Genomic DNA, 57,671 nt, shown 5'->3' with positions numbered 1-57,671 from the left:
TTCTTTGGCAGCCGCAATTTTGGTTTCGGTTATATATTCCACATAATTGATCTTAGCAATTTTGGAGAAAAGATGGCTTAAATAGTTCGGACTGAAGTTAAATACGTCAGCAACCTGATTTAGAGAAAGCTTCTGATTCAGATTTCTCTTAATGTAATCCTGTACGTTTTTGACCAGCTGTTCCTTGTAGCTTTGCTTTCTGGAGGATAGCAAATCACAGCAGCCATCGCGAAACTCGATCAGCCAGTCTACGATTCCGTCAATGGTATGCTTTCGGTAGAGAGCGCGATAGCCCTCCGGCTCCTTCTCAAAGATCTGCTCTACCATATTTTCTCCATCCGCAAGCAAAGAAGTAGCCATATATAAAACGTTGCAGGCTGCATCGGTTGCAGGCACAAGCAAGTCCGAGCGGCCCTCAAAGGTTTCGATTAACTTCGTTATAATAGCATGCAGCGTAGCGGTATCGATTTCTTCAAAGGCACGCCGTATTTCGGAGCGAGATTCGGAAAAATCGAACAGCACCGGTGTCTGACTGGCAATCTCAGCTTGGGAGAAAAAGACGAATCCATTTGCTTGCAGGGCAGCAGGTAGCACCTTTCGGGCAGCCACATAGCTTTCCCGAATGAAGTAAGGATCTTCAACCGCAAATCCGATCGCTCCTATGATGACAACATTGAAGTAACTATGCAGAACCATGGCCATACTGGCAAGCAGCTGTTGAATTTCCGGCATCCACTGCTGAGGATCTGTTGCGGTAACAGGCAGTGTAATGGCAAAGTTGCGCAGGTCGAGACTCGTTACATGGCAAGGCCTTACAGCCGACAAGGTATCTTTGGCCATTTGTACCGTACTGGAGCATAAGGCGACCAGCTTATCTCCCCGGGGAGGCACGGTATCTGGGCCTAATATGCGGCAGGTGCAAACGACATAGGCTGCTTCGGATAAATCGACAGCGAGATCTTCTTTTTGCAGAAGATACTGGTTTTTATTTTCAAACAAATTATTGTATAAACGGATAAAAAATTTATCCCGCTGCTCTTGCAAGGTGCTGCGATGAATCATCGCCGGATGAACGTCAGAGCTTTTGTAGTCTCCAATGATAGCAGTAACCTTCTTGATGGAGTTCTCCAGCGTCTGCGGTGTCAGGTCCAGCTTGACCAAATAATCTACAGCCTGTACCTTTATGGCGGCGTGTGCGTATTCAAACTCCTCATAGCTGGTCAGGATGATGAAAAGTGGAAGCCTGCCATGCTTTTCTCGCACGGATTCGGCAACCTCCAAGCCGCTTTTCACTGGCATTTTGATATCGGTTATCACAATGTCCGGCTGCAAGGATTCAATCATTTCTTCTTCCTGGGCGCCGTTATGTGCAATCCCGACAATTTCAATATTATACTTCTCCCATTTCAGCATGGACTGCAAACCGATACAGACCAAAGCTTCATCATCAGCGATCAGCAGCTTAATCATAGCCTTCACTCCCTGCCTATTTGGCTAAACTATTCCTTCGTAGGGAAGGGGACCAAAATGCTCATCCTCGTATAAACCCCCAGCTTGCTTTCAATAGACAGACCGTATTTGTCGCCAAAAGCGAGACGCAAACGCTCATTTACGCTTCGAAGCCCTATATTTTTCAATAAACCGTTCCCTTCAACTGCCTCGTCGGAGAGGATAGAGGAGATTTGCTCGTCAGGCATCCCGACTCCGTTATCTTCAATCGTTATTAAAATGTCTTTGCTTTCGCATTGGACAACCGAAACGGTGATATGTCCTCTGCCTTTGGGCTCAACCCCGTGAAAAATCGCATTTTCAACCAAAGGCTGCAAAGAAAAACGGGGAATAGGGGCCATAAGCAAGGCTTCGTCAGGAACCTTCATCTCCATGGTAATCGTGCTGCCGTAGCGGTATTTTTGAATGATAAAATAGTCGCCCAGCAAATCGAGTTCATCCTTCAGCTGCACTACTTTTCGAATATCCTTGGAAATGCTTCGCAAAAGTCTGGATAGGGAGGTAACCATTTCCGCAATGCCTGTGGCATTTTGAATAGTAGCCATCCATTTGACGGAATTTAAAGTGTTGTAGAGAAAATGAGGGCTAATTTGGTTTTGCAGCATACGGTATTCCAATTCCTGCTTCTGCTTCACGTCAGCCACCCGACTTTCCATTAAAACAACAATGTCCTGCGAGAGACGATTGATCCCTCTGCCCACATCTCCGAGCTCGCTGTTCCATTCAATATTTCGGTCCACGGTGAAGTAGCCTTGGGCAATTTTATCCATCCTTTTTTTCAGCTTTTCGACTGGAAGGCTGATCGTACGAGTCAGGTAAAGGGTAATAATGCCGCTTAGGATAATCACGAGAAAGCAGACTGAGATCGCAATAAATATCCAGATGTTAAATATTTTAGCAAGCTGCTTGTCGGATAAGGTCTGGGTAAGAATAACCCCTTCGCGAACCGGGTAGGACACTGCAATTTTCTCTTCTGCACCAGACTCAATGACACTCAAGACGGTTTGGGCTCCCGTGGGACTATCCTTTTGGTAGGCCCTCTCTTTGAAATCGGTCGATACCGGCGCAACCTTGCCATCCATAATTTCATAAGGCGTGTCGCCAAGCCTGAGCAATAACCGGGAATTTGCCGGCAAAGCGTAGCCTTTCAGCTTGTCGGTAACGACAGACGTGTTGGCAAGCAGATAGACCGTACCGATGCGGGAAGCTCCCGTGCCGTAAATCGGCCAAACGATAGGAATGCCGTCTGAACTCGAAAGGGGGTCGCGAACGACACGTCCCCATGCTTCCGCCGCATCCTGAGTAAGTCCGGTGAGCTTATCGATGTTATGGACATTTAACGAAGAAGAAAGACCGCCGGCATTGTCTACCTGAATAAATTTCCCTTTATGATCCGTAACGATCAGGCGACGGGCGTAGGCGTTGGAGGGATTAACCCGGAAAGCCTCCTGCATCGCAGTAAATACATCAACAGCATCCTTAGCGCTTGCCTGAGGTGATTCGAAATAATTGGCCAGCAGGGTATTGGTGCTTGAATTGGTACTGCAAACCATGGCTAAGGCGTAAAGGTTGAGCAAATCCTGATCTATAATGTGGGAAATGAGCTGTAAATTGAACTCGGTTGCCTGAATCGCTGTTTTGCGCTGAAAATAAGAAATCATCTCATAGCTGAAAAACGATAATAAGATGGCGATCAGCAAAGCAAAGATAGTCATAATGAGTATGATTCGGCTTTTTATGGTAGACTTTCTGTTCGTGTTAAACACTCCTTGTCAACAAACCCGATGATTAAAGCGTTTACAATTTATGATAGCATATCCTTCCAAGAGTTTGCAGAAGAGTTGATGTATAGGAGGAGAAAACAACCAATATTACATGTTTTGTGTATGATTTTACAGGTTTCATGTTGAGGGCCGACATAAACTAAACCAAATAATACATGATATGAGTTGGAAAATACATCCCATTTGGCTTCAAAAGCGATTAGAATTTGTCATAGGGTTCGGCAATCCCGAATCAACTGCAATATTATATGATGGAAAAGGGGAGTTATAAAATGAAGTTGAAAAGAGTGTTCAGCATCAGCTTGGCAACAATGTTTTCCCTGAGCATGATAGCCGCTTGCTCCGGTAATAACGGCAACAATAGCACTGCGCCGACTGCGGCTCCAACGACGGAAAGCACTGCAAGCGCTTCCGAAAAGCCTGCTGACAAACCTATCACGTTAAAATGGGCTTTATGGGATTGGGAAGCAACCGCGTACTATAAGCCTCTAATTGATGCTTACAAGGTGGAGCATCCAAACGTAACCATTGAATATGTTGACCTTGGCTCTACCGATTATATGACTATGCTGAGCACGCAGCTCTCCGGTGGTGCAGATCTGGATGTTCTAACGATCAAGGATATTCCTGGCTATGCCAATCTTGTGAAGCAAAATCATTTGGAGCCTCTGAAAGGGTTTATTTCTGAAAGTGGTATCGACACCTCTGCGTATGGCGGCACAGTAGAACAGATACAGGTAAATGATGAGGTTTATGCGCTTCCTTTCCGCAGCGATTTCTGGCTTATCTATTACAATAAGGATTTGTTTGACAAAGCAGGTGTCGCTTATCCTACAAATGATATGACACTTAACCAATATGATGAGATTGCCAGACAAATGACGGCAGGCAGCGGCGTAAACAAGGTTTATGGAGCTCACTACCATACTTGGCGCAGCGCAGTCCAACTGTTCGGTATTTTGGATGGTCAACATACGGTCGTTGAAGGAGACTATGATTTCCTAAAGCCTACTTATGAACGAATTCTGAAAGAACAGGATGACGGCATAGTCATGGATTATGCTACTCTGAAAACCTCCAGCACTCATTACTCAGGCGTGTTCTACAATAACTCGATTGCCATGATGAACATGGGAAGCTGGTTTATAGCGACGCAGATTGATAAAGTGAAAACTGGCGAGTCGGCAGCCACCAATTGGGGCATTGTGAAATACCCGCATCCGGATGGCGTAGAGGCTGGAACGACCCTCGGAACGATTACTTCGTTGGCGGTTAACAAAAAATCAGCTAACAAAGAAGCAGCGCTTGATTTTCTGGAATTTGTAACAGGTTCGGAAGGAGCAGCTGCAATTGCTGCAACAGGCACGATCCCTGCAATCAAAAACGATGAAGTTATCAGCTCTATTACGTCCATTGAAGGCTTCCCTTCCGATGAAAACAGCAAAGCGGCTCTTGGCACGGTGAAGACGTATCTGGAAATGCCGATGCATGAGAAAAGCGCGGATATCGAAGTGATTTTGAACGAAGCTCATGATAACATCATGACCAAAAACACAACGATTGACAAAGGCTTGGCAGATATGAAAACTCGCGTAGAGCAGGTCTTGAACAATTAGATTGTAAACAGACGATGAATCGAAGGGGCGGGCGAAGGCTCGCCTTTCTTTGAAATCCCTTTTGAGCTGGAAGGTATGGAGGAGACATCATGCAAAATGAGACTAGATTAGAAGCTGGAAAACCCGAAAAGGTTTTTCTGTCAAAAGGCGTCAGGGAGCATCTGGTGGCATACAGCTTTATTGCGCCTAACTTTATCGGCTTTGCCGTGTTTACACTGCTTCCCATGTTTTTTGCCTTTGTCCTCGCCTTTGTAAAATGGGATGGGGCAAACCCTATGGCATTTATCGGAATTAATAATTTCACCCGCCTTATCCATGATACTACGTTTCATAAGGCATTATGGAATACGGTTGTTTATACGGTCGGCGTCGTACCGGTCACGATGATTTGTGCTCTGGGACTGGCTATTTTGCTTAATCAGAAAATATTTGCCCGAAACTTTCTTAGAACGGTAGTTTTCTTTCCTTATGTGGCTTCGCTCGTAGCGGTTGCGGCGGTATGGAATTTTATCTTTAGTCCTACCTTGGGGCCGCTTAACAACATTTTGCATGCTATTACAGGGGTACCGATTGAGGAGCTTCCCCGCTGGGCCGCGGATAAAGATTGGGCGATGTTTACGGTTGTTTTGTTTACTGTCTGGAAAAGCATGGGTTATTACATGGTGATTTACCTGGCGGGACTGCAAGGAATTAATCCGGAATTGTACGAAGCCGCCCAATTGGATGGTGCGAATGCATGGAGAAGATTTCGTAATGTGACCGTACCGCAGCTCGCGCCTACGACCTTCTTTGTGTTGATGATTCTGGTCATTAACTCGTTTAAGGTATACGACATCTTTATTAACCTATTTGCCGGCGCTGATAACCAGCTCAATGATTCGACAAGGGTTATGGTTTATCAAATTTACAATACGGCCTTCCGTTCACTGGACTACGGTTACGCCAGCGCAATGGCCATAGTATTATTCCTGCTTGTCCTGGGCATTACGATCGTTCAGTTCAACGGCGAGAAGAAGTACGGATAATAGGAGGATATAGACATATGGTAGGCACAGATAAAAGACTCAAGATCGTTATGGTGGCATTTGTATATATCCTATTGTTCGTCATTGTATTGTGTATGCTGGTTCCGTACGTATGGATGATTTCGGCTTCATTAAAGCTGAACAAGGATGTTTTTTCTTTCCCGATTCAATGGATTCCTGCATTGCCCCGCTGGCAAAACTATGTGGACATTTGGAACCGGATTCCATTAGGCCTGTTTATTTTCAATACAGCGAAGCTGGCAATCGTGGTCACCTTTTTGCAGCTGCTTACTTCTAGCTTTGCGGCCTATGCGTTTTCGAAGCTGAGATTTAAAGGGAGGAACCTCCTTTTTCTTGGCTATATCGCAACGATCGCGATTCCATGGCAAGCGTATATGGTGCCGCAATTTATAATGATGCGTTCGCTCGGACTGAACAATACCCATTTGGCGATTATCTGTCTGCAGGCTTTTTCAGCATTCGGTGTATTTTTGATGCGTCAGTTTTATCAGGGAATACCGGATGAGCTGTGTGAAGCTGCCCGCATCGACGGCTTAAGCGAATATGGGATTTGGGCAAGAATTATGGTGCCCTTATCGAAGCCAGCGCTTTCAACCTTGACCATCTTCACTTTTGTTTCTACGTGGAATGACTTTTTGGGTCCAATGATTTATTTGACAAAAACGCCGCTCAAAACGATTCAGATTGGACTGCGAATGTTCATTTCGCAATATTCTGCGGAATATGGCTTGATTATGGCGGCCAGCGTCGTGTCGATTATACCGGTTCTGATTGTTTTTCTCGGCTTGCAGAAATACTTTGTGCAGGGCATTGCTTCTTCGGGCATAAAGGGTTGAAACGGATTGTTTTTGAGTTTGGAAAAGAATCGAATCTAGCTTTTATCTATTCCCTTACCCTTTCAATAATTTGTTGACGAAACAAGTGCACCATGTTATCTTTACTGTAATAAAAAGGCAATGTAACCTTTGGGTTCAACCTCGTATAGACGGGGTTGGACCCTTTTTGCGTTGACCTGTGAAAAGGAGAATGATAAGAATATGAATTTAGAAGCTGTTTATCATCGTGCAAAATTAAATTGGTCCTATGCCTATGACGAGCACACTCTGCATATCCGGATTCGGACGAAGAAAGACGATATCAAACGGATTGATCTTTATTACGGCGATAAGTATGGCTGGGACACGACGAACGCCGAAACTCAAATGGTACTATTGGCCTCGGATGCTATGTTCGACTATTGGGAAGCAGCCGCTCAGCCGGTATACCGTAGATTGGTTTATTATTTTGCTTTGAACGATGGAGAACGCACCGTCTATTTCCAGGAGAAAGGTTTTTTCGATGTTCCACCTGTCATTTTCTATGAAGGGCTGTTCGATTTTCCTTTTCTCAATCCCGCGGACGTTCATACGCCTCCAGCATGGGTGAAAAAAGCGGTTTTTTATCAAATATTTCCAGAACGATTTGCAAACGGCGATCCAACGATCAATCCTGAAGGAACGGAGGAATGGGGAGGCAAGCCTACCCCAAGCAATTTCTTCGGCGGCGATTTGCAGGGCATCATCGATCATCTGGATTACCTAACCACACTGGGCATAAATGCGCTTTATTTAAATCCAATTTTCGAAGGAACGACTAACCATAAATACGATACACAGGATTATTTCAAGGTTGATCCGCATTTCGGTACGAATGACAAGTTAAAGGAGCTCGTGAAGGCTTGTCATGAGCGGGGAATACGCGTGTTGCTTGATGCGGTGTTCAATCATAGCGGTCACACGTTCAAACCTTTTGTTGATGTCGTGGAGAATGGTCTTTCCTCTGCTTTTGCCGATTGGTTTCATATACGCGAATGGCCGCTAACGGTGAAGGATGGCGTACCGACCTATGATACATTTGGCTTCGAGCCAATTATGCCGAAATTGAATACGGAAAATGCTGAAGTGAAGGAATATCTGCTTAAGGTGGCAAAGTATTGGATCGAGGAAGTCGAAATCGACGGCTGGAGACTCGATGTGGCTAACGAGGTCGATCATGCTTTCTGGCGGGAGTTTCGCAATACAGTGAAGGCTGTTAATCCGGATGCTTACATTTTGGGTGAAATTATGAATGATGCGCTGCCATGGCTGCTCGGAGACCAATTTGATGCCGTCATGAACTATCCGTTCACGAAGGCATGTCTGGACTTTTTTGCACACGATCGGATTGGTGCCGGGCAGCTTGCTAATAAGCTCAGTGGTCAAATCGTTGGTTATTCGAGACAAGTTAATGAAGCTGCCTTTAATTTACTCGGCAGTCACGATACTTCTCGATTGCTCACCTTGTGTGGAAACAGCACAGAGCGGATGAAGCTTGTCTCTTTGTTTCAGCTTACTTACCCAGGCGCACCTTGTATTTATTACGGTGATGAAATCGGTATGGACGGGAAGCATGATCCCGATAACCGCAAATGTATGGAATGGGACCCGCAGAAACAAAATGGTGAATTATTTGAATTTTTCAAACAGACGATTCGCTTGCGACACCAACATTCCGCGCTGCAAGATGGTGCGCTGACTTTTCTACAGGATCAGGTGAACGACCGGAATTTAATCTATGAGCGCCGAGATGACCGGGATCATTTTGTAATTCTTATTAACAATTCAGAGAATCGCTCTGCATTTCGGTCAACCATTGCGGAAGGTGTCTGGACCGATATGGTGACCAATTCGCTAGTTATAGCAGTAAAGGGTCAATTAAACTGGGAGCTCCCGCCTTTTGGTTATGCGATATTGCATAAACATGGAGACGGGGCGATCGGATAGGCTGGGGGAAGCGCACCCACTAGCCTGTTCTTTTCATAATACCAATGAAGGATATAAATGGAATGAGTGTATCCTATTAATGCTAAGTTTGGTGTTGAAATACGGAGGTTAGCGGTGTAGTAAGGATGCTCATGAGCGTTCATCATTATTAATCTTTATAAAATACACAGCACTCCATACATGTGGAGTGCTTAATATTGGTGGTCGTAAAGAATAGCTGAATGTGATAGTACGGCTCAAAATCAATAGTTTGAAGAAGCATTTAATCTTGAAGAATCCTCCGACCCGAGCTAACATACAACAAACTTGATGACTGAGGAGATTTTACTAGTGAACAATAAGCCATACCTTCCAACCGCAATTCCTTAATTGGACTGAAATTTGACGATGCGACATCGGCACACTTATTAGAAATAGCAGACGTCACTGCAAGCTCGTCTTCGAACATGGCAAAGCAGTTACGAACTTAGTGCGGCGGCGCGAAATCATCGAAGAAATTCGGAGCTTATGTTTGGTGCGGGATGTTCTTATCGATCAATTGAGGGTATCGCAAAAAATCGAGCGTGTTTCGTGAGTATATGATTGAACCAATACTTGATATTGAAAACCATCCCCTTTCAACGAACTTTTACCTTGTGAGGGGATTTTGTTTGTTGATCAAAACTTGTCCAGAGTGGATGAACCCGCATTGGAACAGAGATTTTTTGACATAGAGAGACCGCTGGAAAGCCGGAAGAAATTGAACAATTAAAGCCCGCATCGAGCGAAATAAAGCGTCGCTGACACGTTACATCTGCGGGTCAATGTTTGTCAAGCACTAATTTTGAAGTTGAACCCCCAAAATGATTAATAAACCCTTTGACTTTTTGTATTTAGTACTATAAAGTAAGTAGTAAGTAGTAAGTAGTAAGTAGTAAGTAGTAAGTAGTAAGTAGTAAGTAGTAAGTAGTAAGTAGTAAGTAGTAAGTAGTAAGTAGTAAGTAGTAAGTAGTAAGTAGTAAGTAGTAAGTAGTAAGTAGTAAGTAGTAAGTGAAGAACCTTCGAAAGGATGATATTTCCATGTTGAAAAATTTATCAATTCCCCAAGAGTTTGTCTTACTTGCATTAGATAGTGAAACTAATATGCTAAAGTCTATTTTTCGAATGCATGTTGGCTTGTATACGGTAATGGCTTGTATAGTGGAACTTTCTATAAATGGCAATGTTACATTTGAAGACGATGATACAGTCAGAATTTCTAACTCAGCATCCACAGGTGAAAAATATCTGGACAGATTACTCGAGATTATTACTGCTGAGAAACCAAAGAAACTTAAGGAGTGGGTTTCTTACTTTTACTACTTTAAACAAAAAGAAATTTATAAAATGGTTATAGAAAGCCTTGCGGATAAAGGAGTTCTAGAGATTGAAAATACGGAAGTTTTATTTATTGTTCCAGTTAAAAAATATTTGGATGTAGCCAATACACGGAACCACATCGTAGAGAAAATACGAGCTGAGTTATTAGAACATGGGAATGTAGAAGATCATACATTAGCCTTGGTGTTATTTTTAAACATTAAAAATATGTTAAACGATTATTTTTCTGATTACGAACAAAAAACTTTAAAGCAAAAACTAGAGATATTACGTAAAGAGGACATTTATAAAAAAATTAGAACGATTTATACAGCTCTCATAAATCTTGATTCTGGAATATAGCTCCAAGTATTGCAGCAACATAGGGGTGAAAAATATGGGGAGAAAAAGAAGTTTAGATAAAATTTCATCATCAGAGTATGTGAGTATCAGTGAGTTGGTTGAACTTTCTGGAGTTCGATACAGTACCATTAAATATTACACGGAAGAGGATATGATCTCATTTGAGCAAGAGGATATAAGACTGACAAGAAGATACCCGCGTGAATTAGCACTAAAGCGACTTGAGGAAATTCGTGTAATGAAAGAAGAAGAAGGATTGACTATAAAACAAATTAAAGAAAAATTATAATTGTGAACTCAGGCACGGATATGAATTAATTTCCAGTGCCTACAATTCAGCAGGAAGGGGCGAATCTCCCAGAGATCTATAACGCAGAAAAAAGGCGTTGCTGGGGGCATTGATAAAGGAAATTCATGTGGAAGCAGCGATGCTGAATTTGTGAGTGGGAGCGTAATGTTCAACCCACTTATTAGCAAGAAGAGGGTTGAAATCCAAAGGCGCAAAATTGAAATTCATTATGACTTCAATGATCCAGAGGGGGCTTAAATGCCCCCTTACATTACTATCAATATAAGCATTCAACACATGTGGAGTGCGTAATATTGATGGAAAGAAGGGGCGAACCTAAATAGGCTACGCCCCTTGTTTTAGTGGGTTTTGGAAGTTGTAACTAATTTCGATAGAACCGTCAAATTGAACTTCAATACGATTAATCATCTTGTGAATCATATCTCGTAGGGTTTCTTCATTGCTTACGTCTAGCGCTGCAAACTTCATTAACTCCGCCTTGAATACCGATACACGCGATTCCGTATTGAGTTCGTGAGTGATTTCTGTTTGAAGCCGCGTACTTCGTTCCTCTAGTACTTGGCGTTCATTTTTGACCGCTACAGAACAAGCATTAAACATTTCTTTATCGATGTCGCCGTTCGTCCAACTCCTCGTAAGTTGTACAAGTTCTCTGTCCAATTTACTGATTTCGCGCTGAACATTTTCGAGTTCCTTAACGGCGTTATTCTTTTTGATTCCTGCTCGTTGGATAGTAACTTACGTAAAGGTACATTTATGATAAAATCAGATTAATGATAAATAAATGTAAGGAACGAGAATTATGAGAATAGCTTACGCAAGGGTGTCTACCGCAGACCAGTCTGTTTATTGCATACTAAAAGTGCCGAGTGTTGCAGCGTAAAAATGCTCAAGTAACGGCAAAGAGAAAAGACACTTGCCAGCACCCTATTATCCTCCTATCGTTAGGTTTGCGAGAACTGACGAAGGAGACTGGAAGGAATGCTGAAAATGCCTCAACAAGAGTATATCAAATTTCTACGTGAAGCAGAAGGACTATCGGTGAGCGATATCGCTAGGCAGGTGGGTGTTCATTGGAGAACAGCCAAGCGATATGCGGATCAGAGTGATTGGAACAAAAGACTTGGTAAACGCAAGAGCAACAGCCCAGTGATGGGGCCGTACATGGAGATTGTGGATGCTTGGCTGGAAGAGGATCAATTGCTCCCGCGCAAACAAAGGCACACCGGCGTCCGAATCTTTCAACGCCTGCAAGCAGAGTATGCGTTTACTGGCGGTCAACGGACGGTCCTCTCTTACGTCCAACTGCAGAAGAGCAGAATGCAGTTAGAGCGTGCGAAGACATACGAGCGACTTGAACATCCACCAGGAGAAGCACAAGTGGACTTTACTACAATGCAAGTCAGTCGCGATCAGCAACTCGTGACCTACAAGCTCCTCGTTGTCTCCTTTCCATCCAGCAACACGGCGTTCGTCTACCCAACACCGGCGGAGAACCAGGAATGCTTCCTTGAAGGGATGAAGCAATGTTTTCAGCAGATGGGCGGCGTTCCGCGGCGCGTTTGGTTCGACAATCTTTCGGCCGCTGTCGTCCACATTGAAAAGCATGGTGAGCGTCAGCTCACAGAGGGCTTCCAACGCTTTTGCGCGCACTACCGGATAGAGGCTGTATTTTGTAATCCGTATAGCGGTCACGAGAAAGGGCATGTGGAGAGCAAGTGCGGCTACGCCAAGCGCAACTGGGCGGTACCCATTCCACTTTACGAAGACCATGAGCAATTGGCCGCGTATTTCGCCGAGAAAGCCCGGCAGGACCGCGAGCGATTGCACTTTGCCAAGGGTGTCCGCATCGCCGAACTATGGGAGGCTGACCGCGTACAACTGCTGACATTGCCAGAAGAAACCTACGAACCGTTCCGACTTGGCGCAGCGGTCGTAAACAAGTACGGCGAGATTCGATTTGAAGGCGCCACCATCCCGCTAGTTGGTCTCGTTTCGCCAGGTAGCGAAGTTCTGACCCAGACTTTCTGGGACCGACTCACGATCTTAACGACAGAGCATGAACGGGTGAGGGAGGTGCCGCGTCCATATACCGGCAGTACAGCCGAGGTGCCGTGGGCACAAGTCTTCGCTAACCTGCTCCGAAAGCCGCGCAGCGTGAGCCATTCGCAGTTCATTCGGATGCTGCCGGAGGTGGTACAGGTTTATGCCAGTGTTGCTGACCTTACCTCACGTAAGGAGCGGTTGCAAGCGCTAGCGCATTGGTGCGGCGTCTACTCGATCGCGCAGATCGCCGAGGTGCTGACGACAGCATCGAGCGAAGCTACAGTCACGCAATTAACGGCAGCACTTGGACTCGTGCAAGCAAACCGCGACATACCGGCAGCGTGGAGCGAAACGATCTCTCCGCCAGGCGCCCAAGCAACGGTAACGCTACAGCAATATGATCGACTAATGGGAGTGAGCTGATGATGAAACCGGAACTGGCAGACCTATGCAAGCAGCTTCGTTTGGCCCACGTAGTCGATTATGTAACGCAGCAACAGGATGAGCAAACGCAAGCGTTTGTCGAACAATTGCTACTGGCGGAGCGCGAAGGACGACGACGAGCCCGGCTAGGGAAACTCGTGCAACAGGCTGGATTCCCGCATTTAAAAACCTTTGAGGGGTACGTTCGAGAGCACATTTCATTTCCCGTCGGTTGTACGCTTGAGACGTTGCTCGATATGAGGTGGCTGACGCAGCGTGAAAATTTGCTACTAATGGGGGCGGTTGGGACAGGTAAGACGCATATGGCAACTGCGCTCGACGTAGAGGCATGTAGGAGAGGATATGGCGTTCAATTTTTTCGAGCTTCCGATTTAGTGTCATTGCTGCAAGAGAAGTTTGCGGCGGGCACGCTCAGCCGCTTTCGGGAGAAGCTGAAAAAGATGGATCTCATCATTTTGGATGAAGTGGGCTATGTTCCGTTTAGCCAAACGGGCTCAGAGTTGTTATTTAATGTGATTGCCGATTGCTACGAACAGCAGAGTGTGATTGTCACATCCAATCTAGAGTTCGGTCAATGGACATCGATTTTTGGAGACACGAAACTGACGTCCGCTTTGGTAGATCGCCTTGTGCATCACGCGCATATTCTTTCATACACGGGCGATAGCTTCCGGCTCAAGCAAGCGATGGAACGTATACCGCAGTGACAATTTCACTGGCAAGCGGTCTTGGCATTTTCCGCTGCATATTTAAGCATTTTTCACTTGCAAAAAACAGTCATTTCATGTAAGTGTTCATTTCTAAAAATTGTAAGCAACTATGTCTGGTGAAACAAATAGCATCACAATGGTATTTGTTGAGTTTAAAATAACATTAAAAGGAGTTATATATTGTGACTGGAATATGTAGATTATGTTTAAATAATGTTGAGTTGAAAGAAAGTCATATTATACCGAAAATGTTTTATAAAAATATTATTCGAAATTCTATTACAGGGAAAATGCGTGTTTCAAACAATGTAAATAGAATTGTTCAAGATGGTTTAAAAACTCCATTTCTTTGTGGTAAATGTGAGCAACAATTTAGTAAATATGAGACTTATTTTTCAAATGAAATTTTTCGAAAAATTGATAAAAACCCGGAAACTTTTCAAATAAACAGTAAAGATAACCACCTTAGATATTTCATTCTCTCTGTTTCATGGCGGTATGCTCAATTTGTATATGAAACTGAATTATCCAAATCAGTAGTTGATCCGAGTGACGGTAAAACATTTACTATGGAGGAAATTGAAAAAATAAAAATTATTTTAGAAAACTGGCGTAAATTTTTGTTAGATGAAAACATATTGGAAATTCAAAAAATTCAAATGCATCTTATCCCCTATGTTAATATTGAAGAGATAGAGTGTTATGAAGCGATTAATCAAAATAGTGTTATTCCTGATTTTCGAACTTTAGATAATGAAAATGATTTTATCTACTCCTTTCTCTTTTTTAAAGTACCACACTTGGTGATACTATGTACTCTTTGGGGGAATACGGATTCTTTAAAAGGGTATTTGGTTGGAAAAGTTATTAAATCTAGAAATAGTAAATTGCCAAAACATATCCATGCGGTATTAAATCGTTCGGATAGAGTTTTTAAAGAATCGAAAGAAAAACTATCGGAAAATCAAAAGCAAGCAACTTTTCAAAGAGTACAAAAAGAGCTAAAAGATACCTAAAATTTGTTTGAAAGTCTGTTGAATTTTTTGGAAATCCAAGTTAGTCCCTGATTATAGTTATGACTTTTAGAGCGATTAATGCAACTCTGCCTTCTAGGTAATAAATAAGAAAATTATTTATGCAGTAAGTAACAAACCGCCAATTAGGGCGACTTTTTTAATAAATACTTTCTTCATTATTTTATAATTTTCTATTTTATTTCATTTTTTAACTTACTGGACAGTCAAAAGTTCTACACCTCTAAGAAACCAGCGAATCGCGCTCCACATTAGCGTTATCCTGCTTGGATTTAATTATTTTCGTTATAGATAAATGAGGATTTTGAGCAAACAGGCGAAAAATAGACTTGCGTAAATAAGCAGCGACGCTGGCCTCTGAGACCACGGCATGGGAGGGCGTTCGCAGATAGCGGAAAAACAGCCCCGCTGTCCGGCCTGAAAACTGCAAGGCGACGAGTTGTAGGAGTCCCATCGCAATGCACTGGCACATGACGAATCCCTCGATCGCTTGGATCGTTTTCTGGATGCGCTGCCGGTCTTGCTCGTTCGTTAGGGCTTCGAGCGGGTGCGCTTCCTCTTTTCTCAAAAACCGGTTCAGCTTCGGCATGGACTTGCTCCAGAAGCGGTAACCGAAGGCGTGGGTGACTTGCTTCATTTCCCGAACCGTGCATTCGATCTTGAAGCGATAACCGTACAAGCGGATAATATCCGTGGCTGCCAGGCTCAAATCCGTACTGACCAAAATGGAGCAGCGGCCCTCATGCACCACCAGCACAAAGCGCAATTCCTGATACAAGCCCTGGTCCCAAAGCAGATCCAGGCACAAAAATTGAACGGTCTCTTCTTTGCCGTACAGCGGAAGGGTTGTGGTTTGAAAATCGGTAGCGCGAGTCGTAAACAGCTCCTTCAGTTTGACCGCTTGGCCTTTTTTCGGCGGTCGGCCACGTCCCGGCTTTTTCGCAGGGGGGCGTTCGTAGGCGACCACGTTCGATTTGGCTTTGGTCACCAGGTGCATGCGGGTTTGGGAAGCGAGATGGCACGCATTCAGCCGCTCCAAGGCTGGAACCGACAAGAAGTATCGATCCAAAAGCAGCAGCGCTTGACCGAAACCTTTCGCGGCCTTGAAGCCCTGTCAATCATCTGAACGACATGTGAAGGCGTTTCTACTTCGCCTTTGGACTTCTTCCAGCCCAGAATGGTTTGGACGCCGTCTTGTAGATTCATGAACAAGGGCAAGCAGAACCACTTCCGGGAATCGCCGACCAGGATGCCGATGGCGCCGAACAAATGACCAAAGATATAGTCACCCTTGAAGACATTTTCGGATTCCTGATGAAGCTTTTTAACGCCCGGCATCCGTCGGCCTTCCTTGGCCTGCTTCATGCCGTCGCCGACGAGAACCACGCGGTTCTGAATCACCAAGAGTGAGTGGCGCATGCTGGCGCACGACCTGAAGCCACTTCTGCTGTAGCGTCTGAGTGGACCAGCTGGACGAACGGAAGAAGTGAATGAGTGTCTCATAGCAGCGGCTATTCAGCGAAAGATCCCGAATCACAGAAGTCACACCTAGAGAGTCGGAGCGCAGCATAAAACCGATGACCAGAACAATGAACCACTCAAAAGTGGCTTGTCTGGAAAAGCAGGAACGGAAGGGAAGCAAAAGTTCATTCAGGTATTTTAGCATAGGTATGGTCAATCGCTTCGAAATAGGGTACACTTTTTTCGTAACCCATTCAGCGATTCTATCCTTTTAGAGTGAGATCTTAAGGATACCGTAGATTCGCCGGATTGGGTTATTTTTCTATGTTATGATTTTTTGATAAGAACTTTTGACTGTCCAGTTAACTTACTGGAATCTATTTAGATTGAATATCTATTAATTGGAATAAACGTAAGTGTGACTGGGTTTGAAATGATGAGAGTTTTTTGGAGGGGAATTGGAGAGAGATAAAATCGATTTAAAAGAAATATAGGTTGAGAAAATTGCTTAGATAATAGGTACATCTTTAGCTCTTGGCAACATTTTAAGTAGGGCAAATTAATATTTTAAAAAATGATTCAGTTTTTCATAAATGCATCTATTATTAAAAGTCAATATGACAAGGGGGATATAAAATGTTTGGATTTTTTAAATCTAAAAAAGTTAATATCTATGCAGAATTAAATGAAATTGCTGAAAATATCTATAAAGACTTTGGTTTCAATAGGGAAAATGTGTCATACGAACTATCAAGTCAAAAAAATATAGGAGAAGCTTATGGATGGCGCGAGGGCTACAAACAATTTAAAATAGTAATCGGAATTAAAAATTACATAGACGCAAATGCAATAGATGACATACATAGAGTATATTTTAAAAATACACTTTTTCATGAATTTGTTCATGCAAATACATTTTTAAATACACCTGAAAAGTTATATAAATCATTTCACTAGCATTGCATAAAAATCGTATAGTCTTGTCAAGCGCTTATCCAGGTTACAGTATTAGTAAAAGAAAGGAGACCTATGGTTAGTGAGAATTTTCAGAATATAAAATCATGACAGTTAGTGCCAAAAAGACAAGGGGTGCTGTGATTCAGACAATCCATTATCCACATAATGTTAGATATTTAAATTACCGGATCATATGCCAGTTCGTCCAAGTGATCTTCTTCACCATTCTCGAATTGCTGTAGCGTCTCCGCAAATATGCGCTCATGATCGTAGGTCCGTCGCCCCTTGGATGTTCGGGTGCGGTCCCCGTACCATTTTCGGATCATCGCTATCAAGGGCTCGTCCCAGCAACGTTGCATCAGTTTATAGATGATTAATAAGTTACCCTGGAACGCAATCTTTCGCTTAAGAAGCAGAAGCAGACAATACGTGATGAGTGCAATGCGGATTTGCGTATAGACTGCATTGGCGCTGATACCATAGAACCGCTTAATGTGCAGATGCTGCTTGACCCACTTGAAGAACAACTCGATGTGCCAGCGGCGACGGTAGAGCTCGCCAATCTCGATTGGCTCCATGGTCCTTTCATTCGTGATGATGGTAATGAGATTGCCCTTGCTATCATGTGTTTCGATTAACCGCAGCGTATGCTCCATTTGGTTTACACCAGGCTTGCCTAATCGCACGATGGCTTCTCTTAGAATGGGTCCCTCGGCATTCACAACCTTCTCTTCAAGGACCGTGACGACCGCATTAGCCTTCAAACGAGTGATGAATCGCGTACCATTTTCGCAATACTGGTCGAATAAGTCATAATCGAGATAAGCGCGGTCAAACAGATTCATCGCATCCGGTTCCTGCACGACAAGCTCGTTCATCTCTGTCTTGTCCGAGGCTTTTGCCGGTTTAAGGACGACTTTATCTGGACTTACCATCTGTTCGTGATAGACTACGCGGGTATGCATCTTGATGCCAGCTTTCGTGTTGCGAAATTCTGCCCACCGATGCTTCGTTAGACAGAGAGAGATCGTGGAAGAATCAATCAGATTCAACCGTCCAAGTGCTGCCGTTCCTTTCTGAAAGCCGTATTCCCTGTGAATCTGCTGAATGAGATGGCCAAGTGTCGCATCGAATAGACCTGGATCCAAGTCTCGCAATTTTCGGGAAAGCTGCGAAGCACTGATCGATTCCAATGCCAGTTCTCGTTGCAGCTCTTCACTCATGCGAACGTCCAAACTGATGTCAGCCAAACTCTTGACTTGGCACAACTGTGCAAAGATAAACAACTTACAGAATGTAACGGAATCCAGCTTCTTCGTGTACTTATCCAGTCCAAGTTTTGCAATCTGGTTCAATAAAAATTCTCGATCAAGAGGAATAAGGTATTCCTTAAAAGTGGATTTTGTAGTATCCTTGTCCATGCGATCTCCTTATGAGTAGGGATTTGGACAGGACTGTCTTCTTCCCTAATCATAAGGTTTTTTCTTTGGGTAAAGCCACCTTAATTATTACATATTTAGAACAATTTTCTCATATAGGCTTTTCGGTGATCGCACTTGACAAATCTGATTTTTGTTTATGCAATGCTAGTGAAATCATTTGAAGGAAATGAATTAACTTATGCATATTGGGCATTTAAAGTACTGGATGAAGTTAAAGCTTATGACGAAGCAAATAAGAAGTATAAACAAGATAAAAAATTTTTAAAAACAGACGAAAATGGAATCTTGAAAGTATTTGAACATTATTGCAATGAGCTGAGATTTAGTGGAGCTAAACCACCAGAAGCTGTATTTGCAAATAATTATTATGATTTAGCTTCTGCTTTTATTGCACATAAATTTGTCAATCCTGATTTTCCTTCTATAAACAATAAAAATTATCTTAAGTTTGTTGAATCATATCTAGGACACTTAAATAAAGCAAGTGCAGCTAATTTGTTAGAATATAAAGATTACGAAGAGTTAGGGAAACAATTAATTAAAGATTTTGAATTACTATTTATTTATGTTAAAGGATGGCATCCAAATAATTCATATAAGTACTTTTTGCTTAATTCTCATATGAAATGACCTTTCTCAAATTTTGAAAAATAACTATTTTTAACACAAAATAACCATTTCCTAAGATGAAAAAAAGATTTCCCGAAAAAATTTAATATAATCAATATTCAAGAGTTTGAACTTCACTCCCATAAAGGAAGACAAGATACGAGCCATTGAAGGGCTGTATAAGGGCTGAATACAAGTAGAGCCACCGAAGTTAGGGCGGCTCTTTATTGTGTCTTATACGTCTTGCAAAGTCTTCTGAATATACACTATCTAGTGCCGAATGAATTACTTTTTGTTGTCGCGGCGAAGGTTACCTTTAAATTACCTGCGAGAAATTTCCTGAAAGGTCGAAACTTTAAAAAAAGTGGCGGCTATTCCCCATAAAGTGTCTGTATTGGGTTCCTAATCGTCCGCAAATCTTCTTTAGTAAGGGTTCGTAGAAGTAGAGTTATCTCCGTGAAATCTTATTCTGATTCGGTCAAGGATTCCTGTTTATAGGTGAAGCTAATTAGCTGATAATACACTTGGGAGTTGTTTCTTGCTTAGAACAGAGAAAGGGAAAATTAGATTCAGCGAATACTGCCACATCAAGCCTGTATATTTTACGCACCCCACACATGTGGAGTGCTGTGTGTTGTTGGTTAGGGAGTAGTGATTGGAGCCACATTTACCTATATCAAAAGCCCAATCCTTTGTGAGAGGGCTTTTGTTTTGTAATATGATATTTTAACAACACTGCTACTTCAATCGAGTACCTGTTTTTAGTTCTGATTTTGCTATTTTTGTGGAGGATATTAGGTTCGTATAGTGAAACATCAATGTTATGATTTTTGAAATGAAAAGTATGGAGCTTTGCAATTGCTATAGAGATTACTGAGCAACAAAGTGAACTAGCCGTATACTCCTGAATGTAGAAAAGCTTTAAATCACATTGCAGATTCTAATATAAATAAAATGACTACCAATTTTGATCAAAATAGGTTTAGTAACGGAAGTCTGTACTTGGATAAAACAAATCAATGAAATTCAAAATGAAGTATTATATAAGATTAAGTGAAAATTGGGGCTACATAGGATGTGGAACCCGCAATTTTTTAGACCATGGAGCAAATCTAGATCACGATGAAGAACGTATTCAAGGACGGACTGGAGGCCAAAGTGGAGATTGACACCCAATTGGAGTATGCCTCTATGATCAAAATAAAGAAAACCAAGAACAGTTGAAACGACTATGGTAAGAAAAACCGTGCACACCGAGTACTGCGATCAGGCGATCAAAGTCTCACACGATCGGCTGGTCGTATTCGAAACTGTCGTCGGTTGCAATTGAAAGATTAATTTGTAGAATTTTGCAGGATTTTGTACCGGGTCTATAGAAGTAATTCTAGCATTATGGGTGTTTTATCTTTCAAAATAAATAATTGACTAAACGGAAGGACGGCCGAGACGCCTACATTCGCTTGGTGACCAGCTATCTCATTGAATAGAGTGAAGACGGTGCTTCAGGTTGCTCCTACATCTATCCTAGGTTCATTGAAAAGATTAACCAAAAACCTGCATAAGCCTCTTGGGGGGCTAATGGTTTTTGCAAACTTAGCAGGTCAAAAAATATAAAGCAAAGCAGTACAGTTTAAAGAAATAATAAAACTAAGTGAGGGAAATATGGGGAAAATTAAAAAAAATATTAATCAAAATAACTTTAATGAAAAGATAAATTTTAATGGACCAACACAAATTGCTGCAGGAGATATAATTAACAACATACCAAACACTTATCTTCAAAAGGCAAAATATACGTCTGAACCAACATGGCGAAGCCCATTTACTATGGCTGTTTTATCGTGGATTAGCTGTGCCATTGCAATTGGAGGGTTGCTTCCTATTGGTAGTAAAATAGTAAAAAGTGGTCTCAATGTTTTTAATGGAACTCTGAAGGCAACATTAGGTTTTGAAATCCAGATATATTTAATAATATTTGTAATACTGACTATCTTATTTATGGTTTTTCTTAGTCTTAGGAGAATTGCCAAAAGTCAAACTAGGTACCCTCTGCTTTTTAATTTTGCAATCAGTGGTTATGGTAAAAGATTGACATTAGAGAAAATACATATTGATAAATGTCCTCAATGTGGGGGAAAGATGAAATATTATAATAAACCAGTGGAATGGAGAGAGAGACAGTACGGTGATGGTAGAAGAAAGCGTGAAACTACAAAAAGGGTACCTGCATTAGAGTGTAAGCGAAATTCAGAGCATTGCTATAGAGTTGACCCTGCCGAAGATATGTTATGATAGTTTTCGTTAGGTGAATCAATTTCATAATGCATTGGCTTGAAAAATTACAGACGACTCCAATGCCATCGTATTGCCTTTGTATTTTTATGCTGTTTGCATGTCTTGTTGCTTGCTGACACGATCTACGAAGAGCTTCATGCTGTTGTAAACTAAGGTGACGAGGAACTGTATATCTGGTTCATGCCGATCACTTAACACATGTCGAATGTCTAATATTGATGGTTCGAAAAGAGACGTGACAGTGCCTCACAAATGCATTGATTTTAAGGCTTGTATACACCGGTCCTCAGCTATTAAATGAACGGACAGGACAGTTGGAGGAAGATGCAGGTCTCTTGCACATCCTAATGTTAAATGGTTTGTTATAAATTAAAATAAGGACGGTGATTAATCATGAACTTCATTACCAAGGAGCAGCTTAATAATAATTTGGGCAATAAATCCAAGATAGAATTAGTTGATTTGATTAAAGTCATCGAAGAACAGTTCGGATATAAGGTCTCTATTTCTAGAAAGTTTACAGAAGAACAAAAGAAAAAAATGACAAAGGCTATTTTTTCAAATGAAGATGTTTTGAGACAACTCGATGAGTCGGAACTTGAGCCTGAAGAAAATGATATTGAAAGTTTCGAAGATTATTCCCGTTTTATAAAAGGGGTAGGTAATGAGCAATAAGCCAAACCTCTATCGTGTTCTTTGGACTCAGCCAGCGCTCAAGGCGTTGGCCAAGCTTTTTAATGTCTCTCACAACGATGTATTTAATCGATCTAAGCTGATATTATCTCAAGATCCTCATCAGCAAGCAGACGGTGTAACGGATTATTCTGATTTTAAATACAATGGATATTACTGGGTATTACTACATAACGTTGTCCTAATTTATACGATATCGGAGACAAAAGAGGCTGTTCGTATACGGGCTTGTTATTTTGCAAATACCGAATCATCACACCAGATCTTCTGGGGAATTGAGCCTGAAGAGGAAGAATTACGTTGATGAAGGTTGGCTATATACCAGAAGGCACTTTTAACGAAAAGACAGTCAAAGAATTTATAAAGGAAAACATCGGCGATCAATCCCGAAATTTCCCTGTAGTATTAAAAGGCAGCGGAAATCTTATTGGTCACATTGTTTGTCATAACTATTTTGGTGAGCATACCTATGAAATTGGGTGGGTGTTCAATCCCAGCTTTCACAATCATGGTTACGCTTCAGAAGCGGCAAGAAGGTTGTTTCGAGAATTGTATTCCCTTGAAAATGAATGGTGGATGAATATTTTACGCTATTTTACGATAAGAGTGGGACCGACAGTCATCAACTATTGAGAAACTATAGATTAATTAGCCGCTCTTATCATAGGCGGCTTTCTTTTGTCTAAAAAACGGTAACATGTGTCTGTATGTATAGGAACAATAAGCACCCCACATCTATGGAGTGCTTATTGTTGATGATTAGGGGACTGCTCTCTTCGACAGATTAATCGAAAACGGGACCTTTTCAAAAATAGTTCTCCATCATTTTATTTGAATAATTTGGAAAGCCTTCAACATATGTTTTGGGCTCTGTGATTATTAGATTTGTGCCGAAGCTTGCTAAAAGTTGAAATCCTGTACTGTTTTGAGGGAGGAAAATTAAGGAATAAATATCTTTGAAGTAGCCAAGCAGTCATGAACGACGGTCCCTGTATAGAATGGAATGAAACCGAGTTCATCCATTCCCTGACTCCCACATTTGGAGTGGACACCTAGCAGCGTCCAATCTGCAAATGAGATGGATGATTAATGACCTGGCCTTTCCGTTATGTTAATCTAATCTAAAAAACGTGTAGGAAGGGATAAATGAGGGAGGAAAATAAAGCTGTGTTTGAGTCGATTGATGAATATATAAAGACATTCCCGCCTGAAACGCAGGAAATACTTCGCAAGATAAGAGAAGTCATACAACAGGCAGCGCCAGATGCAACAGAAAAGATCAGCTATCAAATGCCTACCTTTGTATTGCATGGAAATTTAGTGCATTTTGCTGCATACAAAAATCATATCGGATTTTATCCAGCGCCGAGAGCTATTGATGAGTTTAAAGAAGAATTATCACAATACAAAGGAGCGAAAGGCTCTGTTCAATTCCCGATTGACAAGCCAATGCCGTATGAGCTAATTAGCAGGATGGTGAAGTATAGAGTTGCTGAAAATATACAAAAAGCAGCAGCAAAATAAAAAAGAAGAAATAAATTTTAACGGGGAAATAAGCTTCTTCAGTTTATTTGCAGCTACATTGCACTTTGTACAGCAGATTTGCTATTACTGACCTATCCACTCGCGTACACTGCACTTTCTACAATGGATTCTTAGTTACAAGGTAGATATCGTCCATAAGAAGCTAATTCTGCTGCAAAAGTACATTGTAGCTGTGCGAATTAACGCTCATGTGAGGTTTTTATTGTAATAAGTGTAGTGTAGGAATGGAGGCGAGCTAATGCCTTCGGGAAGTGTGCTGTTAATCGACAAATGGCATTATCGCACGCCACTTCTAAGCGCACAGCTCCTATTGTTTAAGTTCAACTGGCAGCAATGAGGTCAGTGTCGAGTAGTGGTGAGCCTTCATACTAAACACATGAAAAAACACGCCAAATGAGGCGTGTTTTTTTGGGGAATATAGGAAAGTATATCATTTCGCCATACTAGCTCTATATTTCTCCGGAATGAAACGCGCCACCGCCAAAGGACGGCGACAGCCGTTTCACCATGTATCCTGGATTCCCGCCAACTCATAACGAGGATGGCGGTTCGATCCCCAAACTGAAGTAGATTTCCTTCTGTTTCTCAAGAATTTCTCCCACACGCAGTTCTTCTCCTGGCGTTTCAAAGCATTCAATGACATCGAGCTTATCCAGAACACCCTGCATCGTATAGGTTTTAAACAGACCGACATCCTGCATTTTCTTTTTGATGTACGAAAGATAGATGAGTGCCACAAATTCAACAAATAGCTTGCCGTCCAGACTTTGTTCGGAAGAAACCAACGTTCGACGCATATTGAGGCGTTCCTTTAAATTGCCGAAGGCTTTCTCGACCACGTCCTTGTTCCGATATAATTCAAGCGCAGTGACGGCATCCATCGTTTCATTGGTCACCAGAGCGAAATAACCGTAGTAACGCTTGGCTTTGGCAACCACTTCCTCCTTGACCGTCACACGAGCTCCACGTTTGGGTGTGGTTTTTACCTCAAAGTATTTCTTGTATTGCGACTCATGCTCCGGAATAGGGCGGCCTGATTCGAGTTCCTTCAGCAACCCGATTAACTTGCGATCAAAGGCTTTTTCATCTTCGGCGGCTTTATCGATGTTGTAGTAATAATGAATGTACAGGCGCCTGGGTTCGGTGATCGTATCGCCTTTGTAAGGACGATGCTCGGTATAGTTCCACTCTGTCTGAACGGTGTGGCAGTAGAGTTCGTATTTCTCATTGTAGTGCTCAAAGCTGCGAAATCGATCATAAATGCCGTCCAATTCATGGCGGATGAAAGACAGTGACATCTTGGCGGAGATCAGAAACTTCAAGTGTGATTTGAACAGCGCATTGATGTTAGCTTCGCTATAAAATCCACGATCCATAACCAGCTTCACTTTAGAAAAACCGAGCGTAGCGAAATCGGCCAGCAGGTTGGTGAGCGTCTTGGCATCCGGGATGTTTCCGGCCAGCTTGCGGTAATAAAACGGCAGATTAGAGGTTTCGCCAAACACAAGCGCCAGATTCAGTTGTGCCAGCGGATCGCCTTCTTTATTCCGACCGTATTGCACCTGGCGCAGCCCTTCGGAATAGCTGGAAATGGACGTAATGTCGTAAGCCCAATATTCCTTGTCCGTGCGGCGTTTTCCTTGCAGTCGGAAGAATCGGCTTTTCGCCTCCTCTGTAATGGAGGCGAAGATGTCACTGCTGCGCTGTGAAGAAATGTTTTTGCCGTAAGGATGCTTATGTAGGAGATCAAATTTCTCGAAGCGGTAAAGCGGATTGTTGTCCTCCAGAATCAGGTAATAGACGATAGATAGAATCTGCTGAGCCAGTTCCGGAAAGCACTGCTTCAGATCTTGAACGATACCGAGATTTTCCCCAATGGCATCGAAAAGATAAGTCGCCCCATAAAACTTTCTGGCCATTTGTGTGGACGGAACGGGACCGCGTTTTGTAGCGGTAGAAATGGATTGTTCCTTCCGCCCTCTACCGTCAGTCGGGACGATTTCCCCCGAATGGGGATCGACACGTCCAATGAGCGTGCGCTTTGCACGAGATTGCTTCTTTTCTTTGTCCCAATACGAAACAGATTCGTAGGCATAAGTAATACCGGAACGGTTGTCCTTTTGGTAGACGATAGTCGCCAATTTCCCTCACCTCGTTATGTATTAGTATAACACATAACGAGGTTTGTGGCAAGAAAAAAACACCAAAAAATCAGTGTTTGTAAGGGTTTCTGTCGTTTTTTATTATGGGATCGTTATGTTTCGGCGGGAATCCAGGATGTATGATTAGGTTTGAAGCTTATGAGTTTATCAAGTAGTAAGACATCCTGATTTATTGGGAATAATTCACATGAGATGGATAGCATGAAATGGAGGAGAGAGCATGAGAGGGAGCCTATTTGCTTTTTTGGCGGGAGCCTTTATTACACTGCAAGGTGTGGCTAATGCTCGTATTAGTCAAGATATCGGTACTTGGCAGGCAGCGACAATAACCCAGTTTACTGGATTCATAGTGGCTTTCTTGATTCTGATGTTCGTCAGAGACGGAAGCTGGAAAGGGTTTAAGCAAGTTAAGCCATTGTATCTTACAGGCGGAGCCTATGGGGCGGTTATCATCTTCAGCAATGTTAAAGCGATTGAAGCAATCGGGGTTACCTTTACGATATCCGCGGTGCTGATTGCACAGCTCTGTCTGACTTTTTTGATTGATAGCAGCGGCTGGTTTGGCGTAGCGAAAAAAAGGATGCGGCTTCCGCAGTTCATCGGAATCGGAATTATGATTGCAGGTGTTGTCATACTTGGATTTTGATTAATGAGAGGTCTCATTGAGCGGAGCATGTATAAACAGAGGATTCGTATGAGTATAGGAGGGTGCTGCGATTATGTTTGTAGGATTGTTGATGGGTCTATTCGCTGGAGCGCTGGTTAGCGTGCAAAATATTTTTAACAGCAAGGTGAACGAGCGGGCAGGATCTTGGTCGACAACGACGCTGGTGCTCGGTTTGGGATTTACAGCTTCATTCATTATTGGTTTGATTTTTGAGGGGAAGCAAATGTTTGTTTTGCAAAATATGCAGCCGTGGTATTGGTTTAGCGGCATTATTGGAGTGGGAGTGGTCACTTGTATGGTACGGGGATTTAAAATTCTTGGACCTACGTATGCGGTATCTATCGCTTTGACCTCACAGCTCGGATTTGCTTTGTTATTTGATTCATTAGGGTGGCTGGGGGTGGATAAGCTTCCATTCAGTTGGAACAAGCTCATCGGTGTACTAGTCATCGTTGGCGGTATTTTGGTATTTAAATTAAGTGAGGAACGCGAACCTGAGAAAGCGAGTGCTCAATAAAATATAATCATTGACACATTTGTTTTTCTATTGGTATACTATGGAACATTACATATATCCGATTAATTCAATCGGAATAATAAAACGGAGGTAATGTTCGTGATCAAAACAAAAGCTTCATACACTAAACTACTTGTAGCACTCCTCTTATCGGTCTCCCTTATTTTCACGCAAGCAACTGCATTTGCTGCAACATCTGCAACAACGATAGCAGCAACGACATCACAGGAGGATGGCGCTGCCCAGTATAAACAGTTTTTACAGCAAAAATTTGATGTCACTCTCTCCGGTACGGTAACGAAAGGTGAGTATATTAAAGCTGTAGCAACTATTTTGGGCTATGAGCCAACGGATGAAAAAGTGGTTTTCTCCGATGTTGAGAAGAGCAGCGAGCTTTATGCGTCGGCAGCTGCTTTATATGAAAAGGGTATCTTGTCTGGTCCTGCCATCCAAGGTGACCAGGTGCTTACGAATTACGTTGCAGTAGCGATCGCACTAAGAGCAGCAGACTTGAAGGAGCTTGCTTATACCTATCCTGCAGCTAAAGCCAACAAGGTGTTGACGAAGCTAAGCGCAGCAAGCAAATCACTGGACGCTAAAGGTGCTCAAGAGGTAGCGGCAGCAGTCGATACAGGCTTGCTGACAGCAGATTTTTATTCCAGCTTTAATCCAAAAGCAGCAGCAAGCGATCAACTCATCTACACGCTGCTTGGCAAAGTGCTCATTACGAAGGGCCTATACAAACAATATCTTGGTTATGTGAACGATGGTGATATTTATGCAAAACTCAGCAGTGCGTATGAAACATCTGATATCATCGACGCGCCTAAGCTGCAAACACTTGTGAACACTGCTTTGAAGCAAGACCTGATCACGGGCTACAATATTAAGGATTCCCGTTTCGACGCTAACTTTATTGATTCCTTATCGCTAATTTATGGTCATTCCAATTTCAAGCATGCTATTCAGCTTATTGGCCTGCTGCGCAGTGAAGGCCTCGATGCAAAGGTGCAATTTGAACCCAAAACGTCCGCCTTTATCTTCCTAGCTGAATGGGGCACTCCAGGACCTAATGTTGTTCAAATTGAAAATGGAAATTATATAAATTACGATAAAGAATATGATCTTGCATTTGAATTTGCAAATGCGGCGGATAAAGCTGCTTTCCAGGATGTTATTTTAACGTATGCGAAGAAAAATGAAGAGGGCCAAGCGGGACTGATTTCTGCATCATGGTGGCAGCCGCTTTACTATTCACAAACGGAACTGAGTGATTATGAAATCATTACAAACAATTTTATAACAGATCCAGACAGTTCTTACACGGTTAATCCTTTCTCATTAAATGAAGATTCCGCTAAGGTGGTTGCTGGCTTGAAAGCTATTGATCCAGATGCTATCGTTACGCCGACTCAGTTCTGGGTTGATAAGCCGTTCTACAGATATTTACATGGCGAGTCGCTCTAATTCGTTCACAACAGCATATGACCGAAAAACAGCCCTGATCATCGTTGATGATCAGGGCTGCTTATGTTATCGTTCAAGGAAAAGGAGGTCGCTTATATGACTAGCATTGCAAGGGAGCTCGAGACTCTATTTAGGGAGAATGCAAATCCTGAGCGGGCTTTGCCGATGGAGGCGTATATGCGCGGTCAATTCGTGTTTTTAGGCATTAAAACGCCAGAGCGGATACAGCTGCTGCGTGAGTTTTGGAAGATAAACGAAAAGCCGAAGGGTGAAGAGCTGCTGCGTACAGCGGAGTATTTATGGGAGCTTAGAGAGCGTGAGTTCCATTATGCAGCGATGAGCTTAATGGACAAATATAGCAAAGAGGCTGCGCCATCGCATATCGATAAGCTGGAGCAGTGGGTGACAACTCATTCGTGGTGGGACACGGTCGATTTTATCGCATCACATTTAGTGGGATTTCATTTGTCTAAATATCCCGAGCTAATAGAGGAGCATACCGAGCGCTGGATCGTATCGGACAATCTGTGGCTGCGGCGCACCGCGCTATTGTTCCAGCTTAAATATAAGCAGGCTACCGACACGGAGCGGTTATTTGCATACATACGTCTTACGATGGGCGAAAATGAATTTTTTATTCGCAAGGCGATTGGCTGGTCGCTCCGAGAATATGCCAAAACCGATGCAGCTAGCATACGCCGCTTTGTTGCTGAGACGCCTCTCGCTCCCTTAAGCAAGAAGGAAGCGCTGAAGCATATCTTGTGAAGCCCATGAGTATGGCTTAGGAAAGCTATATATTTTCTTGAGCATTTGCGCTAAAATAGAGCAGAACTTTCGCAACGAGAGAAGGAACAGCATTGGGTGCACGCAAAGGCTTGAAGCTTCGTTTTGTACTAGGATTTTTAGTCATAGGCTCTGTGCTTTTAACCGCCATAATTGGCGGTTATTTTGCAATGTCGGCTAATAAGTCTTCCTTAACCGCTGGTTATTTGAAGAGCAACTCTCAATACGCGAAGAAGCTGTCCTCGAATACGAGTGAATTAATACAAATTATGATTAAAAACATGGATGCGATTGCTTCAATGGCAGGCAAGGAAAGCTTATCACAGAAGGAACTGGACAATTGGCATTCGGCGAGCGAGCAATATTTTAGTGATATTTTAATTGTAGACTCGAATCGTGTAGTGGAGGCCGTTAGCTTCAAGAGAAATGGAATTGAGATCGGGATGGTTCTAGAATCTATTGCCTCTTTCGAAGCGGTTAAGCAGAAGATTCCGCTCATTTCAGATCCCTTTGTAGGCTCCAAAACAAATCGGCTGCTTGTCATGGTCTCATCGCCTATATTCAACGAGCTTGGTGAGTATGTGGGCTTTGCGGCTGGTAATGTGAGCTTGAACGAGAGCAATGCTCTGAATAAAATGCTAAGTGAGCACTTTTACGGAAATGGCTCCTATGTGTATGTGGCAGACAAGGATGGCCATCTTATCGTTCATCCGGACAAAGCAAGATTGAATGAATTGATTACGGATAATGAGGTCATAAATAAAGCAGTATCCGGGCTGAGCGGATCGCAGAAGATTGTCAATTCCAAGGGCAGCTCGTATTTTGCGGGTTACGCTCATGAACCAATCTTAGGCTGGGCAATCGTAGCACAAACCCCAATCTCGGTACTTGATAAGCCATTGAAGGATCTCATTTTGACCCTTGCTCTGAGATCACTGCCGATATTTATTCTTATATTGTTAATTGCATGGTATGTTTCATATGTCATTTCCAAGCCATTGTTTGACCTTGCAGCTTTCTCGGAGGAGGCTGTTCTGTCAACGAGTGCGACTCGCTCGAAAATGCCCAAAATAAGCTCATGGATTTATGAGGTGAAGCAGCTTAATCAGAGCATCGTCAACCATATTAGCTTGCTCAATAAGGAAATTCGGTTGGACGGTTTAACTGGACTTGCCAATCGAAAAACCTTCGATTTCACTATTCAGGAGTGGCTTGCGGAAGATATTCCTTTTGCGCTAATTTTACTCGATATCGATCATTTCAAAAGTATTAACGATCAATATGGCCATCTTGTTGGAGATGAGGTTCTAATTGTATTGGCCTCTCATATAAAAGGCTTATCCAGAAGCAATGATGTAGGCTTTCGTTACGGCGGCGAGGAGTTTGGGATATTGATGAAATTTGGAACGATTCAAACGGCGACACTATTGGCGGAACGCTTAAGAGAGGCAGTTGCGGCTGAACCAAGCCCGACTAACGGATCAATTTTCGTTTCTATCGGTATATCATTTGCAGACGGGAAAATATCAGATGCAAAGGAAATTATCGAAATGGCGGACAATGCGCTGTATCAATCCAAAACAAATGGCAGAAACCGGACTACGGTTTACGATAGCAAAAACACAGGACAGCGATAACTGCAGCTGTCCTGTGTTTTGTCGTTAAGCGATTTGGCTGTGTCAGAAAAATAAAGGAGCTGGTTGAATGGCAACATCATTTTCATTTCAAGCCTTTCCGCGTATGGAAACACAGCGGTTTATTTTGAGAAAGACGGAGGAGCGGGACATCCCGGACCTGTTCGAGCTTTATTCGAATGAGGAGGTTGTGAGGTATACTCCGCTTCTGCCATTTTCAAAGGTGGAGGAGGCCAGGCATGAATTGAATTGGCATTTGGAAACTTTCGCTCAGCAGCTGGGCATTCGATGGATGATTGAAGAGAAGGGGACCGGAAAAGTAATTGGAACCTGCGGATTTTTGCATTATTTGAAGGAGTATAGCCTAAGCGAGCTTGGTTATGATTTGTCCCCAAGCTACTGGCGCTGCGGAATTATGAGTGAAGTGGTGGTGCCGATATTAGATTTTGGTTTTAAAAGCTTGCAGCTGCGCCGCATTGATGCCAAGGTTGATCCGGAAAATGAAGCATCAATTAAGCTCCTGACGAAGCTGGGCTTCGTGCCACAGGGGGAACCGAAGGAATGCGAGTTTGAGCAGGGGCAGTTTATAGAGCTTTATTTATTTTCACTGCTGCGCAAGAATTTTTTCGAAATATAGGAAAGTAAGTGCTAGTATATGTGCCTTTCACAAAAGCCATTTACAGCGTATAATAGGAGAGGCGAATGCTTACGAAGTAAGTTTTGCTTCACAAAACAGAGCTTATGCTTACGAAGTAAGTTTTGCTTCACAAAACTTTGGAGGAGGACCAAACATGTCCATCAGCAAGGCGAAAAAAGCTAGAATGAAGCTGGAGCAGCAAGGGCGCATAACGCCAGATGTACTGCGAGGCAGCTGGCAAGGCATCAATCCTGTCATTAAACGTACTCCCACTTTACAGGAGAAGCAGGCAAAGCTGAATAGGAAACACCGAAGGAATCACGCGAATTATAGCGATGGTTCCTTTTGCATTTATAGGGGACAGCAGCCAGTTTTCCAACGAATCGATGGAGCTTCGTAAAATTACCAATGCTTAAAGCTTTTCAGGTGACTCAAGCTTAAACGGTAATTTGTGGATAACGGCAAATTAACTTGCATGAAATAGCCGTCTCTCGCTATAATAAGAACATATGTTCTTATTTGGAGGGGTGGTAATGGCCGCTAATGAGGAAGCTGCTCGAGGCAGTGTTAGAATAGCTGCACATCCGCCGATTCAGACGGACGAAGAGCTTGAGCTGGTAAAGCGTTATGAATTGCTCGGAATTGTTATGCGCATATTAGATCATGATATTCGTGTAATTGGAACGACATCGATAAAGCTCCCGAGATTTTATGAATCTATGCTGCGAGGCATACAGGACCGGGTGCTGCTGGAGCTTGCTGCGATTAGAAGACAGTTTCGTTCCATGGGCATAAAAGTGTATGAGGAGAAGCGGGAGAAAGACGGACTGTATGCAAAGTATGTTTGCAGAGGATACGAGCATCAAATTTTTATGCTTTGGGGCATTGTCAAAGCGGAGTCCGAGCAAGTGTTAAAGCAGTATTTGTCCAGTTAATTTTAAATTGTTCATGGATTTGTCAAAATAACAAAAAAACTTTTCTGCTTTATGTAGTTTAAGGTTGAGAACTTCGGACAATCTTATGTAATATAAGAGGTAGACATTATGATCGTAAAGGGGAGCACGTAGCAATGCACAAGTGGATTATGTTTATTTTATTTACAGCGGCGTCGTTGCTGGGCTTATATTTGCTCACATTCGCTTTGCCTTCTAAGCCGGTTGACGAGTCTGCCTCGTTGCCAGAGGGCATGAGTTTGGTCAAGATTGTTGCATCAAACGATTTTGTATTCGATCAAGAAGAGTACAAAGTTAAGGTTGGAGACAAGGTTAGATTGAAGCTTTCTAACAAAAGTGGGATTCATGGGATACATATTGATGAGCTTCAGGTTGCTTTAGATAATGACAATCCGGAAACGGATTTGGAATTTACAGAGCCGGGCACGTACAAAATCTATTGTTCCATTCCATGTGGACAGGGACATACAACGATGGAGTCTACATTAGTTGTGGAAGCTGCCTAACCGTAAACGATTAATCAACGGTAGACAAAGCGAAAGGAGCCGAAAGGCTCCTTTTTGTCGAGTTTAAGCTAACGGGCTGAACGGCGTCTATGCTCATTTTTGCGGCCACGTGAGATGAGGACGTCGGCAATAAAGCCGAGCAGCGCCCAGGTCACAATCGTAAGCACGTACATGAGCACTACGCTTACCTCGTGCACGTCGACAAATAAGTCAACGAACCATGCAGGTATGCTGAACATAAAAAAAATAAAATTGTGCGGGTCATAGCCAGTGTAATTAAACAAGCAAATAGCTATTCCAATCAAAGCAGCAACAATTGTAACCGGATAGCGCATAACGTACCGATCTCCTTCGCGTTAAAGATTGCCGTAATGCGACTGCATAGGTTATTATGTGACAAACGGACGAAATTCATGCGACGAAATTAGAGGAGGAACAATAGATGATTACTCATATCGTATTTTTTAAATTGAAGGATGGCAGTGAAGAAAGTGTAGCTCGTACCGCACAGGTGCTTAGAGATATGGAAGGGAAAATCGAGGTTTTGAAATCGATTGAAGTTGGTGTTGATGTTGTACATTCGGAGCGTTCGTATCATATCGCACTAATTACAAAGTTTGATTCGTTAGAAGCGTTGGATGTTTATCAGGTGCACCCTGTCCATAAGAAGGTCATCGAGCATATGACGCAGGTTCGTGAAGCTTCTGTCAGCGTTGATTTTGAAAGCTGAAAGGCGGGTTAACGGATTATGAGCGATATGAGAGACGTTTATGAAATATTGACGTATTTGCTAGTTATTATATTGAGCAGCATTATTATGGTAGCATGGCTTAAACGCAAGGCGAAAAAAAAGAAGCAAGGCTGAAAGCGGGCGACTGACTGATGTATTTTGTAAATCGCGAACAAATTGCCGTAAGGTTGGATTCTATTGCTGAACTAGCAACGGCCATGGAAATGCTTGCCGTTAATTGGCAGGGCACGGTGCTGGAGGGCTTAGCGCAGGAAAGAGCGCTGCATTTGGCCATTGAAACGGTAACCGATATTGGAAGCTTCCTGATCGATGGGTTTATTTTGCGTGATGCGAGCAGCTATGAGGACATCATCGAGATTACAGGCGAAGCTGGAGCATTTCCTCTGGAGATGCAAGCAGTGCTAACTGAACTCGTTATGCTGCGGAAGCCGCTGGTTCAGGATTATTATGTTTGGCAGAGGTCAGAGCTTCAACCGCTCACGAAGACGCTCTCCACACTGCTGCCTGCGTTTAAAAAATCAATTGAAGACTATTTGGAGCGTGAGCTGTAGAGGGCCTCGATCTATGCTTTGGAGGATTTTTCTGCTGATTTACGAAATAGTCATAATACGTTACAATGACGCTATCAAGCCTGTAAAGGTGGTGAAGGGTTGAAGCGGATGAAAGCGGTAGGTGCTGCTGGCATGACGGCGGCTTCGCAAGGAGACAGCTCTACGCGGGAGCGTATACTGCTGCTGCTGAAGACGGGCGGCAGAATGAATGCGAGTGAGCTTGCAAATGAGCTGGGATTAACAGAAATGGCTATTCGCCGACATATCTACGTGCTCGAGAATGAAGGCAGCGTCAACATCGTGTCGGTTCGACAGGCGATGGGAAGGCCGCTGCATGCTTATGAGCTGACTGTTGATGCGGATGAGCTATTTCCGAAAAACTATCATTTGCTTGCATTGGACTTGCTGGATGAGCTGGCGGATGACCCGGATACTGCAGCGTTAATTAACAAAATTTTTGAAGGCCGCAAGAAGAAGCTGCTTGAGCGCTACGAGCCTCGGATGGCTGGAAAAAGCTTGGAGCAGAAGGTAAGCGAGCTGGCTGTCATTCAAAATGCTGGCGGCTATATGGCGGAAGTTAAAATGCAGAGTGACGGCAGCTATATGCTGTATGAGTATAATTGTCCGATTGCACAGGTTGCAGGAGTCTACCAAGAAGCATGCAGATGTGAGCTGTCCTTGTTTAAATCACTGCTTGATGTACCAGTTGAACGGACGGAATGTCTGGCAAAGGGTGGCGGAAAGTGCAGCTACCATATTGGATAAAGGAATAGATGCAGCAATGCAAAGGTTGTCTTAGCAAATCTCAAAAAGATTTGCGGATGGCCTTTTTTTTGTTTCAGCTGTGTCATGACAAGCCCATGCTGCTTATACTGTCATTACGCAAGTGGGCATTCGTCTAGAAGTACATGATGGAAGGCACTGCAATCGATGGAGGAGGAGGGATACGGGAATGGTCATGATCTGGAGTGCGGCGATTGCCGCAGGCGCATTTGTTATTTTGGTGGCGGGCATACTCTTAGTATTGCGTTCAGCACTCTTCAAGCTGGCGCGTGTGCAGGTGATGGCTGAAACGATGCAGGAGGATCTGCATAAGTTGTCATTGGAGCTTGGAGGTCTTATCAAGCCGGCAGAGGAGACGATAATTGCGGCACACCGCCAGCTTCAAGCAGCGAGCAAGCTGTTCGAAGCAGCAGGGCAGGTTGGAGGAGCGATAGCGCATACGACATCGGCAGCTGAGCGCATCAGTTCTCTTTTATCAGAATCTGCTGAGCAGCACGCGAAGCGTCCTGAGACGAAGCGGCAGGTCGGTGAAGCATTGGAATGGGCTGAGCTTGGAATGACTGCGTGGCAGCTGTGGCAAACTAGCCGAAAGGGATCAGTCGCTGCAGACCATGAGCAGAGGCCCGTATCCGAATCGGATACCTAAGTTAAAGCAGCAGAGACGAAGAGCACACTATTCACGATAGGAGTGATTATGATGTCAACACGCAAACAAACAAAAGGATTTATGCTCGGCGCATTAGCTGGTGGTGTTATTGGATCGGTTACGGCATTGCTGTTAGCTCCTAAGCCTGGTAAGGAGCTTCGCCAGGACATTTCTGTAGGCGCACAAAAAGTAGGCGATACGACCGTTAAGGTAGCAGGCCAAGTAAGTGATAAAACAGGGCGTATTGCAAGACAAATTGGTGATCAAGCGGTGCATATCGCAGGTAAAACCAAACAGGCGGCAACCCAAGTGGCAAGCAGTGTAAGATTGCGCAGCAAAGGCACCGAGGAAACCGAAACCATTTCTGGTACGACAGCAATTGCCGAGCCGGAGCTGAACGAGGCTGAAGAAGTGAGCGCCATTGATGACATAGAAGCAGGAGAGACTGAAGCGGCTGCAACGAAGGAGCCTCAAGTGATTAGCTAATCAAAAAAAGGCAAACTGATCTGAGCGAGAGCTCATCCAGTTTGCCTTTTTTTAAAAAAATCAACTGTTTTGGCTGAGAGCATTGCTGTACGAATGGGCAGCAGTTGGGGCAAACAAGTCAGCCAGCGGCTTTGGATTATGATGGTTAATGCCAATGGATGGTGAAGCAACTGCTTCAAAGGGAGCAATAACGGAAATTTGATCATTCATGCTGCCTATGTATGCTCCATCGTGGATAATAGCTCCTTCGCCAATAATGGCGCGATGAATGGTAACATTTTTTCCAATTGTGGCTCCAGGCATAATAATGCTCTCGCACACCTCGCTATCTTCTCCAATGGTAACGCCAGAGCAGATAATCGAACGAGTGACTTCAGCTTCGATTGAGCAGTACGGATGCATCAGGGAATCTGAGATGATGGCGTTTAAACCTGAAGTGGATGTTGAAGTATTTGAAGAATTGCTGGAATAGGCTGCCCAGTTCGTTGCATTAAATTTAAACTCGCCATCAAGCAAGTCCATATTGGCTTCCCATAAGCTGTCAATTGTACCTACATCTCGCCAGTAGCCATCATAAGGGTAAGCGACCATGCTAGCCTCTGAGGAAAGAAGGGTTGGAATAATATCTTTGCCAAAATCATGGCTTGAAGCTGGATTAGCGGCATCCTTGATCAGAGCGGCTCTTAAGTCAGACCAACAAAACAAATAAATGCCCATAGAGGCCAAATTGCTTTGCGGCTCAGCAGGTTTCTCGTGAAAGGAACGTATATGGTATTGTTCGTCAGTAGTAAGGATGCCGAATCGACTGGCATCCCGCCAAGGCACCTGCTTGACTCCTATGGTTACCGCTGCACGGCGCTGCTTATGAAATTCAAGCATAGGCCTATAGTCCATTTCGTAGATATGGTCACCAGAGAGAATAAGCACATGTTCAGGATTATGTTTGTCAATATAGTCGATGTTTTGATAAATTGCGTCTGCGGTTCCGCTGTAGCCATCTGGACATCTGCGAGAGGAAGGGAGAAATGAAATGTCTGAGTTAGCTTGATCCGAATGCAGCTTTTGTTGAATGCTCATTACATAGTTATGTACAGTATCAGCGCAATACTGCGTAAGCACGCCAATCGTCTTAATATTCGAAATTGCACAGTTGTTTAGCGGGAAATCAATCATTCGAAAACGATCGCCGAATGGAACTGCGGGCTTGGCGAGTTGACCTGTAAGCGGAGCGAGGCGCCGACCTTCTCCGCCAGCTAGCAACATGGCTACACATTCTTGCTCATTAAACAATTTGTTTTCCCCCTGTCCAATTTAAGTTAAATTGTTAATCCAAAACATTGTACTTTTTGTTTAACCTCTTATTACAGCTTTGAAACGATTATTTTACATTTATATGTTCCGATACAATATGCGAAAGTCGAGCGGTTTAAGCTCAATTTGAAGCTGCTCCTCGAAAGTGGCTGCCTCATCGTTCGTAAGGGCATCGCGCCAATCGTTAGCTTGCATCGGATGTGTGAGCGTGACGGCTTCTTCGGAATTGTTAATCCAAATGGTAAAATGCTCTGAAGCATTCAAACGCTCATAAATCAACGTTTTCTTCTCATTATCTGCATGCAGGAAGCGGAAGCGGCCATCACGCAGTGCTGGGTGGCTCTTGCGCAGCTTAATTAAAAGCTGATAAAAATCAAATAGCTGACGATCTTGCCTATCCCTATCCCATTCCATACATTTGCGGCAATCGGGATCATCTCCTCCGTCCATGCCAATTTCATCCCCGTAATAAATGCAAGGAATGCCCATATAGGTGAGCATAAATACAACAGCCAGCTTCAAACGCAGAGTATTTCCGTCTAATCGGGTCGCTGCACGCGGGGTATCGTGGCTGGACAGCAGGTTGAATAGCGCCTCATTGGTTTGCTGAGGATATCTCATGAGCAAGCGATTAATTTCATCAGCGAAATCAGATGCTGCACCCTCGGAGCTCGAGAAGAAATTCAAAATGCGATCTGTAACCGGATAATTCATAGCGGAATCAAACTCATCCCCATGCAGCCAGTTAAGCGAATTTCCCCACACCTCCCCAATAATAAAAGCGTCAGGCTTGGCAGCTTTAACCGCAGCTCGGAATTCGTGCCAGAAGGCATGATCGATTTCGTTAGCAACATCCAGCCGCCATCCGTCAATATCAGCTTCTTTTATCCAATAAACGGCGATATCGAGCAAATATTGCTTAACCTCCGGGTTTGCTGTATTCAGCTTAGGCATATTGCCATAAAAGCCAAAGGTAGCATAGTTGGCCATGCCGTCCTTTACTTCAACTGGGAGGCCCTTTAAATGAAACCAATCTTTATACTTGGAGCCCTCGCCCTTCTTCAGTACGTCTTGAAAGGGAGGGAATTGCTCGCTCGTATGATTAAATACAGCATCGAGGATAACTCTGATTTTAAGCTCGTGGCATGCCGACACTAGCTTTTTAAGCAGCTCAGCATCTCCAAAATGCGGATCAATATGTTTATAATCAATCGTGTCATATTTATGATTGGAGGGGGCAGTAAATACCGGTGTTAAATAAATCGCGTTGATCCCCAGATCAGTCAAATGGTTGAGATTGTCCATGATGCCTTGCAAATCACCGCCAAAATGGTCCTCTCCGCTTGGCGCCTCACCCCAAGTCTTTATGCTTTCAGGATCATTATTTAAGTCGCCATTAGCGAAGCGATCAGGAATGATTTGGTAGAAGATAGCGTCCTTTGCCCATTTAGGGGCATCAAACAAATCGATGGCATGAATGTATGGAACTTCAAAATAACCGTCGACAGGTGTAGGTTGTTCTTCAAAAATGCCGTTCTCGGTCAGCCACAATATTTCGTCGCCGCTGTGGACACGAAAGCAGTATGAAAAACGCTGAAACTCTGGTTTAATAACGGCCTCCCAATAATCAAATAGGGAATCAGCCGCTATTTTTACCATCTGAACATCTAATGAATGTTGATCCCAGTCGTATTTGTCGCCTGTAACCGCTACGGCCTCTTCAACATCGTCTCTTTTGGTGCGGAGCCTGAGATGAAAACTATCGCAGTCGTATGCATAAGCCCATTTCAGATCTGGTGAGTGATGCAAGCATTCTTTGAACATGGCTCCAGCTCCTATCGTTATGAGTTTTATTTGTGAATACAATGTACTAGCTAAGGTATATTTTGTATTTACCCGATAATACGGACACGAAACAGCTGATCAAGGGTTGGCATTGGGTGATGTAGCATAGAAAATAGCAAAAAAGACCGTGAAACTACGGAGTAGTTCATCACGATCCATCCAATTCAGCTTAAATTACATAGGTGCGGAGGTTTGATCAGGTACGTTTTGGTGCCTGTATTCATATGCTATTTTGTCTGGATTTATTACATTTTGTATAAGGAAAGCGGTGTGTTTGTGCAGCAACCGATTGCGATACTAGATTCAGGCGTAGGCGGGCTTACCGTTGCCAAGGAAGTGATGCGTCAACTGCCGCTCGAAAAACTTGTTTACTACGGAGATACAGCAAGGACACCCTATGGTCCCCGTTCATCGGAAGAGGTCGTTCGTTTTACACGAGAAATCGTTGAATACTTAATACAGTTTCAACCGAAAATGATTGTTATCGCCTGCAATACGGCGACAGCCGCTGGACTTGAGGATATAAGGGCAAGAGTGGATATTCCTGTTGTAGGGGTCATTAATCCAGGAGCGCGTGCAGCGATTGGTTTTACTGTTACGGGCTGTGTCGGAATCATCGGTACGGAAGGCACAATTAATAGCGGCGCTTATGAACAAGCATTGCGGAAGCTGGACCCGCAGGTAAAAGTGATAAGCGAAGCTTGCCCGCGATTTGTGCCTTTAGTAGAGAAGGGGAATTTTCGTTCGTATGAGACGTACGAGACGATTCGCAGCTCCATCGGACATTTGCGGGAGCATCCCATCGACACTTTAATTCTTGGATGTACACATTATCCATTTCTAGCGGAAACGATATCCGAGATCATGGGTCAAGACGTCAAGCTCATTAGCTCGGCTGATGAGACGGCGCGTGAGATCAGTGTGATTCTTCAAGGCAGAGGCAAGCTGGCTGCCGGTGATAGGCTGCCGGTGCATCAGTTTTTTTGCAGCGGCGATCAACAATTGTTCCAATCGATTACAAGGCAGTGGCTGGGTGAACAAATCGAGTTGACACCCATTATATGGCAAATACCGACGATTGTTTGAAATCGGCAACGGGAGAGAGGAGGCTGAGTCCAAAAGGACTTGGCTTCTTTTTTTGATTGCTACATAGGACAAAGCTGGCACGGCATAGTCTGATAAGAGCATGTTGATGCTGTGGGAGGTGTTGATCATCTATTCTGAACAAAGCTTTACCCATCTTGATTTACTGGAGGGTGTCAGGCAGCTGACGGGCAGATATTCATTTGTGTCAGCACATGTCATCGGGGAAAGTATAATGGGAAAGCCGATATTAGCAGTGCGCTGCGGCAGTGGGCCGCGGCGTATTCATATCAACGGCTCCTTTCATGCTAACGAATGGATTACATCCGCTCTGCTTATGCGCTTCGTAGCGGATCTATCTGCAGCGTATTGCAACGAAGAGAGGATAGCCGGCCAGCAGGTGGGCGATTTATGCAAGCAGGTGACATTATGGACGGTTCCGATGGTTAATCCTGATGGTGTGGAGCTAGTTCAACGAGGCGCATCGCCAGTGAACCATCCGTTTCATAAACAGCTGATTGAATGGAATGGCGGATCAAACGATTTTAGCAGCTGGAAGGCAAATATTAGAGGTGTGGATTTGAACGATCAATTCCCTGCTTATTGGGAAGAAGAATGCAAGCGCAGAGGGATAGAGGGGCCTGGTCCGCGGGACTTCCCGGGCCCTTATCCGCTAAGTGAGCCTGAAGCGCATGCAATGGCACACTTTACAGAGACGATTGGCTTCGATGCAGTGGTTGCGCTGCATACGCAGGGAAGAGAAATATATTGGAACTATCGCGATTATGAGCCAGCAGAAGCGGAGCAGCTTGCCAAAAAACTAGGCCAGGCGAGCGGTTATGAGCCAGTAAAGCTCTCTGGCAGCGATGCGGGGTATAAGGATTGGTTTATTCAGCATTTTCGCAGACCAGGATTTACTGTGGAAGCAGGCTATGGCGAGAATCCTCTGCCAATGAGCCAGTTTGACTCTATTTATGTTGAGCTGCAGCCGCTGCTGCTTGAGGCGCTTCGTCTTTAGCAGCAGCGGCGAAAGGCCGCATATGTGTAGTAGGTGAAGCTGCTGAACTTATGCTATAATAACCGGAAAAGGTCAGCGAAGGTGGAATTCTGATGCGTAAAATGTTTTCGCTCCGCCATTGGAAGCGGACGTTTGTCCGTATTGTTCAGCTGCTTCGTTCTAAGGACGTATCATTGCTGGACAAGCTGGTTTTTTCTATACCGGTTCTACTCTATTGGGTTATGCCTGATGTGCTTCCGCTGCCATTTTTGCCTATTGACGATATCGCGGTAACGATGGTGCTTGCGGAATGGTTTGCTCGTAGAATGGAGAGCAAGTATAATATAAAATAATGATTATTGCCGTAAGGCATAACGATAAGAGGAGCTGGATGAGCGATGAATTGCAAAATTTCAAAAAACGCTGCAAAGGTTATTCAACTAGAGCTGGACAAGCCTGAAAATGAGGGGAAAAAGCTGCGCATTTTTGTGACGCATTCACATGGCGATCATGCGCACTACGGCATGGGCATTGACGAGCCGACAGAGAAGGACGTTGTCGTTACGACAGACAAAGGCATCGATGTTATTTTGGAGAAGGATAATGAGTTTCTTGATGGCGTTCGCCTCGATTATTTTTATGTACCGGAAGAAGGCTTTGCAGTAACCAATCCAACCAAGGGCAACCACGGTGATCACTAGGATTCATCAGCATTTGGTTGAAATAGGAAGATGAAAAATGGCTAACGATATACGAGTTTGCGATAAATGCAAGCACATGAATATGAAGTCGATTGTACCAAAGCTGCAAAAGCTGACTACCGATTCGGAGGTTCGTGTCGGTTGCAAATCCTACTGCGGGCCCTGTGCCCGCTACGCATTCATATTTATTAATGGCCGCTATGTGAAGGCCGCATCCGAGGATGAAGCGATCGAGAAGATCCTTCCTTTTATCAAAAAATAAAATTATCCACACACAACGAGACTCTGCGACAGCTTTATTCGCAGAGTCTTTCTATTTATAAAGCCGATTACAGAGGGCATAATGAAAGGAGCACAAGGGTGGATATAACAACGCCGCAGCTGCTATATCATGGTACAACAAGCGATACAGTGCAATCATTTGGTGAAAAGCTGTTAAACTCTCCCTATTGGCGTCCAGGGAAAGATTTTGGAGAAGGCTTCTATACGACGATATCGCTTGCGCAGGCCCGTAAATGGTCACATAAAGCGGCTAAGGAGTCTTGGGACGGAGGGCGGCCATGCGTGCTCGTGGTTGAGCTGGCATCGGTGCCGGAGCGGGTAGAGCCGCTGCTGTTTCTTTCTGATTCGCCAGCGTGGGCATCCTTTATTTATAACCATCGCAAGGCAACGATCAAAGGCAGCGATCCATGCGACTCGCATCCAGACATCATTATTGGTCCAATGGCGGACAATGATACTGGAAAAATCGTACATAAAGCGGTACAATTAAATAAAGATGAGCATTGGTTTTATGAGCAAATTACCGTTTCGCGCAAAGGCAGGAGACTAGATTCGTTGCGTCTCGGCAATCAGGTCGTTTTTTGCTCCGAGAAGTGGGAAGCACATTTGAAACTTGTAGGCTACCATATTTATACCGGAAGCAGGTGGATGTATCATGAAAGCGAAAACGCAGGTCAGATTAAGCTTATATGAACGTGGTATTGTAGAGGCGCTAACGGTGGATTACGGTTATATGCAGGCTGATGCGAGAGCACTTGTCGTAGAGTATATCGAGGTTGTGCGCAAGCTTGGAAGTTATGACAATTGCGAGCAATATGCCATGCTTCTCGATCAAGCCCGCCGGATGAAGCATGCTCCGTCGCAGTGGCTGGAACATATCCAAAGCCTCGAGAAGGGCGAGCTGAGAGACAGAGGAATTGCGTCAGAGGAGCGCCAATATTTGCAAACGAAGTAAGACCCTGCGATATGGATCGTCGGGTCTTTTATTTTTATTTTTCGGCTGAGAGATAAGTAATATAGAGGAAGCTTGGGAGGAAGAATATATGCTGAAGCCGGCACGCTATTATTTAGCTGGACTAGCTGTAGCGCTTGCTGCTTTAGTTGCAGCAGAGCTCATTTGGCTGCCAGCGCCGCTTAAGACCGCAAGCGGCATGCAGTGGATCGAGATGATTGATTGGTTGTTCAATCTGCTGGCGCTTGCGCCGCTAAGCTTCGCCATAGGTGCTCTGCTTGGTCTATTTAGACATGGAGGCTGGAGAGGCTTGTCCATTTTGCTGCAGCTATTGCGGTTAGTTATTGCAGGCTTAGGTTTGATTGGCGCAGGTTATGTGCTTTTTGCACCTGAGAAGCTGTTTCTGCTGCTGGTTCTTATAGGGGCTGCTGTGCCGCTCGTATTTGCGGATATGTTTATTAGTGAAATTCTGCATCGTGTACGAGCCGGAAAGGCCTATAATAGCGGAATGCAGCAAGGGAGAAGAGGGAAGCGAAGCAGGAAGGCGCTCAAGTGGCTGCCTAAGCGAAGTATTGCTGCTTTACTTGTAACTGTAGTGCTGATCCTAGCGCTTGTATGCCCAACGGGTTATCAGGTAACCTATCCGGGCATGACGCTGAACATGAATCGTTATGCTCATGTGGAGAGCGGAGCGCAGGGGGGCACGATCAACGGTGTTCTCGTGTTCGACAGACCAGCTGTGCCGGTTGATTGGCTGTATGCGAAGCTGCTGCCCTTGTACAGCTTTGAGGAAATACCCGAGGATGAGCCCCCGCTTACAGAATCGTATGCACAGGTCATTTTAATGAAAACGGATGCGAATAGTGTCGCAGCTGCCGTTGCCATGATGAAGGCAGGCGTTGGCGATGGAATTACTGCAGAAGGCGTAAGAGTCATAGCGATAATAAAGGACAGTCCGGCTGATCAACAGCTTCAGGCGGGCGATATTATTGAGCAATTGAACGGACAGGCTGTCCATTCCATTGCTGAAATGACAGCCTATATGACGCAAGCTGTAAAACCAGGTGATTCCGTTGCTGTGACGCTGAGAAGGGATGGAGTTATTAAAGAGATAGAGGTTCCTACAAAAGCGTCGGAGGATGAGCCTAAGCGTCCAGTATTCGGAATTTCTGTACAAACAGAGCTGAATCTCGACATCCCGCTTAGCGTTGACTATAAGCGCTTTATGGCGCATATCGGCGGACCGTCGCATGGCGCAATGCTGACACTGGCGCTTATCGATCAGTTGACGCCGGGCGGCGTTACGCACGGCATTCAGGTGGCTGGTACAGGAACAATTGAAGAGGATGGATCCATTGGCTTAATAGGCGGAATAAAGCAAAAGGCGTACGCCATCAGCCGTACGGATGCGGATGTGTTTTTTGTACCGGCGGAGCTTGAAAGTGCTGCCCGCAGCGGCGCACCTGAGCTTAATATTGTACCGGTGAGGACAATTGATGATGTGCTGAGCTGGCTTAAGCAGCATTAGCGTTGCAAAAAGAAGGGCTTTCCTCGTCACAGCTTGACGGGAGAAGCCCTTCTTTTTTTAAAATATATCATCATCGCTCAACAGTTTCGACCTTGCTCGGCCTGCTAGCTTCGATCGAAACATTGTTTTTAAAGTCCTTGATTAAATTGTTCATGATGATTTGATCAGAGAAGCTTAGCTCGTTGTTTGCGTCTAAGACGGCATCAGCGCATGCGCTCATATCGGTTATGCTGTTCGATTCCATATTCCAGCAGCGTCCATTAGCCGCGATGCCATCGTTTGAAGGCATATAATAGATGGACCCGTCGGTGAAAGCCCCGTTTCGCAAAACGATCATTTTACCGCTTAGGGGTTGATCAGTAAGCAATGGCGTGCCCAGCAAGTATTGATCTGCTGTTGATATACCAAGCAGATGCATAATCGTCGGGGTTACATCCAACTGCCCGCCAACCTCGGTATAGGTTCCAGCATGCTCATTATTTGGTAGGTGGATGAGTAATGGAACCTGCTTCAAGATTCTTTGGCGCTCCACATCGTTAAGCTTCTTGCCCATGAACGTCTCGAACAGCGTCCAATCCTTGATAGAATTATCGTGGTCTCCGTACATCACCAGGATGGTGTTATTCCATAGCCCTTCTGCTTTCATTCGATCGATAAGCTCGCCAAGCGCAGCATCCACATAATGAATCGACTGCAAATAATCACCCATAAGAGTGCCATCCAGCTCGCCTAGATTGAGCTTTTGCTCCGCTGCTGGCATCGTATAGGGATAATGACTAGAAAGCGTGATCAGGAATGAGTAGAAGGGCTGCTGCTGATCAGAAATGACATCGAGTGATTGCCTGAAAAATGACTTGTCCCCGAGTGCCCAGCCGATTTTCTCATCTACTGTAAAATGCTTCAGGCTATAAAATTGATCGTATTTCATATTGCCATACATGATGTTGCGATTCCAAAAGCCGCCTTCATAGGAGTGGAAAACGGTTGTCGCATAATCGTTGTCCTTTAAGGTACTGGGCATGCAATCGAATTCATTAGGCGCATATTGAATAAATACAGATCCGTTCGCCACCGGCTGCATCGAGCAGTTGGCCGTAAAATCGGCATCCGAGGTTCTTCCTTGGGCGGTCTGATGGTAGAATTGGCTAAAGTAGGCGCTCTGTTCAATAAGCTTGTTGAAATGCGGCGTAATCTCTTCACCGCCTATGGACTTATGGAGCATGAAATTTTGAAAGGCTTCGAGCTGCACCATCAAAACATTGCTGCCTTCATATGCGCCAAACAGTGAATCATGCTCCGCTGCTTGTCGCAAAGCACCGCGCGCTTCGACCCATTTTTGCGCTTCATACAATTGCTCAGCCGTAACCGTCTCCGCATCCAGCCAGTGCTGCTTCACATAACGGTACACATCATAGCCGTGAAAGCCCAGCTCTCCTGTGACATTATAAATGGATAGATTCCACCAATTGCCATCAAAAACCCCTAACGCCCAGGTGCGCTTGGCTTCATTGACATTCGTGAAAACAAGCGAAGTACCTATAAAGAAAACAACAGCGCTCAAAGCAATGCGGACAAGAGCCCTCCGCCAAACAGGAGCTGCTGCTCGTTGCTTATTGGCATGGCGCAAATCGCCGCGTCCCCGCCGCATGATGTAAATGCCAAAGGGGATGATCAGCAGCCAGTCCAGAAATAAAATAAAATCCTTAGCTCGAAGCAGCGTTCCGATGCTCTCGCCCAAGGAATCGACTTGGCTGAGCTGAAGCAGCACAGGGATGGAGATTAAGTCTTGAAAATAACGATAATAAATAAGATCGGCATATAGAACAAAAGTTGCGATCATATTTAAGGCTATAAGCGAAAGTATCCGCCCTCGAGTCGGCAGCCAAATGGTCCAAAAGCTGTATAGCAGAATCGCTCCCAGCTCAATAACAGCATCAATATGCGTCATTTTCATATTGGCAATATGAAGGAACTCGGAGAACAGATACAGCTTTAGCAGCATTACGCCAACAAACAGCATTAAATCAACAGCTTTAAGCCGCTCCAGCCAAACCAGCAGTAAGCTCAACATATGACGTATTGATGCTTGTTTAATAGAAACCATGTATAAAAATCCTTTCTCCTCCTTTTTTCTCGATGTTAGCGAGGGGGGAGTGGTCCAAAAAATTGAAGGTAATTACATTCAATGCGACCGTTGAACAGCTTCCGTTTCTTGTCGGCGGGGCGTCCAAAATAGTGTTCTATCGTTGTAGCTGGACTTATCGAGAAATAGGACCAGGTCGGATAGTGGAGTGCTGTTAGGCCGAATTGTCGCATAGCCGCTTCTGCCTGCACATCATCGCCGAGCCGTTCGCCATATGGCGGGTTCGTAATAATTACACCGTAATCGCCTTCAAGCTTAACTTTGGCAACAGGCTGAACGGATAGCTTGATGTCTTTGCCGAAGCCAGCCTTCTTGATTGCCGCCTCCGCAATTTCAATGGCGACAGGATCAATGTCGGAGCCGGCGATTTGAAGTGGAATGTCATCCTTAACCAAATCAAACGCTTCTTCGCGCGCCTCATCCCAAAGCTTGTTTGGAATTAGCGGCCAGCCCTCGCTATTAAAGCTTCTGCGGAGTCCAGGAGCAATGTTCCAGCCAATCATAGCTGCTTCAATCAGGATAGTGCCTGAACCGCAGAAAGGATCGTAAAGCGGCCTTTCAGGACGCCAGCGGCTAAGCTGAACGAGAGCGGCAGCAAGCGTCTCTCTAATTGGAGCTTCGGTCGCTACTTTGCGGTAGCCCCTTTTATGCAAGCCATCCCCCGTGGTGTCGAGTGTGAGCATCGCGCGGTCATTCATTAGCGTTACTTCAATAACGTAGCGTCCGCCGTTCTCTGGAAACCATTCGGTGCCGTAGCGATCAGTCATTTTGTCAACGACTGCTTTCTTGACGATGCTTTGACAAGCAGGCACGCTGGTCAGCTGTGATTTTTGCGAGCGCCCGTTAACTGGGAATTCGCCGTCGTTTGGAATCCATGCCGGCCAATCGAGCGCTTTGGTGCCCTCGAACAGCTCATCGAACGTAGTTGCTGGAAACTCGCCCATTTTAATTAGAATACGACCTGCGGTACGCAGCCAAAGATTAGTACGGCAAATATCGGCAGGTCCGCCTGTGAAATTAACACGTCCGTTCTCTACCTTCAGATCGGTATAGCCTAAATCCTTTAGCTCACGCGCGACAACGGCCTCAAGACCCATCGGCGCGGTTGCAATTAGTTGTAAATTTTCCATTATGCACTCTCATTTCATTTATTCTTAACGATCAATATTAATCGCTTGATAAGCCTAAGCTTGTATCCCTGTGAACAAAAACATACAATTAAGTATAGGACAAACTAGCTGGTATTTACAAACTGTAAAATTGGAGAGAAAGGAATGATACCGCTTGGATGAACAATATGTAGATTCGCTTTATGGCGCAGATGCCGATCTGGAACGAACAAAAGCAGGAATTGCGGCAAACGGAATGCCGGATATTTCGGTTGCTGATGGATATGGCAGGCTGCTTACGATGCTTGTGACGCTATCGAAAGCGCAGAATATCGTAGAAATAGGAGCGCTTGGCGGGTACAGCGGTATTTGCTTGGCGCGTGGACTTCCTCAAGGCGGCAAGCTGGTATCTCTTGAGCTGCTGCAAAGCTATGCGGATGTAGCGAAGGTACATATGAAAGCTGCTGGTTTAGGAGATAAGGTAGAGTATATCGTAGGTGATGCGAAGCAAAGCTTAGCGGAGCTCAAGGAGTCAGGACGCAAGTTTGATTTCTTTTTTATCGATGCAGATAAGGAAGGTTACCCGATTTATCTGGAATATGCGATCGCGCTGGCAGAGCCAGGCGCTATTATCGTGGGCGATAATATTTTGCTGCGCGGCAGAACAATCGATCCAGCCAAAGCAGGCCCAGCTGTTCGAGCAGTTCGTTACTTTAATGAAACAATCGCGTCGGACCAGCGGCTGCAAAGCACCGTACTGCCCGGATATGACGGTCTGGCAATAGCAATCGTCAAATAAGGGTAGCGAACAAGCAACGCCCTGATCCCTGCGACTTAAATTCGCTAGGAACAGGGCGTGTTTTTTTGGCGCAGGTGGATGAGACGGAAAAGTGTGTTTAAGCGCATATGTGTTCTTATCGCGGTAACGTAGCTAGGTATTAGGTTGGATAAGCACGTATGTGTGCTTATTGGGCTGTTTCGGGCAGTTTCGGTGTGTGGATGAGATGGAAAAGTGTGTTTAAGCGCATATGTGTTCTTATCGCGGCAAAGTAACCAGGTTTTAGGTGCAATAAGCACGTATGCGTGCTTATTGCACTGTTTCGGGCTGTTTCGGCGTGTGGATGAGACGGGAAAGTGTGTTTAAGCGCATATGTGTTCTTACAGCGGCAAAGTAGCCGGGTTTTAGGTGCAATAAGCACGTATGCGTGCTTATTGAGCTGTTTCGGGCTGTTTCGGCGCGTGGATGAGATGGAAAAGTATGTTTAAGCGCATATGTGTTCTTACAGCGGCAAAGTAACCAGGTTTTAGGTGCAATAAGCACGTATGCGTGCTTATTGCGCTGTTTCGGGCTGTTTCGGCGTGTGGATGCTGCGGGAAAGTGTGTTTAAGCGCATATGTGTTCTTACAGCGGCAAAGTAGCCGGTTTCTGGGTTCGATAAGCACGTATGCGTGCTTATTGAGCTGTTTTGGCGTGTGGATGAGGTGGGAAATTGACTTTAAGCGCATATGTGTTCTTATCGCGGTAAAGTAGCTGGGTTTTAGGTTGGATAAGCACGTATGCGTGCTTATTGAGCTGTTTCGGCGTGTGGATGAGACGGGAAAGTGTGTTTAAGCGCATATGTGTTCTTACAGCGGCAAAGTAGCCGGGTTTTAGGTGCAATAAGCACGTATGCGTGCTTATTGCGCTGTTTCGGGCTGTTTCGGCGTGTGGATGCTGCGGGAAAGTGTGTTTAAGCGCATATGTGTTCTTACAGCGGCAAAGTAGCCGGGTTCTAGGTGCAATAAGCACGTATGCGTGCTTATTGAGCTGTTTCGGGCAGTTTCGGTGGGTGGATGAGTCGGAAAAGTGTGTTTAAGCGCATATGTGTTCTTACAGCGGCAAAGTAACCAGGTTTTAGGTGCAATAAGCACGTATGCGTGCTTATTGAGCTGTTTCGGGCTGTTTCGGCGTGTGGATGCTGCGGGAAAGTGTGTTTAAGCGCATATGTGTTCTTATCGCGGGAAAGTAGCCGGTTTCTGGGTTCGATAAGCACGTATGCGTGCTTATTGAGCTGTTTCGGCGTGTGGATGAAGAGGAAAGCTGCCGCAGCAGAACGATGAAAGGGGCGAGTGGGATATTATCCACTCGCCCCTTTACTAATCAATGTCTCAGCCGTCCTTGCCGTGCTGAGCTAGCGGACGCTTGCGCAGCAGCGATTGCCATACCCATCCTGCATTGATCATAAGCATGACCGCAGATAGCAGGAACAGTCCTTGAATGCCGATCCAGCCGGACAGGGCACCGCCCGTGATTGGTCCGATCATATTGCCAAGGCTCATTGTACTGGTGTTGAAGCTGTAGGAGCGGCTCTCCATGCCGTCCGGTGTGTATTTTCGAATCAGGGAGTTTACGGCTGGAATAAGGCCTCCCAGAAAAATACCAAGTACAAAGCGAGCTAGCAGCAATTGCCAGACTGTTCCTGCCATAGCCTGTGGAATAAAGGAGAGCGAGGCTCCAACAAGCGCGACGCCAAGCACTCGTTCTGCGCCGATTCGATCGCTCAGCTTTCCTAGCAGCGGTGAGGCGACAAGATTCGAGAGGCCTGTGACAGAGCCGACGAAGCCTGCGAAAAAGGCGAGATTAGCGGTTGTGCCGTGCAGCTCCTGAACGTAGAGCGGAATAAGTGTCATTGGGCTCATCATTGCAAATTGCATCAGGAATGTGACCGCAAATAAAGCGGTTAGCTGCGGAATTCCGCTTAGCTGACGAAAGCCTTCAATGACAGATGCCTGTACCCGAGCAGCGGCCTTCATGCGGTCAAAGGGCTCTTTGACAACGAGCATGGCAAGCAGCGAGGCTGCAAAGAGCAACGCTCCTGTCAGGTAGAAGATAGGCCTGAAGCCAATGCTGTCAGCGAGCAATCCGCCTATGAAAGGGCCAAGTATCGTACCGGCAATACCCCCGGATTGAATCGTGCCCATCGCAAAGCCCATTTTGTTTTTTGGCGTCGTAGCCGATATCAATGCGATGGAGGCCGGATTGAATCCCGAAATCGTACCATTCAGCATGCGAAGCAGCAGTAGATGCCACGGATTTGTGGCAAAGCCCATGAGAATCATCACAATGGACATGCCAAAACCTGAGCGAAGCAGCATCATTTTCCGACCATAGCGGTCAGCCGCTTTTCCCCATATCGGTTGAAATATAAAGGATGTAACGAAGTTGCCGGCAAAAATAAGACCAGCCCAAATTCCAATTTCATGCTTATCGGATAAGCCTAAATCAAATTGCAGATAGAGAGATAGGAACGGTATAATCATCGTCATTCCAGCCATAACGAGAAATTGTCCGAACCATAACACGATCAGATTTTTTTTCCATTGTTCCATAAAGAAATTATAGCATAATTCGTCATTTGAGTTCCTCATGGTGAGAACGATATAATAAACCGCTTACAAAAATAAAAATATTATTATTGAAAAATATTATTTTTTAATATAATTTCCAGCTCGCTTTTTGTCGAAGTGTAGTATAATAAATGTAGTATTCGACAAAGAACATTGATAAAAAAATAATTCAAAACGAACATTAGTTCTTAGGTCACAAATAAATTGAATTATAAATTTAAATAGGAAAATATGCTTATTAAAGAGCGGAATTAATAGGTCAAAAGTCATTGACATAAACTCTTTTAATTGCTTTAATTAAAGCGAGTTTCATTATAATTTACATTTTTTACATTTCCCAAAAATATATTAATAGTTGGTGATGGATTATGTCAGGAGGCCGCAAGCGAATAGGAGATTTGCTAGTCGAATCTGGCGTAATTACCCAAGATCAGCTGCAGCAGGCTTTAATTCAGCAACGGGAACTAAAAACAAGGCTCGGGGATGTTCTCATCTCGAAAGGGTACATAACACAGCAGCAGTTTATCGAGGCACTGGAATTTCAACTAGGCATTCCGCATGTGCAGCTTTATCGGCAGAAGATTGATCCGAAAATAATTCAGTTAATCTCTCAAAAGCTAGCAGATCAGCACTGTGTCATGCCGATTCGGATGGACGGCAATAGATTAGTTCTTGCGATGGCCGATCCTTTGGATTATTTTGCGATTGATGAAATACGAATTGCAACTGGACTCAGAGTCGAACCAGTAATTGCTTCTAAGGATGAGCTTGTTCGTGCTATTAATCGTTTCTATGGACTGCAGGATACGATTGAGCAAATAAGCCGGAATTTACAGCTGAAAGACTTAGACGAGGATCATGCAATACAGGATGAAGATTCTCCAGTCGTGAAAACCGTCAGCCAAATTATAGTACAGGCCGTTCAATTGGGGGCCAGTGATATTCACTTGGATCCTCAGGATGGAAGTTTCCGGATTCGTTACCGGGTAGATGGTGTGATGAGGACAGAGCGAACACTGCCGCCTAATATGCATAGCATTATCGTTGCACGTATAAAAATTATGGCTAATTTAAATGTTGCTGAGCGAAGGCTTCCACAGGATGGGCGCGTTGAGCTTGATATTGATTTTCGGAAAGTAGACGTTCGAGTGTCTACGCTGCCAACGATTCACGGCGAGAAGGTCGTTATTCGAGTACTTGATCTAGGCAACTCTCTAGCAGACATTTCGAAGCTAGAGCTATCTGAGCACAACGAACAGCTTTTTCGCAAAAGCATTGAAATGGCGTATGGGGTCGTACTTATCACTGGACCAACGGGCAGCGGTAAATCGACAACGCTATATTCAGCACTTGCTCATCTCAATAGTGATGATGTGAATATTATTACGGTGGAAGATCCTGTCGAATACCAGCTTGAAGGTGTGAACCAGGTTCAAGTAAATCCGTTAACGGGACTAACGTTCGCTAGAGGTTTAAGAGCTATTTTGCGACAGGATCCGAACATCGTCATGGTTGGAGAGATTCGTGATTCTGAAACGGCGGAAATCTCCGTAAGAGCAGCAATGACCGGCCACCTCGTGCTAAGCACATTACATACGAACAATGCTGTTAATTCGATTACAAGGCTGATTGATATGGGGGTTGAGCCCTTCCTCATTTCGTCATCCGTCAATTGTATCGTTGCACAGCGGCTTGTCAGGAAAATTTGCAGTCATTGCAAGCAGCGATATACGCCAATCGATAAAGAATTGGAGTTTTTCACCAGCCATGGCATTGAAACAGACCACTTATACAAAGGCGCGGGCTGCGGTGAATGCGGACGAACCGGTTATAAAGGAAGATTGGCGATTCATGAGGTGCTAATGATCGATAACGAGCTTAGGGCGTTGATTATTTCCAAACGTTCGGATAACGAATATTATGAGCATGCGCTAAGGCAAGGAATGATACCGATTTTGGAAGATGGCTTAATGAAAGCAGTTGAAGGCCATACGACTATTACTGAGGTGTTTCGTGTTCTTGGTCAAGGGGAATAAGAGGTTAGCGTTCAGCAGGAAGGGTGCTTACCATGCAGGCAGAGGAATTGCTTTATTTAGCTCATTCAAAACAAGCGTCGGATATTCATATTACCGTTAATTCACCTGTTATTTTTCGAATTCATGGAGAATTAAGACCGATTAACGATACGCTATTAAAGCCAAATGACACACTTGAGCTTGCGAAACAGTTCATGACCGAGGAACGTTATGAGACGCTTCAGCAAAATGGCGATGTTGATTTCTCCTATGGAGTTGCGGGTCTTGCCAGATTTCGGATTAACGCCTATAAGCAGCGAGGAAGCGTGGGACTTGCGATACGTATTGTACCAAGTGTAATCCCAACGATGGAGGAGCTTCGGTTGCCGCGAATTGCAGCGGAGTTTGCGAAGAAGCCGCAGGGGCTGCTGCTTGTTACTGGACCTACGGGAAGCGGGAAATCAACGACCCTGGCCTCTATCATTGATCATATGAATCGAACGGAAAATTCGCATATTATTACGCTGGAGGATCCGATCGAGTTTATCTATGATCATAAAAAATCGATGGTCAACCAACGAGAGGTTGGACTGGACACGCCCTCTTTCTCCCATGGCTTGCGATCAGCACTTAGGCAGGACCCTGATATCATACTTGTAGGCGAATTGCGGGATTTGGAGACGATCAGTACTGCGATTAGTGCAGCAGAAACAGGTCATCTTGTGTTTGGGACACTGCATACCGCGGACGCTCCGCAAACGATTGACCGTATTATTGATGTTTTTCCACCTGCGATGCAGGCACAAATTAGAATACAGCTAGCCGCAGTTCTGTTAGGCGTTATTTCTCAGCGACTGTTGCCTAGAGCAGATGGAAAGGGGAGAACGGCTGCATTTGAAGTTCTGGTCAACACACCAGCCGTAGCCAATCTTATCCGAGTCGAGAAAATCTATCAGATTAGATCAGTTATGCAGACAGGCAAGGCGCTCGGGATGCAGACGATGGAATATGCACTAAGGGAGCTCGTCCAGCAGGGGACTGTGAAAATCCAAGATGCGCGTGATGCTGTTTTTGGATTTGGAGAGCTGTAAGGTTAACAATTAAGTTCTAATGGAGTTGGTTTGATGCCTAAGTATCGGTACAAAGCAGTCACAGCAAGCGGCAAAAAATCGATTGGCATGCTAGAGGCCAATTCGATGCAGCGTGCGCGCGAGACGCTGAGCGAGAAAGGCTTATGGGTAACAGACATATTGGATGCGAACGAAACTACGCTGTATAAGGATATTTCGTTCGGCGGACCGCGTGTCAAAATGGATCAGTTCACTGTTTTTTGCAGACAATTGGCCACGATGTACCGAGCGGGTGTCAGCCTGGTGGAGTCCGTCCAAATATTAAGTGAACAGACAGATAGCAAAACCTTGTCTAAGCTGCTAGTAAGCATTGCCGAAGAGATGCGTGCCGGGAAGCAGTTTTCAGAATCTGTGGCCGCTTATCCGACCGTTTTTTCCTCTGTATTCGTGAGTATGGTACAAGCAGGTGAGGTAGCAGGTAATCTGGATACGATGCTTGATCGGCTTGCGATTTTCTTCGAAAAGGAGCGCAACACGAAGGAAAAGGTAAAATCGGCGATGGTTTATCCAGTGATCATGCTCGTCTTGATGGTCGTTGTCGTGATCTTTATGATGCTTTTTGTTATTCCGCAATATGTGACGAGCTTCGCTGGAATGGGAATCGAGCTGCCCTTGCCTACACGTATCGTAATGGCTGTTAGTGAGTTTATGCAGGGCTATTGGTACATCGTTATTGCTGCAATGTTTATACCGAGTATTGTGTGGAAGCTTATTAGGCGGACAGCAGCAGGCAGGCAAAAGGTAGATTATTGGCTGCTCAAAATTCCGGTATTCGGCACATTATGGCATAAGCAGGCAATCGCCCGTTTCGCGCGTACATTCAGCTCGCTAATTGCAGCGGCAATACCGATCATGCAAGGCTTGTCGATTGTATCCAATGTCGTCGGAAACGAAGCCATCGGCAAAGTCATCTCGGATATTCGGGAGAAGGTACTGAGCGGGGAAACGATGTCGGAGCCGTTAAAGCAATCTAAGCTATTCCCTCCGATGGTCGTACAAATGATCGCTATCGGTGAGCGGTCAGGCTCTACGGAGGACATGCTGGACAAGGTAGCCGATTTCTATGAGGCTGATGTAGATCAGATGGCTGATCGACTGAAGTCGCTGCTTGAGCCGCTTATGATTGTTCTGTTGACTGGAGTCGTAGGTGTCATCGTAATGGCGGTTATGATGCCGACGTTTAAAATGATGGAGAGCTATTTGTAGATAGCAGTGTCTTGAGAAAATCAGACTTGATTGTCTGAGCATAGATGCACCTCTTGCTCAGAGCCGCTTTAAATATGATTACTAGAGTTAACCTTGTGTTTACTGGTTTCTCTTATCCTTTATTGGGTAAATAGTAATTGTATGCAGTAACTATTGATAGGAGCATGAGCTTAATGATGTCTCTATTAATAGATCATTAATGGTTTTACTAGCTTTAAAATATTGGTTCAAAATTGGGAGGAGAATGTTTATGTTGATGGCATTGAAACGGAATGAAAAGGGTCTTACACTTATTGAGTTGCTTGCGGTACTAGTAATTGTGGGGATTATCGCAGCTATTGCTATTCCTGCTATTGGTGGGACGATTGAAAAGTCGAAGACAAAAGCAGACACTGCAAGTGAACTGCTCATAACAGAAGCAGCTGTTCGTTATATGATTGATAGCGAGACTGCTACATCGTCTGCAACTACTGTAAGTATAGATGATCTGGTATCGGGTGGTTATTTGAGTGCAGAACCGACCTTTAATAAGGGTGGAAACACTGTGTCATTGAGTCCAACGAAGACTAATGGAGTATGGAAAGTAACTATATCAAGAACGACCTAATGTTAAAGATATAGAAGGGCAACCCTATAGGGTTGCCTTTCTATAAATTTTCAAGCAAGGAAGAGATAATATGTCTTTAACTGCTATATTTGCGTTTGCGATTTTAGGACTGCTCGTAAGCGGTGTCCTCAGCGTTATTGCTTCCCGTTGGGATAGCAGTTTAGTGCCTGCAATTCCACCGACAACAGAACATATTAAAAAAGACAACCCGCTTATCTATAGAGTTGCCATCTTTTTTAATGCTTCTATTAAAAGTTTGCACAGAAAATCAACTAAGACTTCGATCCTTTGGCGCTACGCTATAGGGGAAATCATCACTACCGTTTTATTTGCTCATGCCTCGTTCACACTGGGTTGGCAGCCAGAGCTTATCGCTGTACTATTTTTCATCTGCATCCTCGTCATCATTGTTCAAACAGATCTTACCGATATGATTATTCCAAATAAAGTGGTGGCTGTTGGTGTAATCGGGGCAATCGTCATTCGATTATTCATTCATCCGCTTCCGTTATTGAATTATGGTATAGCTGCCTTTGTTGGCAGTGGAGCATTGCTGCTTATAGGCGTGATTGGAAGTTGGATATTGAAGAAGGAGACTATGGGTGGAGGGGATATTAAGCTATATGTATTTATTGGTTTAATATTAGGCGTAAAGCTGACCTTGCTAAGTCTGTTTCTCGCCAGTTTATTTGGTTTAATTGGAGGAATTGTGTTGTTAGCAATCGGGGCGCATTCTAGGGGCAAAACAATACCGTTCGGACCCTATATTGCCGCAGGTGCGTTAGCAGCTTATTACTGGGGGAACGGTTTGATTGAGTGGTATCTCTCC

At 44.4% G+C, this 57,671-nt stretch carries 56 protein-coding genes and 1 pseudogene (2 of these 57 only partly in view); 44 read left to right on the top strand and 13 right to left on the bottom strand.

The window, feature by feature from the left end:
• Positions 1–1,470: the 5' portion of a response regulator gene (locus tag MHI37_RS19985; protein WP_076337689.1), read on the bottom strand. The gene continues 135 nt to the left of window position 1, outside the view; 1,470 of the gene's 1,605 nt are visible here — the first part of the coding sequence; the start codon lies at positions 1,468–1,470; its stop codon lies beyond the left edge, outside the window.
• 29 nt (positions 1,471–1,499) lie between these two features.
• Positions 1,500–3,224, bottom strand: coding sequence for a sensor histidine kinase (locus MHI37_RS19980; protein ID WP_256710574.1), 1,725 nt, complete (start codon positions 3,222–3,224; stop codon positions 1,500–1,502).
• 341 nt (positions 3,225–3,565) lie between these two features.
• Here MHI37_RS19980 and MHI37_RS19975 point away from each other — a divergent pair, with 341 nt between their 5' ends.
• The 6 genes from MHI37_RS19975 (at position 3,566) to MHI37_RS19950 (ending at position 10,746) form a co-directional block, all read left to right on the top strand.
• A complete protein-coding gene (locus tag MHI37_RS19975; RefSeq protein WP_076337687.1) occupies positions 3,566–4,909 on the top strand; it encodes a sugar ABC transporter substrate-binding protein in 1,344 nt (447 codons plus the stop codon).
• Between the two features lie 89 nt (positions 4,910–4,998).
• A complete protein-coding gene (locus MHI37_RS19970) occupies positions 4,999–5,934 on the top strand; it encodes a sugar ABC transporter permease (protein WP_076337686.1) in 936 nt (311 codons plus the stop codon).
• A 17-nt stretch (positions 5,935–5,951) separates the two neighbouring features.
• The gene (locus tag MHI37_RS19965) at positions 5,952–6,791 is read left to right on the top strand and encodes a carbohydrate ABC transporter permease (protein ID WP_076337685.1); all 840 of its coding nucleotides are present in this window, start codon (positions 5,952–5,954) and stop codon (positions 6,789–6,791) included.
• Between the two features lie 201 nt (positions 6,792–6,992).
• Positions 6,993–8,756: an alpha-glycosidase gene (locus MHI37_RS19960; RefSeq protein ID WP_076337684.1), complete on the top strand. Its 1,764-nt coding sequence runs from the start codon at positions 6,993–6,995 to the stop codon at positions 8,754–8,756.
• Between the two features lie 1,059 nt (positions 8,757–9,815).
• Entirely contained in the window at positions 9,816–10,457 is a 642-nt protein-coding gene (locus MHI37_RS19955) for a GPP34 family phosphoprotein (protein ID WP_076337683.1), read from the top strand.
• Between the two features lie 34 nt (positions 10,458–10,491).
• Complete coding sequence (locus MHI37_RS19950; protein WP_076337682.1) at positions 10,492–10,746, top strand: MerR family transcriptional regulator; 255 nt, start codon at positions 10,492–10,494, stop codon at positions 10,744–10,746.
• Positions 10,747–11,091: 345 nt separating this feature from the next.
• Here the strand turns inward: MHI37_RS19950 and MHI37_RS19945 are convergent, their stop codons facing one another.
• Positions 11,092–11,427 carry a hypothetical protein gene (locus MHI37_RS19945; RefSeq protein ID WP_076337681.1) on the bottom strand — a complete coding sequence of 112 codons (336 nt, stop codon included), beginning with the start codon at positions 11,425–11,427 and terminating at the stop codon, positions 11,092–11,094.
• 321 nt (positions 11,428–11,748) lie between these two features.
• Between MHI37_RS19945 and istA the strand changes: the two genes are divergently transcribed.
• From istA to MHI37_RS19930, 3 genes are all read left to right on the top strand, one after another.
• Positions 11,749–13,236 (top strand): IS21 family transposase, encoded by a 1,488-nt coding sequence (gene istA, locus MHI37_RS19940; RefSeq protein ID WP_076337680.1) that lies wholly within the window; start codon positions 11,749–11,751, stop codon positions 13,234–13,236.
• Positions 13,236–13,964: an IS21-like element helper ATPase IstB gene (istB, locus tag MHI37_RS19935; RefSeq protein ID WP_256710573.1), complete on the top strand. Its 729-nt coding sequence runs from the start codon at positions 13,236–13,238 to the stop codon at positions 13,962–13,964. The genes istA and istB overlap by 1 nt, the downstream gene beginning before the upstream one ends.
• Positions 13,965–14,149: 185 nt before the next feature.
• Positions 14,150–14,983, top strand: a complete 834-nt coding sequence (locus MHI37_RS19930; RefSeq protein WP_076337679.1) for a hypothetical protein — start codon at positions 14,150–14,152, stop codon at positions 14,981–14,983.
• Positions 14,984–15,224: 241 nt separating this feature from the next.
• Here the strand turns inward: MHI37_RS19930 and MHI37_RS19925 are convergent, their stop codons facing one another.
• Both MHI37_RS19925 and MHI37_RS19920 read right to left on the bottom strand, forming a co-directional pair.
• Positions 15,225–16,055, bottom strand: coding sequence for a hypothetical protein (locus tag MHI37_RS19925; RefSeq protein ID WP_256710572.1), 831 nt, complete (start codon positions 16,053–16,055; stop codon positions 15,225–15,227).
• Entirely contained in the window at positions 16,028–16,405 is a 378-nt protein-coding gene (locus MHI37_RS19920; RefSeq protein ID WP_218638936.1) for a hypothetical protein, read from the bottom strand. The genes MHI37_RS19925 and MHI37_RS19920 overlap by 28 nt, the downstream gene beginning before the upstream one ends.
• A 693-nt stretch (positions 16,406–17,098) precedes the next feature.
• Between MHI37_RS19920 and MHI37_RS19915 the strand changes: the two genes are divergently transcribed.
• The gene (locus tag MHI37_RS19915) at positions 17,099–17,419 is read left to right on the top strand and encodes a hypothetical protein (protein ID WP_076337678.1); all 321 of its coding nucleotides are present in this window, start codon (positions 17,099–17,101) and stop codon (positions 17,417–17,419) included.
• A 176-nt stretch (positions 17,420–17,595) separates the two neighbouring features.
• Here the strand turns inward: MHI37_RS19915 and MHI37_RS19910 are convergent, their stop codons facing one another.
• Positions 17,596–18,840 carry an IS4 family transposase gene (locus MHI37_RS19910; protein WP_076340182.1) on the bottom strand — a complete coding sequence of 415 codons (1,245 nt, stop codon included), beginning with the start codon at positions 18,838–18,840 and terminating at the stop codon, positions 17,596–17,598.
• A 135-nt stretch (positions 18,841–18,975) separates the two neighbouring features.
• Here MHI37_RS19910 and MHI37_RS19905 point away from each other — a divergent pair, with 135 nt between their 5' ends.
• The 6 genes and pseudogenes from MHI37_RS19905 to MHI37_RS19880 all read left to right on the top strand — a co-directional run bounded on the left by MHI37_RS19905 (position 18,976) and on the right by MHI37_RS19880 (position 23,982).
• Positions 18,976–19,491, top strand: coding sequence for a hypothetical protein (locus MHI37_RS19905; RefSeq protein ID WP_076340145.1), 516 nt, complete (start codon positions 18,976–18,978; stop codon positions 19,489–19,491).
• A 1,641-nt stretch (positions 19,492–21,132) separates the two neighbouring features.
• Positions 21,133–21,762 (top strand): ABC transporter permease, encoded by a 630-nt coding sequence (locus tag MHI37_RS19900; RefSeq protein WP_076340146.1) that lies wholly within the window; start codon positions 21,133–21,135, stop codon positions 21,760–21,762.
• 396 nt (positions 21,763–22,158) lie between these two features.
• The gene (locus tag MHI37_RS19895) at positions 22,159–22,440 is read left to right on the top strand and encodes a hypothetical protein (protein ID WP_076340147.1); all 282 of its coding nucleotides are present in this window, start codon (positions 22,159–22,161) and stop codon (positions 22,438–22,440) included.
• On the top strand, positions 22,430–22,762 hold the full coding sequence (locus tag MHI37_RS19890; protein ID WP_076340148.1) for a hypothetical protein: 333 nt from the start codon (positions 22,430–22,432) through the stop codon (positions 22,760–22,762). Before MHI37_RS19895 ends, MHI37_RS19890 begins: the two co-directional genes overlap by 11 nt.
• A pseudogene (locus MHI37_RS19885) lies at positions 22,753–23,062 on the top strand (GNAT family N-acetyltransferase); the annotation flags it as partial. The gene MHI37_RS19890 and the pseudogene MHI37_RS19885, both read left to right, overlap by 10 nt.
• A 542-nt stretch (positions 23,063–23,604) precedes the next feature.
• The gene (locus MHI37_RS19880; protein ID WP_076340150.1) at positions 23,605–23,982 is read left to right on the top strand and encodes a DUF1801 domain-containing protein; all 378 of its coding nucleotides are present in this window, start codon (positions 23,605–23,607) and stop codon (positions 23,980–23,982) included.
• Between the two features lie 551 nt (positions 23,983–24,533).
• Here MHI37_RS19880 and MHI37_RS19875 read toward each other — a convergent pair.
• On the bottom strand, positions 24,534–26,144 hold the full coding sequence (locus MHI37_RS19875; RefSeq protein ID WP_076340174.1) for an IS1634 family transposase: 1,611 nt from the start codon (positions 26,142–26,144) through the stop codon (positions 24,534–24,536).
• Between the two features lie 241 nt (positions 26,145–26,385).
• Here MHI37_RS19875 and MHI37_RS19870 point away from each other — a divergent pair, with 241 nt between their 5' ends.
• The 9 genes from MHI37_RS19870 (at position 26,386) to MHI37_RS19830 (ending at position 33,329) form a co-directional block, all read left to right on the top strand.
• Positions 26,386–26,811 carry a DMT family transporter gene (locus MHI37_RS19870; protein WP_076339809.1) on the top strand — a complete coding sequence of 142 codons (426 nt, stop codon included), beginning with the start codon at positions 26,386–26,388 and terminating at the stop codon, positions 26,809–26,811.
• A gap of 73 nt (positions 26,812–26,884) precedes the next feature.
• Complete coding sequence (locus tag MHI37_RS19865) at positions 26,885–27,349, top strand: DMT family transporter (protein ID WP_076339808.1); 465 nt, start codon at positions 26,885–26,887, stop codon at positions 27,347–27,349.
• Between the two features lie 99 nt (positions 27,350–27,448).
• Positions 27,449–28,816: a hypothetical protein gene (locus MHI37_RS19860; protein WP_256710717.1), complete on the top strand. Its 1,368-nt coding sequence runs from the start codon at positions 27,449–27,451 to the stop codon at positions 28,814–28,816.
• Between the two features lie 96 nt (positions 28,817–28,912).
• Positions 28,913–29,581, top strand: coding sequence for a DNA alkylation repair protein (locus MHI37_RS19855; RefSeq protein WP_076339806.1), 669 nt, complete (start codon positions 28,913–28,915; stop codon positions 29,579–29,581).
• 92 nt (positions 29,582–29,673) lie between these two features.
• Entirely contained in the window at positions 29,674–31,236 is a 1,563-nt protein-coding gene (locus tag MHI37_RS19850; RefSeq protein WP_076339805.1) for a sensor domain-containing diguanylate cyclase, read from the top strand.
• A 67-nt stretch (positions 31,237–31,303) separates the two neighbouring features.
• Positions 31,304–31,870 carry a GNAT family protein gene (locus MHI37_RS19845; protein WP_076339804.1) on the top strand — a complete coding sequence of 189 codons (567 nt, stop codon included), beginning with the start codon at positions 31,304–31,306 and terminating at the stop codon, positions 31,868–31,870.
• A gap of 154 nt (positions 31,871–32,024) precedes the next feature.
• The gene (locus MHI37_RS19840; RefSeq protein ID WP_076339803.1) at positions 32,025–32,270 is read left to right on the top strand and encodes a hypothetical protein; all 246 of its coding nucleotides are present in this window, start codon (positions 32,025–32,027) and stop codon (positions 32,268–32,270) included.
• 133 nt (positions 32,271–32,403) lie between these two features.
• Positions 32,404–32,805, top strand: coding sequence for a hypothetical protein (locus tag MHI37_RS19835; protein ID WP_076339802.1), 402 nt, complete (start codon positions 32,404–32,406; stop codon positions 32,803–32,805).
• A 134-nt stretch (positions 32,806–32,939) separates the two neighbouring features.
• Complete coding sequence (locus MHI37_RS19830; RefSeq protein ID WP_076339801.1) at positions 32,940–33,329, top strand: cytochrome C oxidase subunit II; 390 nt, start codon at positions 32,940–32,942, stop codon at positions 33,327–33,329.
• A 68-nt stretch (positions 33,330–33,397) separates the two neighbouring features.
• Here MHI37_RS19830 and MHI37_RS19825 read toward each other — a convergent pair whose 3' ends face one another.
• On the bottom strand, positions 33,398–33,664 hold the full coding sequence (locus MHI37_RS19825; protein ID WP_076339800.1) for a hypothetical protein: 267 nt from the start codon (positions 33,662–33,664) through the stop codon (positions 33,398–33,400).
• A 107-nt stretch (positions 33,665–33,771) separates the two neighbouring features.
• Here MHI37_RS19825 and MHI37_RS19820 point away from each other — a divergent pair, with 107 nt between their 5' ends.
• From MHI37_RS19820 to MHI37_RS19800, 5 genes are all read left to right on the top strand, one after another.
• A complete protein-coding gene (locus MHI37_RS19820) occupies positions 33,772–34,059 on the top strand; it encodes a Dabb family protein (protein ID WP_076339799.1) in 288 nt (95 codons plus the stop codon).
• Between the two features lie 152 nt (positions 34,060–34,211).
• Positions 34,212–34,631, top strand: a complete 420-nt coding sequence (locus MHI37_RS19815) for a HepT-like ribonuclease domain-containing protein (RefSeq protein WP_076339798.1) — start codon at positions 34,212–34,214, stop codon at positions 34,629–34,631.
• A gap of 108 nt (positions 34,632–34,739) precedes the next feature.
• Positions 34,740–35,396 (top strand): HTH domain-containing protein, encoded by a 657-nt coding sequence (locus MHI37_RS19810; RefSeq protein ID WP_256710718.1) that lies wholly within the window; start codon positions 34,740–34,742, stop codon positions 35,394–35,396.
• 187 nt (positions 35,397–35,583) lie between these two features.
• On the top strand, positions 35,584–36,060 hold the full coding sequence (locus MHI37_RS19805; RefSeq protein WP_076339797.1) for a DUF948 domain-containing protein: 477 nt from the start codon (positions 35,584–35,586) through the stop codon (positions 36,058–36,060).
• Between the two features lie 48 nt (positions 36,061–36,108).
• The gene (locus MHI37_RS19800) at positions 36,109–36,546 is read left to right on the top strand and encodes a YtxH domain-containing protein (RefSeq protein WP_256710716.1); all 438 of its coding nucleotides are present in this window, start codon (positions 36,109–36,111) and stop codon (positions 36,544–36,546) included.
• Between the two features lie 60 nt (positions 36,547–36,606).
• Here the strand turns inward: MHI37_RS19800 and MHI37_RS19795 are convergent, their stop codons facing one another.
• Positions 36,607–37,836 (bottom strand): sugar phosphate nucleotidyltransferase, encoded by a 1,230-nt coding sequence (locus MHI37_RS19795; RefSeq protein ID WP_144023819.1) that lies wholly within the window; start codon positions 37,834–37,836, stop codon positions 36,607–36,609.
• A gap of 99 nt (positions 37,837–37,935) precedes the next feature.
• Complete coding sequence (locus tag MHI37_RS19790) at positions 37,936–39,681, bottom strand: alpha-glycosidase (protein ID WP_076339795.1); 1,746 nt, start codon at positions 39,679–39,681, stop codon at positions 37,936–37,938.
• 297 nt (positions 39,682–39,978) lie between these two features.
• Between MHI37_RS19790 and racE the strand changes: the two genes are divergently transcribed.
• The 8 genes from racE (at position 39,979) to MHI37_RS19750 (ending at position 45,245) form a co-directional block, all read left to right on the top strand.
• On the top strand, positions 39,979–40,788 hold the full coding sequence (gene racE / locus MHI37_RS19785; RefSeq protein WP_076339811.1) for a glutamate racemase: 810 nt from the start codon (positions 39,979–39,981) through the stop codon (positions 40,786–40,788).
• A 100-nt stretch (positions 40,789–40,888) separates the two neighbouring features.
• Positions 40,889–41,803: a M14 family metallocarboxypeptidase gene (locus MHI37_RS19780; RefSeq protein WP_083676575.1), complete on the top strand. Its 915-nt coding sequence runs from the start codon at positions 40,889–40,891 to the stop codon at positions 41,801–41,803.
• A 92-nt stretch (positions 41,804–41,895) separates the two neighbouring features.
• On the top strand, positions 41,896–42,135 hold the full coding sequence (locus MHI37_RS19775; protein WP_076339794.1) for a hypothetical protein: 240 nt from the start codon (positions 41,896–41,898) through the stop codon (positions 42,133–42,135).
• A gap of 45 nt (positions 42,136–42,180) precedes the next feature.
• On the top strand, positions 42,181–42,483 hold the full coding sequence (locus tag MHI37_RS19770; RefSeq protein WP_076339793.1) for a heme biosynthesis protein HemY: 303 nt from the start codon (positions 42,181–42,183) through the stop codon (positions 42,481–42,483).
• Positions 42,484–42,520: 37 nt separating this feature from the next.
• Complete coding sequence (locus tag MHI37_RS19765; protein ID WP_076339792.1) at positions 42,521–42,745, top strand: DUF1450 domain-containing protein; 225 nt, start codon at positions 42,521–42,523, stop codon at positions 42,743–42,745.
• 98 nt (positions 42,746–42,843) lie between these two features.
• The gene (locus MHI37_RS19760; protein WP_076339791.1) at positions 42,844–43,458 is read left to right on the top strand and encodes a DUF3990 domain-containing protein; all 615 of its coding nucleotides are present in this window, start codon (positions 42,844–42,846) and stop codon (positions 43,456–43,458) included.
• Complete coding sequence (locus MHI37_RS19755) at positions 43,421–43,720, top strand: hypothetical protein (protein ID WP_076339790.1); 300 nt, start codon at positions 43,421–43,423, stop codon at positions 43,718–43,720. The genes MHI37_RS19760 and MHI37_RS19755 overlap by 38 nt, the downstream gene beginning before the upstream one ends.
• 88 nt (positions 43,721–43,808) lie before the next feature.
• The gene (locus MHI37_RS19750; protein WP_076339789.1) at positions 43,809–45,245 is read left to right on the top strand and encodes a PDZ domain-containing protein; all 1,437 of its coding nucleotides are present in this window, start codon (positions 43,809–43,811) and stop codon (positions 45,243–45,245) included.
• A gap of 70 nt (positions 45,246–45,315) precedes the next feature.
• Here the strand turns inward: MHI37_RS19750 and MHI37_RS19745 are convergent, their stop codons facing one another.
• Both MHI37_RS19745 and MHI37_RS19740 read right to left on the bottom strand, forming a co-directional pair.
• Positions 45,316–47,349: an LTA synthase family protein gene (locus tag MHI37_RS19745; protein WP_076339788.1), complete on the bottom strand. Its 2,034-nt coding sequence runs from the start codon at positions 47,347–47,349 to the stop codon at positions 45,316–45,318.
• A gap of 35 nt (positions 47,350–47,384) precedes the next feature.
• Entirely contained in the window at positions 47,385–48,518 is a 1,134-nt protein-coding gene (locus MHI37_RS19740) for a class I SAM-dependent RNA methyltransferase (RefSeq protein ID WP_076339787.1), read from the bottom strand.
• A 154-nt stretch (positions 48,519–48,672) separates the two neighbouring features.
• Here MHI37_RS19740 and MHI37_RS19735 point away from each other — a divergent pair, with 154 nt between their 5' ends.
• The gene (locus MHI37_RS19735) at positions 48,673–49,296 is read left to right on the top strand and encodes an O-methyltransferase (protein ID WP_076339786.1); all 624 of its coding nucleotides are present in this window, start codon (positions 48,673–48,675) and stop codon (positions 49,294–49,296) included.
• A gap of 1,349 nt (positions 49,297–50,645) precedes the next feature.
• Here MHI37_RS19735 and MHI37_RS19730 read toward each other — a convergent pair.
• Positions 50,646–51,866: an MFS transporter gene (locus MHI37_RS19730; RefSeq protein WP_076339784.1), complete on the bottom strand. Its 1,221-nt coding sequence runs from the start codon at positions 51,864–51,866 to the stop codon at positions 50,646–50,648.
• A 386-nt stretch (positions 51,867–52,252) separates the two neighbouring features.
• On the opposite strand from MHI37_RS19730, the gene MHI37_RS19725 reads away from it, so the two are divergent.
• The 5 genes from MHI37_RS19725 to MHI37_RS19705 form a co-directional block, all read left to right on the top strand.
• Complete coding sequence (locus tag MHI37_RS19725) at positions 52,253–53,920, top strand: ATPase, T2SS/T4P/T4SS family (protein WP_076339782.1); 1,668 nt, start codon at positions 52,253–52,255, stop codon at positions 53,918–53,920.
• Positions 53,921–53,952: 32 nt separating this feature from the next.
• Entirely contained in the window at positions 53,953–54,990 is a 1,038-nt protein-coding gene (locus tag MHI37_RS19720) for a type IV pilus twitching motility protein PilT (RefSeq protein ID WP_076339781.1), read from the top strand.
• Between the two features lie 33 nt (positions 54,991–55,023).
• On the top strand, positions 55,024–56,235 hold the full coding sequence (locus MHI37_RS19715) for a type II secretion system F family protein (protein ID WP_076339780.1): 1,212 nt from the start codon (positions 55,024–55,026) through the stop codon (positions 56,233–56,235).
• Positions 56,236–56,485: 250 nt separating this feature from the next.
• On the top strand, positions 56,486–56,842 hold the full coding sequence (locus tag MHI37_RS19710) for a prepilin-type N-terminal cleavage/methylation domain-containing protein (RefSeq protein ID WP_218638959.1): 357 nt from the start codon (positions 56,486–56,488) through the stop codon (positions 56,840–56,842).
• A 70-nt stretch (positions 56,843–56,912) separates the two neighbouring features.
• Positions 56,913–57,671: the 5' portion of an A24 family peptidase gene (locus MHI37_RS19705; RefSeq protein ID WP_083676572.1), read on the top strand. 15 nt of this gene lie beyond the right edge of the window; only the first 759 of its 774 coding nucleotides appear in the window; its start codon is at positions 56,913–56,915; its stop codon lies off the right edge, out of view.

Source organism: Paenibacillus sp. FSL H8-0548 (assembly GCF_038630985.1).
Classification (GTDB): domain Bacteria; phylum Bacillota; class Bacilli; order Paenibacillales; family Paenibacillaceae; genus Pristimantibacillus.
This window is presented reverse-complemented; position numbering and strand designations above follow the sequence as displayed.

What these genes read in the sequence shown, in the direction of transcription:
- MHI37_RS19980 (WP_256710574.1), bottom strand. Translation starts at nt 3,224, where the DNA reads ATGACTATCTTTGCTTTGCTGATCGCCATCTTATTATCGTTTTTCAGC.
- MHI37_RS19975 (WP_076337687.1), top strand. Translation starts at nt 3,566, where the DNA reads ATGAAGTTGAAAAGAGTGTTCAGCATCAGCTTGGCAACAATGTTTTCC.
- MHI37_RS19970 (WP_076337686.1), top strand. Translation starts at nt 4,999, where the DNA reads ATGCAAAATGAGACTAGATTAGAAGCTGGAAAACCCGAAAAGGTTTTT.
- MHI37_RS19965 (WP_076337685.1), top strand. Translation starts at nt 5,952, where the DNA reads ATGGTAGGCACAGATAAAAGACTCAAGATCGTTATGGTGGCATTTGTA.
- MHI37_RS19960 (WP_076337684.1), top strand. Translation starts at nt 6,993, where the DNA reads ATGAATTTAGAAGCTGTTTATCATCGTGCAAAATTAAATTGGTCCTAT.
- MHI37_RS19955 (WP_076337683.1), top strand. Translation starts at nt 9,816, where the DNA reads ATGTTGAAAAATTTATCAATTCCCCAAGAGTTTGTCTTACTTGCATTA.
- MHI37_RS19950 (WP_076337682.1), top strand. Translation starts at nt 10,492, where the DNA reads ATGGGGAGAAAAAGAAGTTTAGATAAAATTTCATCATCAGAGTATGTG.
- istA (WP_076337680.1), top strand. Translation starts at nt 11,749, where the DNA reads ATGCTGAAAATGCCTCAACAAGAGTATATCAAATTTCTACGTGAAGCA.
- istB (WP_256710573.1), top strand. Translation starts at nt 13,236, where the DNA reads ATGATGAAACCGGAACTGGCAGACCTATGCAAGCAGCTTCGTTTGGCC.
- MHI37_RS19915 (WP_076337678.1), top strand. Translation starts at nt 17,099, where the DNA reads ATGTTTGGATTTTTTAAATCTAAAAAAGTTAATATCTATGCAGAATTA.
- MHI37_RS19910 (WP_076340182.1), bottom strand. Translation starts at nt 18,840, where the DNA reads ATGGACAAGGATACTACAAAATCCACTTTTAAGGAATACCTTATTCCT.
- MHI37_RS19900 (WP_076340146.1), top strand. Translation starts at nt 21,133, where the DNA reads ATGGGGAAAATTAAAAAAAATATTAATCAAAATAACTTTAATGAAAAG.
- MHI37_RS19895 (WP_076340147.1), top strand. Translation starts at nt 22,159, where the DNA reads ATGAACTTCATTACCAAGGAGCAGCTTAATAATAATTTGGGCAATAAA.
- MHI37_RS19890 (WP_076340148.1), top strand. Translation starts at nt 22,430, where the DNA reads ATGAGCAATAAGCCAAACCTCTATCGTGTTCTTTGGACTCAGCCAGCG.
- MHI37_RS19880 (WP_076340150.1), top strand. Translation starts at nt 23,605, where the DNA reads ATGAGGGAGGAAAATAAAGCTGTGTTTGAGTCGATTGATGAATATATA.
- MHI37_RS19870 (WP_076339809.1), top strand. Translation starts at nt 26,386, where the DNA reads ATGAGAGGGAGCCTATTTGCTTTTTTGGCGGGAGCCTTTATTACACTG.
- MHI37_RS19865 (WP_076339808.1), top strand. Translation starts at nt 26,885, where the DNA reads ATGTTTGTAGGATTGTTGATGGGTCTATTCGCTGGAGCGCTGGTTAGC.
- MHI37_RS19855 (WP_076339806.1), top strand. Translation starts at nt 28,913, where the DNA reads ATGACTAGCATTGCAAGGGAGCTCGAGACTCTATTTAGGGAGAATGCA.
- MHI37_RS19845 (WP_076339804.1), top strand. Translation starts at nt 31,304, where the DNA reads ATGGCAACATCATTTTCATTTCAAGCCTTTCCGCGTATGGAAACACAG.
- MHI37_RS19840 (WP_076339803.1), top strand. Translation starts at nt 32,025, where the DNA reads ATGTCCATCAGCAAGGCGAAAAAAGCTAGAATGAAGCTGGAGCAGCAA.
- MHI37_RS19835 (WP_076339802.1), top strand. Translation starts at nt 32,404, where the DNA reads ATGGCCGCTAATGAGGAAGCTGCTCGAGGCAGTGTTAGAATAGCTGCA.
- MHI37_RS19830 (WP_076339801.1), top strand. Translation starts at nt 32,940, where the DNA reads ATGCACAAGTGGATTATGTTTATTTTATTTACAGCGGCGTCGTTGCTG.
- MHI37_RS19825 (WP_076339800.1), bottom strand. Translation starts at nt 33,664, where the DNA reads ATGCGCTATCCGGTTACAATTGTTGCTGCTTTGATTGGAATAGCTATT.
- MHI37_RS19820 (WP_076339799.1), top strand. Translation starts at nt 33,772, where the DNA reads ATGATTACTCATATCGTATTTTTTAAATTGAAGGATGGCAGTGAAGAA.
- MHI37_RS19815 (WP_076339798.1), top strand. Translation starts at nt 34,212, where the DNA reads ATGTATTTTGTAAATCGCGAACAAATTGCCGTAAGGTTGGATTCTATT.
- MHI37_RS19810 (WP_256710718.1), top strand. Translation starts at nt 34,740, where the DNA reads ATGAAAGCGGTAGGTGCTGCTGGCATGACGGCGGCTTCGCAAGGAGAC.
- MHI37_RS19805 (WP_076339797.1), top strand. Translation starts at nt 35,584, where the DNA reads ATGGTCATGATCTGGAGTGCGGCGATTGCCGCAGGCGCATTTGTTATT.
- MHI37_RS19800 (WP_256710716.1), top strand. Translation starts at nt 36,109, where the DNA reads ATGATGTCAACACGCAAACAAACAAAAGGATTTATGCTCGGCGCATTA.
- MHI37_RS19790 (WP_076339795.1), bottom strand. Translation starts at nt 39,681, where the DNA reads ATGTTCAAAGAATGCTTGCATCACTCACCAGATCTGAAATGGGCTTAT.
- MHI37_RS19780 (WP_083676575.1), top strand. Translation starts at nt 40,889, where the DNA reads ATGTTGATGCTGTGGGAGGTGTTGATCATCTATTCTGAACAAAGCTTT.
- MHI37_RS19775 (WP_076339794.1), top strand. Translation starts at nt 41,896, where the DNA reads ATGCGTAAAATGTTTTCGCTCCGCCATTGGAAGCGGACGTTTGTCCGT.
- MHI37_RS19770 (WP_076339793.1), top strand. Translation starts at nt 42,181, where the DNA reads ATGAATTGCAAAATTTCAAAAAACGCTGCAAAGGTTATTCAACTAGAG.
- MHI37_RS19765 (WP_076339792.1), top strand. Translation starts at nt 42,521, where the DNA reads ATGGCTAACGATATACGAGTTTGCGATAAATGCAAGCACATGAATATG.
- MHI37_RS19755 (WP_076339790.1), top strand. Translation starts at nt 43,421, where the DNA reads ATGAAAGCGAAAACGCAGGTCAGATTAAGCTTATATGAACGTGGTATT.
- MHI37_RS19750 (WP_076339789.1), top strand. Translation starts at nt 43,809, where the DNA reads ATGCTGAAGCCGGCACGCTATTATTTAGCTGGACTAGCTGTAGCGCTT.
- MHI37_RS19745 (WP_076339788.1), bottom strand. Translation starts at nt 47,349, where the DNA reads ATGGTTTCTATTAAACAAGCATCAATACGTCATATGTTGAGCTTACTG.
- MHI37_RS19740 (WP_076339787.1), bottom strand. Translation starts at nt 48,518, where the DNA reads ATGGAAAATTTACAACTAATTGCAACCGCGCCGATGGGTCTTGAGGCC.
- MHI37_RS19730 (WP_076339784.1), bottom strand. Translation starts at nt 51,866, where the DNA reads ATGGAACAATGGAAAAAAAATCTGATCGTGTTATGGTTCGGACAATTT.
- MHI37_RS19725 (WP_076339782.1), top strand. Translation starts at nt 52,253, where the DNA reads ATGTCAGGAGGCCGCAAGCGAATAGGAGATTTGCTAGTCGAATCTGGC.
- MHI37_RS19720 (WP_076339781.1), top strand. Translation starts at nt 53,953, where the DNA reads ATGCAGGCAGAGGAATTGCTTTATTTAGCTCATTCAAAACAAGCGTCG.
- MHI37_RS19715 (WP_076339780.1), top strand. Translation starts at nt 55,024, where the DNA reads ATGCCTAAGTATCGGTACAAAGCAGTCACAGCAAGCGGCAAAAAATCG.
- MHI37_RS19710 (WP_218638959.1), top strand. Translation starts at nt 56,486, where the DNA reads ATGTTGATGGCATTGAAACGGAATGAAAAGGGTCTTACACTTATTGAG.